Source organism: Stenotrophomonas lacuserhaii, from assembly GCF_014836545.1.
GTDB lineage: Bacteria > Pseudomonadota > Gammaproteobacteria > Xanthomonadales > Xanthomonadaceae > Stenotrophomonas > Stenotrophomonas lacuserhaii.
Genome location: NZ_JACSQS010000008.1, coordinates 41,616 through 95,645 on the forward strand (window position 1 = coordinate 41,616; position 54,030 = coordinate 95,645).

Genomic DNA, 54,030 nt, shown 5'->3' on the forward strand with positions numbered 1-54,030 from the left:
CCCCCCCCGACTCACCGACCGGGTCACTCGCCCCTGCGATGACCCCATGCTCACGCCTGCGCTGGCATCGTGCCGGGCATGGCAAACGACCTCCCCCTTCGTCCGCCACCGCCGTTGCTGGACGATGCCTGCGCATTGTTCCTCGACGTGGATGGCACCCTGATCGAGTTCGCCGACCGCCCCGATGCGGTCACCCTGCTGCCTGAAGTGCGTGAGGCCATCGGCCGCATCAGCGACCGTCTGGAAGGCGCCGTGGCGCTGGTCAGCGGTCGCCCGCTGGAACAGCTCGATGCCCTCTTCGCTCCCCTTCACCTGCCTGCCGCCGGCCTGCATGGCCACCAACTGCGTGACGCCGGCGGCGCGCTGCACGACAGCGCCGAGGACGAAAGCACCACCGAATGGCTGCATGCCCTGCACCAGCAGGCGATGCGCTTCGCCCACGGCCATCCTGGCGTGCTGGTCGAAGACAAAGGCCCCAGCATGGCCCTGCACTGGCGCGGTGCGCCGCACGCCGCCAGCGACGTCCGCGCCTTCGCCAACCGCCACATCCGCGGCAATGCCGGCTATCGACTGCAGCCGGGCGACCACGTCGTCGAGTTCGTCCCGGTCGGCAGCGACAAGGGACGCGCGGTCCGCCGGATGATGCAGTATCTGCCCTTCCGCGGTCGCCTGCCGGTGTTCATCGGCGATGATCTGACCGACGAACACGGCTTCGAAGCCTCCAACGGGCTGCATGGCTGGAGCGTGCTGGTCGGTGAACGCGAGCCCAGCGTGGCGGTCTTCCAGTTGTCGGACATACGCAGCGTGCACGCATGGTTGCGTGAGAATGCGTGGTAGGCCGGCCCCCACGGCCGCAGACGAGAAGCTTCGCCCATGTCCCAACCTGATCTGAACCTCGGTGTCGTCGGCAACGGCAGTTTCGGCGCGTTGATCGACCGCCAGGCGCGCGTTGTATGGAGCTGCCTGCCCACCTTCGACGGCGACCCCACCTTCTGCGCGCTGCTCAGTCCGAACCAGCAGGAAGGCGGCGATTTCGCCATCGAACTGGAGGACCTGGCCAGCACCGAGCAGGAATACCTCAGCAACACCGCGATCCTGCGCACCGTGCTGCGCGACAGCCACGGCGGCGCGCTGGAGATCATTGATTTCGCTCCACGCTGGCGCCAGAACGACCGCTTCTACCGCCCGGTCAGCCTGATCCGCCAAGTGCGCCCGATCGCCGGCAGCCCACGCATCCGCGTACTGGCGCGTCCGCTGGCCGACTGGGGCCAGCGCGTGCCCGACTCCACCTGGGGCAGCAACCACGTGCGCTGGGTACTGCCCGACCACGTACTGCGCCTGACCACCGACGTGCCGATCCGCTTCGTGCGCGACGGCCTGCCGTTCGTGCTCAACCACCCGGTGCACCTGGTGCTGGGCGTGGATGAATCACTCAACCGCTCGCTGAGCGGCTACGTGCAGGAGTCCTTCCAGCGCACGCGCGATTACTGGCGCGAGTGGGTGCGCTACCTGTCCATCCCGCTGGAATGGCAGGAGGCGGTGATCCGCAGTGCGATCACCCTGAAGCTGTGCCAGTACGAAGACAGCGGCGCGATCATCGCGGCGATGACCACCTCCATCCCTGAGGCGCCGGGCAGCATCCGCAACTGGGATTACCGCTACTGCTGGCTGCGTGACGCGGCCTTCGTGGTGCGCTCGCTCAACCGCCTCGGCGCCACCCGCACGATGGAGCAGTTCCTCGGCTACATCTTCAACCTGGCCACCGCCGACGGCACCCTTCAGCCGCTGTACGGCATCGGCTTCGAGGCCACCCTGGACGAGCACGAGGTGCCCTCGTTGTCCGGCTATCGTGGCATGGGGCCGGTGCGCCGCGGCAACCTGGCCTGGGTGCAGCGCCAGCACGATGTCTACGGCAGCGTGGTGCTGGCCTCCACCCAGCTGTTCTTCGACCGCCGCCTGCAGGACCCCGGCGACGCACACGCGTTCGCGCGGCTGGAGCCGCTGGGCGAGCAGGCCTACCTGCTGCACGACGTCCCCGATGCTGGTCTGTGGGAATTCCGCGGCCGCACCGAAGTACATACCTACACCGCCGCAATGTGCTGGGCCGCCTGTGACCGCCTGTGCAAGATCGCCGTACGCCTGAAGCTGGACGACCGCGCGTTCTACTGGCGCGAGCGCGCCGACACCATCCACCAGCGCATCATGAAGGAGTCGTGGAACGAGGAGCTTGGCCATTTCACCGATGCCTTCGGTGGGCACCGCCTGGATGCTTCGCTGCTGCTGCTGGCCGACATCGGGTTCATCGAACCCATGGATGCGCGCTTCATCACCACGGTGGAGGCCATCGGCCGCGACCTCAAGCACGGCGACGCGCTGTACCGCTACGTCGCACCCGACGACTTCGGCGAGCCGGAAACCAGCTTCACCATCTGCACCTTCTGGTACATCGACGCGCTGGCGGCGATCGGTCGCATGGAAGAAGCCCGCGCGATGTTCGAGGTGCTGCTGTCGCGGCGCAACCACCTGGGCCTGCTTTCGGAAGATCTTTCCTTCGAAAACGGCGAGGCCTGGGGCAACTTCCCGCAGACCTATTCGCACGTCGGCCTGATCACCGCCGCGATGCGTCTTTCGCGTTCCTGGCAGGAGGCTTCATGAGTCGTCTGGTCGTCGTTTCCAACCGCGTCGCCATTCCCGGCGATACCCGTCCGGGAGGCCTGGCAGTGGGCCTGCTGGCCGCGCTGAAGGAGCGCGGCGGCCTGTGGTTCGGCTGGAGCGGCAAGTCGGTGAAGGACAGCAGCGGTGCGCTGCATGAGCAGGTCGACGGCGATATCCGCTATGTCACCATGGACCTCAACAAGCGTGACGTGGACGGCTATTACAACGGCTTCGCCAACCGCACGTTGTGGCCACTGCTGCACTTCCGCCTGGACCTGGTGGACTACGATCGCGGCACCCGCGAAACCTACCACCGGGTCAACGAGCTGTTCGCCAGCAAGCTGGCGCCGCTGCTGCGCGAAGACGACATCGTCTGGATCCACGACTACCACCTGATCCCGCTGGCGGCGATGCTGCGCGAACGCGGCATCGGCTGCCGGATCGGCTTCTTCCTGCACGTCCCGCTGCCCTCGGCCGATCTGCTGCAGGCCATGCCCGACCACCTGCGACTGTTCTCCGCGCTGTACGCCTGCGATCTGGTCGGCTTCCAGACCCAGCGCGATGCGGACCGCTTCCAGACCTACCTGCGCTTGTTCGGCGGCGGCCGCGTGCTGGGTGATGGCAAGCTGGAGGCTCCGGACGGCCGTACTTTCCGCGCGGCTGCCTTCCCGATCGGCATCGACACCGAACGCATCGCCCAGCAGGCCAAAGCCGCAGCCAACAAGCCGGCGGTGAAGGATCTGCGCAACAGCCTGCGTGACCGCCAACTGGCGATCGGCGTGGACCGGCTGGATTACTCCAAGGGCCTGCCGGAGCGCTTCAAGGGCTTCGAGCGCTATCTGGAACGGCATGCCGACCAGCATGGCAGCCTGACCTATCTGCAGATCGCCCCGGTATCGCGCGGCGACGTCACCGAATACCGCGACCTGCGCAGCCAGCTGGAGCAGATCGCCGGGCACATCAACGGCGGCCATGCGGCACCGGACTGGACACCGCTGCGTTACGTCAACCAGAACTTCACCCACGCCACGCTGACCGGCTTCTACCGTGCCGCCGCCGTGGGCCTGGTGACACCGCTGCGTGACGGCATGAACCTGGTCGCCAAGGAATACGTAGCGTCGCAGGACCCGGACAACCCCGGCGTGCTGGTGCTGTCACTGCTGGCCGGTGCGGCCGATGAGATGAAGCAGGCGCTGCTGGTCAATCCGCACGACCTGGACGGCGTGGCCGATGCCATCGCCACCGCGGCCACCATGCCGCTCAAGCGCCGCCAGGAGCGCTGGAACGCGATGATGGACCACCTGCGCCGCTACGACATCAACCACTGGCGGCAGACCTTCCTGCAGTCCCTGGAGGCCTGACATCGCGGTCGCGCCGACGCATGGTCGGCGAGCGCAGCGGGCCGTTGGCGGATACGCTCGGCCGAAACACATGCCGGCGCTACCCGATCCAGGCCAAGGTCGCCATGCGTCCGGTACGGCGGTCGCGGCGGTGCGAGAACAGGTCCGGGTCGGCCATCGTCGAGTACGTGCCGCCATGGACGTCAGCGGCACCCACCCCCGCCACCTGCAGGCGCATCCGCGCCAGCGCGTACAGGTCCACTTTCCAGTGGCCCGGACGCGTCACCACGAAGGCAGCCGCTGCGGCAGGGTCATGACCCACGAAGGCATGGTGGACCTCTTCGCCGATCTCATAATCGGACGGTCCGGCTGCCGGCCCCAGCCAGGCCAGCAGCCCGGACGGCGGTGTGTGCATCGCCGCCACGGTCGCTTCCAGCATGCCATCGGCCAGCCCACGCCAGCCCGCATGCGCGGCCCCCACCTCGCTGCCATCGCGTGCGGCCAGCACCACCGGCAGGCAGTCCGCGGTCAGGATCGCCAGCACCACACCGGGCACCGAGGTCACCGCGGCATCGGCCACCGGCTCACTCGCACCGGCCACCGGCGCTGCGTCGAACCGCAACACGGTGGTGCCATGTACCTGGCGCAGCCAATGCGCCGGCGAAGGCAAGGCCAGGCCGACGTGCAGCAGCGCGCGGTTGCGCTCCACGTGGGCCGGCTGGTCGCCATCGGCGGCATGCCGGTTGCCCAGGTTGAACTGGTCGAACGGCGGCAACGACACCCCCGCCCCATGCCGGCGCGTGGTCAGCGCGCGCACCCCGGCCGGGGCAGGCCACTGCGGCATCAGCAGGGGCAGCGCGCCGTCCATCAGCGGCGGTCGCGGCCGCGCTCGCGCTCGGCGAACAGCTCGCTGTCTTCGCGCAGGGCTTTCAACAGCTGCAGCATGTCGGCCGGCGCCGGCGCGGTGTTGCGCACCATCTCGCCGGTGATGGGGTGCACGAACTCCAGCGTTTCGGCATGCAGGGCCTGGCGCTTGAAGCCACGCAGCGCGGCGACCAGCTCATCGCTGGCGCCCTTGGGCAGCTTCAGCGCGCCGCCGTACAGCTGGTCCCCGACGATCGCGTGGCGCAGGTGCGCCATGTGCACGCGGATCTGGTGCGTACGGCCAGTTTCCAGCCGGCACTCAAGCGCCGTATGGGCACGGAAGCGCTCGCGCAGGCGGTAATGGGTGATCGCTTCCTTGCCGTCTTCGCGCACCCCCATCTTCAGGCGGTCGCGCGGATGGCGGTCGATCGGCGCATCCGCGGTACCGCCGGCCACCAGCGCACCGACCACCACCGCCAGGTACTGGCGATGCACCTGGCGTGCGGACAGCTGTTCCACCAGCGCGGTCTGTGCCTGGATGGTGCGGGCGATCACCATGACACCGCTGGTGTCCTTGTCCAGCCGGTGCACGATGCCCGCGCGCGGCAGCGCCGACACCGACGGATCGCGGAACAGCAGCGCGTTGACCAGGGTGCCGCTGGAATTGCCGGCGCCCGGGTGCACCACCAGGCCCACCGGCTTGTTGATCACCAGCAGGTGTTCGTCTTCGAACAGGACGTCCAGCGGGATGTCCTCCGGCTCGGCATGGGTCTGGGTTTCCAGCACCGCATTGAGCGTGGCGACCTCACCGCCGCGCACCGGGTCACGGCCGCGCACGGTCACCCCGTCCAGCAGCACGTCGCCGGATTTGATCCACTCGGTCAGCTTGGAACGGGAGTATTCGGGGAACAGTTCGGCCAGCACCGCGTCGAAACGACGGCCGGCGGCGGTATCGGGGACAACGGCCTGGCGGGCCTGTTCAGCAGCAGATTCGGACATGGCGGCAACTTTTGGAGACGAAATTGGGGGTCCCGTGGACAGGTTTCAGTCGCGGGACAGGACACTAGGCTATCATCGACCCTTCGTATTCCAGCCGCGTCCCGCCTTGACACCATGATCCGACGCTCTTCCCCGCTCTTTGCGCCCGTCCGCCTGACCGCCCTGCTGCTGGTCCTGGTGATCGCCGCCACTGGTTGCAACCGTGGCACCAAGGGGGACAACCCCGATGAAGGCCAGCCGGTCGAGACGTTGTACCAGAAGGCCCACGGCCTGATGGAAGGCGGCAACTGGAGCGGCGCGGAAACCAGCTTCCGCCGCCTGGTGGCCCAGTATCCGTACGGCCCGTACACCGAACAGGCGATGATCGAAACCGCCTACGCCCAGTTCAAGGCCGGCAAGCACGACGATGCGGTGTCCAGCATCGACCGCTTCATCCGGACCTACCCTACCCATCGCAATGTGGCGTACATGTACTACCTGCGTGGCCTGTCCAACAGCAACCGCGATACGGTTTTCCTGCGCCGCGTATGGTCGCTGGACGCCAGCCGCCGCGACCTGTCCACGCCGCGCCAGGCCTATGCCGATTTCAACATCGTCATCGACCGCTACCCGAACAGCCGCTACGCCGAAGATGCGCGCCGCCGGATGACCGAACTGCGTGACGTGTTCGCCCAGCACGAGCTGGACAACGCGCTGTACTACCTGCGCCGGGAGGCGTGGCTGGCGGCCGCCGGCCGTGCCAACTACCTGCTGGAAACCTACCCGCAGAGTGCCTACCAGTACGATGCGGTGGCGGTGCTGGCCGAGGCCTATACCCGCGCCGGCAATGAAACGCTGGCCGGTGACGCCCGCCGTGTGCTGGAGCTCAACGCCCCGGACCACCCGTGGCTGCAGAACGACTGGCCGAACTACCCGTGGATGATCCGCAAGCTCAACCCGTTCGCGGGTGAGAAGTCGGCCACGACTGGCATGCGCAATGCGACGATGAACCGCAAGTAATCGCCTCACGCATCGCTGAAAAACTGAAAGCCCCGCAGTTCTGCTGCGGGGCTTTTTTCTGTGGCGGGCCGCTCCGTTTCCGCAGTCAGTCGGTTGCTTCCGCGTTGCTGCTGCGCTGGGGGATACGTGCATTGATGTGGTCCACCAACAGGCGTAGCACATGCCGCCGCTGGTGCGGGGTGAGCGGCACGGCAGGATCATCGGGGAAGTTCCGGCCCAGCCAGTTCGCCAGCTCGGCGCCAAGATCTTCCGGGTAATCCTCGGGCCGGGCGTTGATCGTCTCCTGTCCGATGGACCTCAGCAGCTCGCCCAGCTTGAGCCCCTCGTCTTTGGCAACCCAGTCGAAGCGATCCATCGTGGTGGCGCCCACCACTTCACCGCTGTCCTTTTCGCCCAGTACCTGCATCAGATCGGCCACGGTCAGCGGCGAGGTCAGTCCCTCCAGGCCCAGTCCAGTGCGGTCGACCAATTCGATCTCCAGCGCCAACATGGCATCCTGATACGTGCTCTTTCCGCTGAACTCGGCATGCACGTCCTTGCGCAGCTGGTCCAGCGAGCGATAGGTCGCCCTGGGCAACGCGCCGGGCTCGAAGGAAGCGGCAAGCCTCCTGCCCGCTTCTGGGATCACCTCCATCGCTGATCGCCTCAGTGCATCGACGCACCACACATCGTCACCGTCGGCGCAGGCATCGCCTGCCAGCTCGAGCAGGCACAACGCGGTCCTGCGCTGCTCCGGCAGGCCACGAGACGAGATGCGATACAGGCAATTCTCGAATGCGACCTCCACGTCCGCCAAGCCGATGGGCGCATCCTGCAGCTGGCGGCCGGCACCGTTCGGCACCATCCAGTGGGCGCCGTGGTTGCAGATATCGGCAATGGGCAGATGCATCAATCTGGAGTCGACTGAAGGCTGGCTGGCCCGCTGGGCGCTTCGGCCCTGCAGTCCGGCCATGGCGCCAAGGCCGGCGACGAACATCTCGGCAAGTCTCATCTGGTTGCTCCTGGGTTGCACATGCGTGCTGCTGGAAAGTGCAGGCTGCGCCGCTCAGGCGGCGCGCGCCTGGAACTCAGATCCCGGTGCGCTCGGCGATCAGATCGACGACCTTCGCTTCGAAGGCCCTCTCTGCCGATGCGGACGCCTGGCCTGCATGGATGCGATGCTGCCCGACAAGGAAGGCGCGCTCGTCCTTCACGCGGTCAGACTGGTAATACAACGCGGCATTGGCGCGCCGCAGCTCCATGGTGGTCGGGGGAGCCAATATCTCTTCGCTGCACGCTTCCTGCAGGACCAGGTCCAGGTCCGCCCGGATGAACACTCCTGGCTGACCCAGCGCATCATTGTCCACGCGCTCGTCAACGTTGCAGTCCCTGATGATGCGGCCTGCGGCGTGTTTGATCCGATGCTGGACCGCAGGCAGCCCATTGGCGAGGCGGGCCGCATCCTCGATGTTCTGCGTTACCGGCGTGGGCTTCACCATCGTCACCGAAGCATGCATGCCACGCTCGACCAGGGCGACATACTGGCCGGCTTCGGAATCGAGGTCAGGCGCCTCACGCCCTACCTCGCGGAACTGATCCGGATCGAACGGGATCTCCATCGCACGATTGAACGCGATCTGTCCCATGCAGTGCGCCTCGGTAGCGGCCGGAACGATACCCGCCAGATGGCGCGTGCGCATGCACAGCGCTGCCTCGGCACCGATGTGGCGGCCTATCTGTTCCCATTGGTCACCCGCGGTCGAAGCGGATGCATCGGCAACACCCACCGGGCCGACCGGGCGCAGGCCGGCCAGCATCGCCGCCAGCAAGGTGAGGGCCCTTCCCGGCTCACGACATGCCGCCTTCAGGCACCGCAGCGCAAAGGACCCCGCGGCGTTGGACACCTGCATCAAACGGCCCGGCAGTGACCCGGCGTGGGGGGCTGGACAGCGCCGTCGCGCGGGGGCTGCGCTCATGGCGTTGACTGTCGCCTGCACGGGCAGGGTGGGATTCAGATTCATGCAATGCACTCCTGCTGATCGGGGCTACCAAGATTGCCGCTATCACAGTTGGCTGCATGCAGATTTCGCTCAGAGCACTGCTCTCAGGGGTTCGCGCCCTTCAGCCCTGGTATCCGTTGGTGATCGGATAGCGTCGCTCCCGCCCGAATGCACGGCGCGAGACCTTCGGGCCTGGCGCGGCCTGGTGGCGCTTCCATTCGCTGATGCGTACCAGCCGCAGCACACGCTCCACCACCTCGGTGGCATAACCGGCGGCGATGATTTCCTCGCGCGATTGTTCCTGGTCCACGAAGCGGTACAGGATGCCGTCCAGCACGTCGTAGGCCGGCAGCGAATCCTGGTCGGTCTGGTTCTCACGCAGTTCGGCCGACGGCGGCCGGCTGATCACCGCCGGCGGAATGACCGGTGCGCCGCCCACGGTGTTGCGCCACTTGGCCAGCCCGAACACCTCGGTCTTGTACAGGTCCTTCAGCGGTGCGTATCCGCCGCACATGTCACCGTAGATGGTCGCGTAACCCACCGCGTACTCGCTCTTGTTGCCCGTGGTCAGCAGCAGGCCACCGAACTTGTTGGCCAGCGCCATCAGGATCACCCCGCGGCTGCGGCTCTGAAGGTTCTCTTCGGTGATGTCCGGCGTGGTGCCTTCGAACATCGGCCCGAGCGCCTCCATCAGGCCCTTGAACGCGGGCTCGATGGAGATTTCTTCGAGCTTCACGCCGAGCGCCTCGCATTGTTCGCTGGCCAGGTCGTTGGACAGTCCGGCGGTGTAACGCGAAGGCAGCCGCACGGCGGTCACGTTCTCCGCCCCCAGTGCATCCACGGCCATCGCCAGCACCAGCGCCGAATCGATGCCACCGGACAAGCCCAGCCAGACTTTCTGGAACCCGTTCTTGCTGCAGTAGTCCTGCAGGCCGCGGGTGACCGCGCGCCATGCCAGCGCGTCCATGCTCTCATCGCCGTCGTCCATCCACTGCAGCGGCATGAAGCGCCGGGCCTGGCTTTCGTACTCCACCACCAGCCACTGTTCGGCGAAGGCCGCTGCGGCCGGGTGCACGGTGCCGTCGGCGTCGGCCACCACCGACGCGCCATCGAACACCAGCGCGTCCTGGCCACCGACCACGTTGAGGTAGGCGATGGCGGCCCCGCTTTCGCGCGTCCGCGCGGCCAGCACCGCATCGCGCTGCGCATGCTTGCCACGCTCATACGGCGATGCATTGGGGACCACGACCAGCTGCGCGCCATTGCGCACGGTGTCGGCCAACGGTTCGGCGAACCACAGGTCCTCGCAGATCAGTACGCCTACCGGCACGCCGTTGACGTCGAACACGCAGCTCGGGCCGTCCGGGTCGATATCGAAGTAACGGCGCTCGTCGAACACCGCATAGTTGGGCAGCTCGCGCTTGCGGTAGGTTTTTTCCACGATGCCATCACGCAGCACGCTGGCCGCGTTGTAGACCACTGCGCCGGCCGGTTCGGGCCAGCCGACCACGGCGGTGATGCCGGTACAGGCCAGCGCGATGCGCTGCATTGCCTGTTCGCAATGCTGCAGGAAACCCGGCCGCAGCAGCAGGTCTTCCGGCGGATAGCCGCTGACGGCCAGTTCGGGGAACAGTACCAGGTCGGCGCCGTGGTCGTCGCGCGCCTGCTCGATCATCTCGATGATCCGGTCGGTATTGGCGGCGACTGCGCCGACCGGGAAATCAAACTGCGCCATCGCGATGCGGATCGAAGCCATTAGGGATTCCAGCCTGTGGTTGCCATGCCGCCATTGTAGCGCCGCGCCCAAACGCAGAAAGCCGCCCGGAGGCGGCTTTCTGCTCAACCCTGCAACAGCCGGCCAGCGGCCGGCTCTACAGACACGTAGCCGCTGCGCGGCTGCGGTCTTATTTCACCAGCTTGGCGATGGCAGCGCCGAGGTCGCCCGGCGAACGGACGGTGACAACACCGGCCGCTTCCATGGCGGCGAACTTGCCTTCCGCGGTGCCCTTGCCGCCCGATGCGATCGCACCGGCGTGGCCCATGCGCTTGCCGGCCGGAGCCGATGCGCCGGCGATGAAGCCGACCACCGGCTTCTTCACGAACTGCTTGATGTACTCGGCACCGGCTTCTTCGGCGTCACCGCCGATTTCGCCGACCATGATGATGCCTTCGGTCTGCGGATCTTCGTTGAACAGCTTCAGGCAGTCGACGAAGTTCAGGCCGTTGATCGGGTCACCACCGATGCCGATGCAGGTCGACTGGCCCAGGCCTACTTCCGTGGTCTGCTTGACCGCTTCATAGGTCAGCGTGCCCGAACGGGACACGATGCCGATCTTGCCCGGCTTGTGGATGTGGCCCGGCATGATGCCGATCTTGCATTCGCCCGGAGTGATGACGCCCGGGCAGTTCGGCCCGATCAGCACGGTGTCCGCATGGGCGCGGGTCAGCACGTTCTTGACGCGCAGCATGTCCAGCACCGGGATGCCTTCGGTGATGCACACGATGACCTTGATGCCGGCAGCAGCGGCTTCCAGGATCGCATCAGCGGCATACGGCGGCGGCACGTAGATCACCGAGGCATTGGCGCCGGTGCTCTGCACGGCGTCGGCCACGGTGTTGAAGACCGGCAGGTCGATGTGGGTGGTGCCGCCCTTGCCGGGGGTCACGCCGCCAACAACCTGGGTGCCGTACTCGATCATCTGAGTGGCGTGGAAGGTGCCCTGCTGGCCGGTGAAGCCCTGCACGATCACCTTGGTGTTCTTGTTGATCAAAACTGACATTGGATTTCCTTCGGTGTCGGATCAGGCGGCGTTCTTGACAGCTTCAACGACCTTCTTGGCGCCGTCGTTGATGTTGTCAGCCGGGATGATGGCCATGCCGCTGTCACGCAGCAGCTGCTTGCCTTCTTCCACGTTGGTGCCTTCCAGGCGCACCACGACCGGAACCTTGACGCCCACTTCCTTGACCGCGGCGATGATGCCTTCGGCGATCATGTCGCAGCGGACGATGCCGCCGAAGATGTTAACGAAGATGCCTTCGACCTTGTCCGAGGACAGGATCAGCTTGAACGCTTCGATGACGCGCTGCTTGTTGGCACCGCCGCCCACGTCCAGGAAGTTCGCCGGCTCGCCGCCGTTGAGCTTGATCACGTCCATGGTGGCCATGGCCAGGCCTGCGCCGTTGACCATGCAGCCGATGTTGCCGTCCATGGTGACGTAGTTGATGTCCAGCTCCGAAGCGGTCACTTCGGTTTCGTCTTCCTGGGTCTTGTCGCGCATCGCAACCAGCGCCTTCTGACGGAACGCGGCGTTGTCATCGCTGTCGAACTTGCCGTCCAGCGCGTACAGGTTGCCATCGTCCAGGATCGCCAGCGGGTTGATTTCAACCAGCGCCAGGTCCTTTTCGTTGAACAGCTTGTACAGGTTGACCATGATGCTGGCGAACTGGCCGGCCTGCTTGGCGGTCAGGCCGAGCTTGAAGCCGAAATCACGGCCGTGGTAACCCTGCACGCCTTCAACGAAGTCGACGTTGAGCGAATGGATCAGCTCCGGGGTTTCGGCAGCGACCTGCTCGATTTCCACGCCGCCTTCCGAAGAAGCGATGTAGGTGATGGTCTTGGTGCCGCGGTCGACGAGGACCGACAGGTACAGTTCCTTGACGATCTCACCGGCGGTGGTCACCAGCACCAGGTTGACCGGCAGCTCGACGCCAGCGGTCTGGTAGGTAGCCATCTTGGTGCCGAGCATCTTGGCCGCAGCGGCCTTCACATCGTCGGTGGTCTTGCAGAACTTGACGCCGCCTGCCTTGCCGCGACCGCCAGCATGGATCTGCGCCTTGACCATCCAGGGGCCCTGGCCCAGCGAGGTCGCTGCTGCGACTGCTTCGTCCGGGGTAGCCGCGACCTTGCCGGCCGGGACGGGAATGCCGTACTCGGCAAGCAGTTGTTTTGACTGGTATTCGTGGAAATTCATGCGTCACCGTGGGAATAGGAACGACCGCACGCATCTCCTCCAAGGCTCCCTCACGGGCACCGGCACGGACCGCGGCGGGCCCGCTATTGTGGCTGACCCCGGCGCGTGGCGCAAAGACAGCGGGATGACGCGCCGCATGGCGCCGGATTTTGCTGGTTTTTCAGTTATTTGTGACACCCCCCGGGATTGCCCTGCCGCCGCCCACGGCATGTGCGGGCGTTCGTTGCGCAGTGATCGGCCGGCCAGGCGCCCATCCATGCCTATACTGCACGCAAGCCAGAAGGGGAGTTTTGGCGTGGCACCGACCACATCCTTGATCGACCGCATCGAGTCCATTCCTCGACGCGAACTGTATTTCTTTGCCCTGTACCGGCTGCTGATCGCCACCGCGATCGCCGGGCTGATGTTCAGCCCGATGGCCGACCTGCTGGGGCAGGCCGACCACCCCGAACTGGCCGCTTACGTGTCCGGTGGCTACTGGCTGTTCTCGGTGCTGATGCTGCTGCTGGGGCGCAGCGAGCGCTGGCTGCGGCAGTTCGTGCTGGTAGGCGTCAGCCTGGACATCGTCGCCGCTTCGCTGCTGGCCCATGCCCTGCCCGGGGCCAGTGCCGGCATCTCGATGTCGCTGCTGTTCAACATCGCCGCCGCCGCGACCATGCTGCCGTTCCCGATGGCGCTGGGGCTGGCTGTGGGGGCCAGCGTGGCCACCGTCGCCGAGTATCTGTGGAAGCTGCTGGAAGGCGGCGCCCCCACCCGTACGCTGGCCGAACTGGCCATGTTCACCACCAGCTACCTGGCGCTGGCGTTCATCAGCTCGCAGGTCGCCAACCGCGCCCGCCACAGCCAGCAGCTGGCCAACCAGCGCGGCGACGAAGTAGCCAACCTCTACCAGATCAATGAGCTGATCATCCGCCGCATGCGCACCGGGGTGATGGTGGTGGACGGCCAGAACCGCATCACCCTGGTCAACGAAGCCGCATCGGCGCTGCTCGGTGACCACGAAGGCGGCAGCGGCGGTGAGCGGCCGGGCCTGACCCGCACAGCGCCTGAACTGGCGCGCCGGCTGCACCGCTGGCGCACCGGCGGGAACCAGGAAGAGACGCCGCTGATGCTGTCCCCGGACCAGCCCGAAGTCCAGCCGCGATTCGCCCGCCTGCTGGCCGGCAGTGACCTCACCCTGGTGTTCCTGGATGACTCCAGCGTGGTGTCCAAGCGGGCCGAATCGCTGACCCTGTCCGCGCTCGGTCGTTTCTCTGCCAGCTTGGCCCATGAGATCCGCAATCCGCTGGCGGCGATCAATTACGCGGTGCAGCTGCTGGAAGAAGAAGACGCCAACTTCAGCGAGGGCGACCGCCGCCTGCTGCAGATCATCCACCAGCAGTGCCAGCGCACCAATGGCATCGTGGAAAGCGTGCTGGGCCTTGCCCGCCGCGAGCGCGCCAACCCGGAGAACGTGGACCTGGCCGCGCTGATCCGCCGCTTCGTGCTGGAGTACAAGCAGGGCCTGTCGCTGGAAACGGACAGCGTGGAATCCATCATCTCAGAGACCTCGGTCGCCGCGATGGTCGATCCACGCCACCTGCACCAGGTGCTGACCGCGCTGGTCCACAACGCGCTGAAATATGGCCGCATCGGCGAACAACCGGCGCGCGTACGGCTACGCTTGGCACGGCTGGAAGGCAGCCCGGTGATCGATGTGATGGATCGCGGTCCCGGCATTCCCGACGCTGTCGCCGCACAGTTGTTCAATCCCTTCTTCACCACGTCCGAGCACGGCACCGGGCTGGGCCTGTACATCGCCCGCGAGCTGTGCCGCGCCAACCAGGCACGCCTGGAATACGTTCCCGTGCCCGCAGGCGGCGCCTGTTTCCGCATCATCCTGCCCGCCCCGCATACCCTGTCGTCAGGATGACGGCCTGCACCGTGCGTCAAACATTTGTCGGCATCGCCCCCCTCCGCTATCTTCTCAACCATGAACGAAACCCGTAGCGCACTGGTCGTCGATGACGAGCGCGACATCCGCGAACTGCTGGTGCTGACCCTGGGCCGGATGGGCCTGCGTATCAACACCGCCGCCAATCTCGCCGAAGCACGCGAGCTGCTGGCCAGCAATCCGTACGATCTCTGCATCACCGATATGCGGCTGCCCGATGGCAACGGCATCGAACTGGTCACCGAGATCGCCCAGCACTACCCGCGCACGCCGGTAGCGATGATCACCGCCTTCGGCAGCATGGACCTGGCCGTGGAGGCGCTGAAGGCCGGCGCGTTCGATTTCGTCAGCAAGCCGGTGGACATCTCCGTGCTGCGCGGACTGGTCAAGCACGCGCTGGAACTCAACAACACCGAACGGCCACCCGCGGCCGCCCCGGCCGAACAGCAAGGACGCCTGCTCGGCGGCTCACCGGCGATGGATACCCTGCGCAGCACGCTGGGCAAGGTGGCACGCAGCCAGGCCCCGGTGTACATCCTTGGCGAATCGGGGGTGGGCAAGGAACTGGTCGCGCGCACCATCCACGAGCAGGGCGCGCGCGCGGCGGGCCCGTTCATTCCGGTCAACTGCGGTGCCATTCCGTCGGAGCTGATGGAAAGCGAGTTCTTCGGCCACAAGAAGGGCAGCTTCACCGGCGCCCACGCCGACAAACCCGGCCTGTTCCAGGCAGCACACGGCGGCACCCTGTTCCTGGACGAGGTGGCCGAACTGCCGCTGCAGATGCAGGTCAAACTGCTGCGCGCCATCCAGGAAAAATCAGTCCGGCCGGTCGGTGCTTCCGCGGAAATCGCGGTGGACGTGCGGATCCTGTCGGCTACCCACAAGGACTTGTCCGAGCTGGTGGACGAAGGCCGCTTCCGACACGACCTGTACTACCGCATCAACGTGATCGAACTGCGCGTTCCGCCGCTGCGCGAGCGCCATGAAGACCTGCCCGAACTGGCAGCTGCGATCCTGGCACGGCTGGCACGCACCCACGGCTGCGCCGTGCCGCTGCTGGCGCCGTCGGCACTGGAAGCGCTCGCTGTGTACGGCTTCCCCGGCAACGTGCGCGAACTTGAAAACATCCTGGAGCGGGCACTGGCGTTGGCCGAGGGAGACAGCATCGGCGCGGCTGACCTGCGCCTGCCGCAGACCAATGGCCGCAATGGTGGCAGCAACGCCGCACCGCCGGTGGAAGCGGTCGTCGACCTGCCGGCAGGCAATGCCGCCCTGCCCTCCTACATCGAACAGATGGAGCGCACCGCCATCCAGCGCGCGCTGGAAGAGAACCGCTGGAACAAGACCCGCACCGCCGCGCAGCTCGGCATCACCTTCCGCGCGCTGCGCTACAAGCTGAAGAAACTCGGGATGGAATGAGGGTCGTCCGCATGACGCCATGACGGCCAGCGGCCGTCACTACCGTTCTCCGTACTGCGCCTCGCTCACCTGTTCCAACCAGGTCACCGGGCTGCCATCGACCGCCTCGGCGATGGCGATATGGCTCATCGCCACGTCCGCCTGCGCGCCATGCCAGTGCTTCACGCCGGGCGGAATCCACACGATATCGCCGGTACGCAGGGCCTGCCGTGGTTTGCCCCACTCCTGCACCCAGCCGGTGCCGGCGGTGACGATCAACGTCTGCCCCAGCGGATGGGTATGCCAGGCCGTGCGGGCACCGGGTTCGAAGGTCACCGTCGCCCCACCGACGCGCGCCGGTGCGCTGCCCTGGAACGGCGCGTCGATGCGCACCGTACCGGTGAAATAGCTGGCGGGGCCGGCGGCGGACGGCGTGCTGCCAGGCGCTGTGACGGTGATGGCGGAAGACTCGCCGGCAGGGGTGGCCATGGCCATCATCGCGGTCAGTAACAGGGACATCAGGCGTCTCCTCGCTTCGGGTAGGTGACCAGCCTACGCCGCGTCCGCAGGAATAGTGCACCGTGCCGCGTGGATGCATCCAGAAACACCGCTCATCAATCGATTGCTGCCGGCGGTGGGCCGGGCCATGATGCAGGCCATGCCCCGTGAAAACCTCAACGACCTGCAAGCCTTCGTCCACGTCGCCCGCGAAGGCAGCTTCACCCGCGCCGCTGCGCAACTGGGAGTATCCCAGTCAGCGCTCAGCCACACCCTGCGTGCCTTGGAACAGCGGCTGGGGGTGCGCCTGCTGACCCGCACCACGCGCAGCGTTTCCACCACCGAGGCCGGCCAGCGACTGCTGGATACCCTGTCACCGCGCCTGGCCGAGATTGAAGACGAGCTGGCCGCACTGGCCGAATACCGCGATCGTCCAGCCGGCACCATCCGCATCAGTGCCGCCGGCCACGCCGCCGAGCACGTGGTCTGGCCACGCCTGGCACGCGTGCTGCAGCAGTATCCGGACCTGAAAGTGGAGCTGACCGTGGATTACGGGCTGGCCGACATCGTCGCCCAGCGCCACGACATCGGCATCCGCCTGGGCGACCAGGTCGCCCGGGACATGATCGCCGTGCAGATCAGCCCACCGCTGCGCATGTGCGTGGCGGGATCGCCGGCCTACTTCCGCCACCACGTCATCCCGACGCATCCGCAGGACCTGGCCACGCACAACTGCATCAACCTGCGCCTGCCAACCCACGGTGGGCTGATGCCTTGGGAGTTCGCGCGTGGTGGCGAGGAAATCAACGTCCGCGTCAGCGGTCAGTGGACCTTCAACAACAGTGCATTGATGTTGCGGGCGGCACTGGCCGACGGCGGCCTGGCGTGGCTGCCGTGCGACCTTGCCCAGCAGGCGGTCGACAGCGGCCGGCTGCTGTCGGTGCTGGAAGACTGGTGCCCGGATTTTGATGGGTACTACGCCTACTACCCATCGCGTCGCCAGGCCTCGGTCGCCCTGCGCATCGTCCTCGATGCGCTGCGCGGAGCCGGGCATCCTGATTGACGGCCAGCGGCCGTCACTACCGGCATCAGTTACCGCCCGACCAGCTTGGCGCCCTGCGCATTGTAACGCTCGCCCACGATCGCGATCTCGGCAAGCGCCGCATCGATCCGACCCAGTGCCGTGGCATCCAGCACCAACGACGCCGCACCCAGGTTCTCCTGCAGCCTCGACAGCTTGGTCGTTCCCGGAATCGGTACGATCCACGGTGCCTGCGCCAGCAACCAGGCCAACGCCACCTGCGCCGGCGTCGCACCCTTGTCAGCGGCAATCACACCGATGCGCTCCACCAGCGCCTGGTTGGCCGCACGCGCTTCGACGGCAAAACGCGGTACCAAATTACGGAAGTCCGTGCTGTCGAAGGTAGTACCGGCGCTGATCGCACCGGTCAGAAAGCCTTTGCCCAGCGGACTGAACGGCACGAAGCCGATGCCCAGTTCTTCCAGCACCGGCAGCAGCTCGTCTTCCGGCTGCCGCCACCACAAGGAGTACTCACTCTGGACTGCCGCCACCGGCTGCACCGCATGCGCGCGGCGCACGGTTGCCGCACTGGCTTCGGACAGGCCGAAATGCCGCACCTTGCCCTCGGCGATCAACTCGCCCACGGTCCCGGCTACGTCTTCGATCGGTACGTTCGGATCCACCCGATGCTGGTAAAACAGATCGATGTGATCGGTACCCAGGCGCTTCAGGCTGGCCTCGGCCACCGCGCGTATACGCTCGGGCCGGCTGTCCAGCCCCGCATTGGCGCGGCCGTCCTTGAAACCAAACTTGGTGGCGATGACCAGTTTCTTCCGATACGGCGCCAGCGCCTCGCCCAGCAGCACTTCGTTGTCGAATGGGCCATAGGCCTCAGCAGTATCGAAGAAGGTCACGCCCTGCTCCACCGCCGCATGCAGCAGGGCCGTGGCCGCAGCACGATCAGTCGCCGGCCCATAGCCAAAGCTGAGCCCCATGCAGCCCAGGCCAAGCGCGGAAACGCGCAGGCCGCTGCGGCCAAGTTCACGGGTTTGCATGAGGGATGCTCCTTCCGGCACTGCCGGAACCAAGGGGGGGAAAGCCCACGTTACGCCGTGCCCTGTCCTGCATTGGAGTACCCGGCGCGCTGGCCGTGATGAATCCTGCTCACGACTGATGGGGTGGCGGTAGCGCCGGCCCATGCCCGGCGGGCGCGCTACAGCCTGCGATGGATCTCACACCCACCCAGTCGCATCATCGTGGCCCCGGCCTGTCTGACCGCAGGATCCTCGGGTCGCCAGCGTTCGACCAGTCGCTGCTGGCCATCGACACGGGATTCCAGCGACCAGCTTTCACCGTCCAACCCGCCCATCCCTGGATCCGCTTCAGGTGTGGATTGCAGGGCGCTGAAAACCGCCTCGATCCGCGACCACTCGGCCCGCTTCAAGGCGCGCGCTGCCGGGCACTTTGAACGCTCCGGCGGCCCCTTCGCATCAGGCGCGCTCATCAGCTGCAGGGAAGTGGACGAAACCCAGGCGGTGCCCTGTGCATCCTTCCATGCGCGCACGCTTACGGTGGGCCAGAAGGAAGGATCCCAGGTGAAACGATAGGCCTGCGCAGGCACGTCGCCACAACGCAGTGAAGGTTCACCAAGGCCCTTCATCGTGTGCTCGTACGAAAAGAGCCGGACATCTCGCTGCATGGCGGCATCGGAGCCATCGTCAGCCGGGAACGCAATGTACCAGCCGCGTTTTTCCGGGCTCGTGCAGCCTGCGGGTGTGGGCGCCGTCGCGTTGGCGGCGGTGGCGCTACAGAACAGGAACGCGGCCAGCAGAATACATTTCATCCAATGACTTCTGTCGTTGATTTTTGGCCGGCGCGGGGGGAAGCCGCGCTGCGCGCGTGCGGACCAAGGTCCGCACCTACCCGTCCGCATCCACCCGTCCGGGCTCAGCGGACTTCCGAGATTTCCACGCCGTCCAGGCCCTGCGCCAGCGTGCGGGCATCGCCGCCCTGGCTCAGCTTGATCTTCAGGCGCACCTCGTTCTGCGAATCCGCATAGCGCAGCGCGTCCTCGTAGCTGATCTCGCCCGCCTGGTACAGCTCGAACAGGCTCTGGTCGAAGGTCTTCATGCCCAGCTGGGTGGACTCCTTCATCACTTCCTTCAGCTTGTGGATCTCACCTTCGCGGATGTAATCCTGCACCAGAGGAGTGCCCAGCATGATCTCCATCGCCACCTTGCGCGAACGGCCATCGGGCGAAGGAATCAGCTGCTGCGCGACCACGCCCTTGATGTTCAGTGACAGATCCATCAGCAACTGGTTGCGCCGGTCTTCGGGGAAGAAGTTGATGATGCGGTCCATCGCCTGGTTGGCGTTGTTCGCATGCAGCGTGCACAGCACCAGGTGGCCGGTTTCGGCGAAGGCGATGGCATGGTCCATGCCTTCGCGGGTACGCACCTCGCCGATCATGATCACGTCCGGCGCCTGGCGCAGGGTGTTCTTCAGCGCCGCTTCCCAGCTGTCGGTATCGATGCCGACTTCGCGCTGGGTGATGATGCAGCCCTCATGGCGGTGCACGAACTCGATCGGATCCTCGATGGTGATGATGTGCCCGGTCGAATTGTGGTTGCGGTAGCCGATCATCGCCGCAAGCGAAGTCGACTTGCCGGTACCGGTCGCGCCGACGAACAGGATGATGCCGCGCTTGGTCATCGCCAGCGTCTTGATGATCGGCGGCAGCGCCAGCTCATCCACGGTGGGAATGCGCGTTTCGATCCGGCGCAGCACCATGCCGACCTGGTTGCGCTGGTAGAAACAGCTCACACGGAAGCGACCGACACCGGACAGGCCGATGGCGAAGTTGCACTCGTGGGTCTTTTCGAATTCCTCGCGCTGCGCCGGCGTCATCACGTTCAGCACCAGGTCGCGGCTCTGCTGCGGCGTCAGCGGGGTCTGGGTGATCGGCGAGATCTTGCCGTTGACCTTGATCGCCGGCGGCATGCCTGCGGTGATGAACAGGTCCGAGGCGCGCTGGTGCGCCATCAGCTTGAGGAAGGAAGTGAAATCGATGGTGTTGGTGGCGGCACTGTTCACGGCAGACTCCAGGAAACGGGACGGGGGCTCGGCACGGCGGCCCGCGGTGCGCGCCGAGCCGACGCGCGCCGCCCGCCGTCGCCTGCCTTACTCGAACAGGCGCTTGTCCTTGGCGTACTCTTTGGCCTGGTTGCGCGTGATCAGGCTGCGCTTGACCAGGTCCTGCAGGTGCTGGTCCAGGGTCATCATGCCGTGCTGCTGGCCGGTCTGGATGGCCGAATACATCTGCGCCACCTTGTCCTCGCGGATCAGGTTGCGGATGGCCGGGGTGCCGACCATGATTTCCCAGGCCGCGGTACGACCGCCACCCACTTTCTTCAACAGGGCCTGCGAGATAACCGCGCGCAGCGACTCGGACAGCATCGAGCGCACCATCGGCTTTTCCCCAGCCGGGAACACGTCGATGATGCGGTCGATGGTCTTGGCCGCCGAACTGGTGTGCAGCGTGCCGAACACCAGGTGGCCGGTTTCCGCCGCGGTCAGCGCCAGGCGGATGGTCTCAAGATCGCGAAGTTCGCCGACCAGGATGATGTCCGGATCTTCACGCAGGGCCGAACGCAGCGCTTCGTTGAAGCCGTGCGTGTCACGGTGCACTTCACGCTGGTTGATCAGGCACTTCTGCGAGGTGTGCACGAACTCGATCGGGTCCTCGACGGTGAGGATGTGCCCGTACTCGTTCTTGTTGATGTAATCGATCATCGCCGCCAGCGTGGTCGACTTGCCGGAACCGGTCGGGCCGGTCACCAGGATCAGGCCCTGCGGCTGCTGGATCACCTCGCGGAACAGCGGCGGGCAGGCCAGGTCCTCCAGCGTCAGCACTTCGGAGGGAATGGTACGGAACACCGCACCGGCGCCGCGGTTCTGGTTGAAGGCATTGACACGGAAGCGCGCGAGCGACGGGATCTCGAACGAGAAATCGACCTCGAGAAACTCTTCGTAATCGCGACGCTGCTTGTCCGACATGATGTCGTAGACAAGCGCATGCACCTGCTTGTGGTCCAGTGCCGGGATGTTGATGCGGCGGACGTCACCATCCACGCGGATCATCGGCGGCAGGCCTGCGGACAGGTGCAGGTCGGATGCTTTGTTTTTTACGGAAAACGCCAACAGCTCGGCGATATCCATGAGCGGCTACTCCCCAATAACGGCTACGACTGGAAGGATCTTTCCCCGGGCGTCAGTATAGCGTCCTGTCAGACCGGAACGCGTCACGTGCAAAGTCCCCTGCCCGGAATACTGAGCAACCTGCAGAACGCGGCGCAGGCCGCCGGGCGGCCAGTGCCCACCCTGCTGGCCGTGTCCAAGACCCAGCCGGCGTCGGCGGTTGCTGCCTTGGCCGCTGAAGGCCAGCGCGCCTTCGGCGAGAATTACGTGCAGGAGGCGCTGGCGAAGATCGAGGCGCTGCAAGGCCTTGGGCTGGAATGGCACCTGATCGGCCACCTGCAGTCGAACAAGTCCGAGGTTGTCGCGCGTCATTTCCAGTGGGTGCAGAGCGTGGACCGGAGCAAGCTGGTCACCGCCCTGGCGCGCCATCGGCCGGTTGATCTGCCGCCCTTGAACGTGCTGATCCAGGTCAACATCGACGATGAAAGCAGCAAGCACGGCTGCCAGCCTGCGCAGGTCGACGCGCTGGCGGCGGCCATCGCCGCCGAGCCCACCCTGCAGCTGCGCGGGCTGATGGCCATCCCGGCGCCGTGGCCCGATCCTGCGCAACGCCACGTGGCCTTCAGCCGCATGCAGGCGCTGCAGCAGGCTCTGCAGAGCCGATACCCACAGGCCGACACGCTGTCGATGGGCATGAGCAGCGACTACGCCGAGGCCATCGCCGATGGCGCCACCATGGTCCGCATCGGCACCGCGCTGTTCGGCGCGCGCGTCCGTCCGGCCTGAACTGAAAGGAGCATCCGCATGACCGATTCCTCCATCGCTTTCATCGGCGGCGGCAACATGGCCCGCAGCCTGATCGCCGGCCTGGTCCGACAGGGCACCGCGGCCGCCGACATCCATGTCGCCGAGCCGGTGGACGCCCTGCGCGCTGCGCTGGCTGCTGACTTCGGGGTCACCACGTACGCCACCGCGGGCGAGGCCGCTGCCCAGGCCCGCGCCTGGGTACTGGCGGTGAAGCCGCAGGTGCTGCCTGAAGTGTGTGCCTCGCTTCAGCCCGTGGCGGCCGCGCAGCGACCGCTGCTGGTCTCCATCGCCGCCGGCATCACCAGCAGCCAGCTGGATCGCTGGCTGGGCGGCGGCATCGCCGTGGTGCGCGCGATGCCCAACACCCCTGCCCTGCTGGGTGCAGGGGTTACGGGGCTGTTCGCCACCGCCCAGGTCAGCGACGATCAACGCGCGCAGGCCGACCGGGTGCTGTCCAGCGCCGGCCGTACCGTATGGGTGGACGATGAAGCACTGATGGATTCGGTCACTGCGGTGTCCGGCAGCGGCCCGGCGTATGTGTTCCTGTTGGCCGAGGCGATGGAAGCGGCCGGCATCGCGCAGGGATTGCCGGCCGAGGCGGCGCGCACGCTGGTGCAACAGACCCTGCTGGGCGCATCGCGGATGCTCGATGAAGCCGGTGAAGCGCCGGCCGAACTGCGCCGCCGGGTGACCTCGCCGGGCGGCACCACGCAGGCGGCGATCGAGGCCTTCCAGGCCGGCGGCTTCGAGGCGCTGGTCGCGAAGGCGCTGGCCGCCGCCCAGGCACGTGGCCGCGAACTGTCCGCCGCCAACGATTGAACCCCCGACGGCACTGACGGCCGCTGGCCGTCATGCCGCGCCGCGCTGCGCGCTCGCCGAGCGTGGCTCGGTGCTACCGCTCCAGGTTTCCGGTGACACTGGAAACCGCTCCACCAGGAAATCCACGAAACACTGCAGGCGCGGACGCGGCCGGCGGTCCGGCAGGTAGATCAGGTGCATCGGGCGTGGCACCGGTAGATACGCTTCCAATACGCTGACCAGCCGCCCTGCGGCGATGTCCTCACCCAGCAGCGCCGTCGGCTGCAGCACCAGCCCAGCACCGGCCAGTGCCGCCTGGCGCAACGCTTGCCCGTCATTGCTGCTCAGCCGCGCCCGCGGCTCCCAGTCCACCGGCTCACCGCTGGCCAGCCGCCAGCCATGGCCACCGCGCCAGGCCAGATGGCCCAGGCAATCATGCACGGCCAAGTCGGACGGCAACTGCGGCGTACCCCTGCGTTGCAGGTAGGCCGGCGATGCACACAGGCTCATCGCATAGGGCGGCAGCGGCCGCGCCACCAGCTCACGCGACGGCAGCGGCCCCACCCGGATGGCGGCGTCGAAGCCATCCTCGATCAGGTCCACGGTGCGGTTGCTCAGGTCCAGCTCGATATTCAACAGCGGCTGCGCCTGCAGCAACGACGCCAGCGCCGGTGCCAGCACGCAGCTTCCCCACGTGCTCGGCGCGCTCACCCGTAGCAGCCCGCGCGGCTGCAGTTGCAGGCCGGCCACGCTCGCTTCGGCCTGCTGCACCTGCTCCAGCACCTGCCGGCAGCCGGCCAGGTAGGCCGCGCCGGCCTCGGTCAGCCGTTGCCGGCGCGTATTCCGCTGCAGCAACGCCGCGCCCAGGTGCCTCTCCAACTGCTGGATGTATTTGCCGACCATTACCGCCGATACCTGCAGCTGTTCGGCGGCGCGCGCGAAGCTGCCGTGGTCGGCCACCGCCGCGAAGGCCTGCATGCAGCGCAAGGTGTCCATTGCAAACCCTGGATTCGGAATGAGCAAATCATACCCCGCTTACCGAAAGCTCAACGAGGTAGCAGACTGAGCGTGTCCCCAACGGAGAAGCAGCATGAAGATCCTGATCGTCGGCGCGTCCGGCACCCTCGGCCAAGCCGTCGCCGCCCACCTGGGGCGGCAGCATGAAATCCTGGCGGCCGGTCGCCACAGTGGCCAGCACCAGGTCGACCTCACCGACGACCGCAGCGTGCAGGCACTGTTCGAAGCCACCGGCCCGCTGGACGCGGTGATCGCCACCACCGGCCAGGTCCACTTCGGGCCGTTGCAGGACATGTCCGCCGCGCAGTTCGACAGCGGCCTGCAGGACAAACTGCTCGGCCAGGTGCGGCTGGCACTGGCCGCCCAGCATCACCTGCGCGTGGGCGGCTCCATCACCCTCACCAGCGGCATCATCAGCGCCCAGCCTATCCGCGACGGCAGCAACGCCACCGCAGTCAACGCCGGGTTGGAAGGCTTCGTGCGCGCTGCAGCGTTCGAACTGGCCGCGCGCGGGCTGCGCATCAACATCGTCAGCCCGACCGTGCTGGAAGAATCGGCCGCCGCCTATGCGCCGTATTTCCCCGGCTTTGAACCGGCACCTGCGCGCCGCGTCGCACTGGCGTACCAGCGCGCGGTGGAAGGCATCCAGAGCGGGCAGACGCTCACCGTGTGGTGAGGCAAGCGGCGCCGACCGGCGGTGGCACGACGCAGCGCTATTCCCAGCGCTGCGGACCGTCACCCTGCTCACCCAGCCTGTCATCCGGGTTGGCCAGGCGGCAGCGCTTCAATGACAGGCAACCGCAGCCGATGCAGCCGGTCAGCTGGTCGCGCAGGAACTGCAGCAGGTGGATGCGCTCATCCAGTTCGGTACCCCAGCGCGCGGACATGCGCGACCATTCGGCCTTGGTCGGCGTGCGGCCTTCGGGAAGCTCGGCCAACGCCGCACCCACCGCTTCCAGTGGCATGCCCACGCGTTGGGCCACGCGGATCACCGCCAGCCGCCGCAGCACATCGCGCGGGAAGCGGCGCTGGTTGCCTGCGTTGCGCAGGCTGCGGATCAGCCCCTTGCGCTCATAGAAATGCAATGCGGACACGGCGACGCCGCTGCGTTTGGCCACCTCGCCTACACTAAGCTCCTGCGTCGCCATCACTTGACCTCAACCTTGGTTGAGGCGTGATGCTGCCGCCTCCGCTTCGCCAATACAAGTGCCTGCATGAACGCCCCCGCCGCCTCGATCGCTCCACCGGATGATGCCTCCATCCTTTCGCCGCGCTACCGCGCCACCACCATCGGCATGGTCGCGCTGGTCGCGCTGGTCGCGTTCGAGGCCCTCGCCGTGGCCGCCGCCATGCCCACCGTGGCGCTGGCGCTGGATGGCCTGCGCCTGTACGCAGTGGCCTTCGGCGGTGCGCTGGCGACCAGCGTGATCGGCATGAGCGTGGCCGGCCGCCTGTGCGACCAGCAAGGTCCGCCGCGTCCGCTGTGGTTCGGACTGGGCTTCTTCCTGGCCGGCCTGATCGTGGCCGGACTGGCCCCGCGCATGGGCGTGCTGGTGGCTGGGCGCCTGCTGCAGGGCGTGGGCATCGGTGCAGTATCGGTGTCGTTGTACGTGCTGGTGGCGCGCACCTTCCCGGAAGCGCTGCGGCCGAAGGTTTTCGCTGCGTTCTCCGCGGGCTGGGTGGTGCCTTCGCTGATCGGTCCGTCGATCAGCGGGCTGATCGTGCAATACGTCGGCTGGCGCTGGGTCTTCCTGGCGGTACCGGTGTTGGCCCTACCCGCCGCCCTGCTGCTGGTGCCGGCACTGCGCGCCAGTGCGCAGCATCCGCGCACCGAGGTCGCATCACGGCCGGTGGTGCGTTGGGCGATCGGCACCGCACTTGCCGCGCTGCTGCTGTACCTGGGCGGCCAGCAGCAGGGCATCCTCGCCATCGCGCTGATGGCTGCGGCGCTGGTCCTGCTGGTGGCCTGCGCACGCCACCTGCTGCCCACCGGTACGCTGCGTCTCGGCCGCGGCCTGCCCAGCGTGATCGCGATGCGCGGCATCGCCGCGTCGGCCTTCTTTGCGGCCGAAGCATTCCTGCCGCTTCTGCTGCAGCGCGAACGCCATCTGTCTCCGCTGTGGGCCGGCGCCGCGTTGAGCATGGGCGCGTTGGGCTGGTTCGCCGGCTCATGGATGCAGGGACACCAGCGCCGCGGCTGGACCCGGGCCCACCTGCTGCAGGCCGGTGCGTGGATGATGTGCGGCGGTCTGCTGCTGACCTCGCTGACCCTGCAGCAGGGCGTGCCGCTGTTGCTTGCCCTGGCAGGCTGGTCACTGACCGGGCTGGGCATGGGCCTGATCTACCCCAGCCTGTCGGTGCTCACCTTGTCGATGTCGGCACCGCACGAACAGGGCGCGAACAGTTCAGCCCTGCAGCTCAGCGAAGGGGTCGGCGTGGCGACCACGCTGGCGTTGTCGGGATCGTTGTTTGCCGCCTTCGTCGACGGCCGCGAGACGCTGGGCTACCTGCTCTGCTTCGCCGTGACGCTGCTGCTGGCGCTGCTGGCCACGGTGGTCGCGCGGCGCGTCTGATCGCCGCCACCGTTGGTGGGTGAGGGGTGGGTGTGGGTGACGACCGTTGGTCGTCACGTCGTTGATCGAGGGCGGCCCTGTGACGACCAACGGTCGTCACCTACCGATCTGCGGATTCCAGATCAGGGCCGTGCGCCCACCTCGTCCACGTCCTCGCGCAGGATGCGGCGGATTTCCAGCACCGCCTGCGGGGTTTCCTGCACGCTGTGGCCGGAGATGATCACTTTCTCCGACACCGCACCGTCCAGGTGCGCGCTCCAGTACGGGACCAGTCCGTCATCGGACTGCAGCAGCGGCACATCCGCCTTGCGATGGGCGATGATCGAGTGATATTTCAAGCCCGGCTGGATCGGTAGCGAGCCTGCCGCCATCACGAACGGATCGCTGGATTTCAGGTTGTCGATGCTGTTCGGCACGCGCAGTTTCTCGCTGCCGCTGCGCTGCGCATCGGCCTGCTGCAGCGTGTTGAAGGCATCCTCGAACGAGCCCAGGATCGTCAGCGGCAGGCGTACCAGACGGCCGATCAGGCGACCCACGCGGTTACCGGCGATGTCCGTACCCTTGTGCGGAGCGGCAATGAAGATCGCCCGTTCCACGTTCGGCTGCGGCTGGAACTGCAGCAACGGCCCCAACTTGGTCCTTACCCGCTGCAGGCGCTCGCCCTTCAGGTCATAGCGCGCCATCAGGTCATTCCACAGCACATCGCCTGAGGAACTGAGCATCAAGCGGCCGAGCACGCCGCCCATGCTGTGGCCGATGAATACCTGATCCTTCGACGCGCGCGACTGCCCACCCGGATCGAAGTGCTTCAGCGTGCTGTTGAACGCACGCGAGATCTCATAGCGGTTCAGGGCGATTGGCGCGTTGGTGGGGTAATACACCTGCCACACCTGGAACTCACGGCGCAGTTCCTCTTCACCCATGATCTCGTTGGCCACGTTCACCCAGGCTTCGGGACTGCTGCCCAGGCCGTGCAGCATGAAGATGATGCGGCGATCCGGGTCCCACGGCTGCATCAGGTAGATGTGCGGTTCCTTGATACCTTCGGCCATGCCGAACAGGGTGCGCAGCGCCTGCGTGGCAAAGCCGCTCTGCGCCAGCCACAGTCCATACGCGGCGGTGAAATTGCCGGCCAGCGGTACCTGCTGACCGTGCAGGTCCACGCGCTCGGTGGCCTCGGGCGAATACACGTCCAGCAGCACCTGACGGGTCTGCAGTACCTCGTCCAACGAATTGCCCTTGAAGCGCAGCAGCGCGGTGGCATTGATCGAGGACATCTCGCTGTACTGGGGCACCTCATGCCTGCGCTTCGGTGCTGCGCCATCCACCGGCGCATCAGCATCCGGCAACGGCGTGCTCAACTTCGGTGGATCCATCACCACCACCAGCTCCGCGCCGAAGCCATCGCGACGGTAGGTGCTGCGCAGGCCGACGAAACTGATCGTAGCCGCCGACACCAACCGGGTCGGGATGCTGGGCATCGACAGGCGGTCGTAGTCGGAGGTGATGGTCCAGCGCTCGCCGGCCACCGGGGCGTTGTAATCTTCCCCTTCCAGCGCGGAGGCGCGCGCCCGCCGGAACACCACCGAAGCGGTCTGTTCGGCAGCGTAGTTGTAGTAGTCGCGCACCTGGGTCTGGCGATCTTCAAAGGCACGGTCCGACGGCGCGCGCCCGCTGAAGAACAGGTATGCATACGCGAAGCGGGCCGCTTCCAGCCAAGCATCCACCGCCGCATCGCTCATCGGCTCCTTGTCGGCGTGCTTTGGCTTGGGGCTGAGGGCAAGCGCGGTCTGCACCCACAGCTCGGACAACGCGGACATGCGCTGTTCGGCGCTGACGCCATCGGTATCCAGCAGGGTCCGACGGCACGCGACCAGATCCTTTTCGCACTGGCTCGCATCCAGCCCGACCACGCTCAGGGTCTCCTGCGAAGCCGCACTCAGCTTGCCGGTGGTCAGCACGTCGGACCGCTTGGTGGTCAGGTAATCGGTGTTGGCGACCTGCTTGACCGTCACCATCGCGCAGCCACTGCCGATCAGCAGCACGGTGGCCGCCAGCAGCAGGCGCACGCTGCGCTGCCAGTTGAAGGGGTATGCCGCGGCCATCATGGTTGGTCTTCCTGTGCGGTACCGGGAACGCCGCGGCGTATCCAGGCGGAGAAGTCATTCCGGGCCTGCGGCTGCAGCGCGCGCTCGGTGATCCGCGCACGTGCCTTCAGCGTGGCAAACGGATAACCCGGCGCCAGCGCGCCCTGGTCGAAGGCGTATTCGTCCAGGTAGCCCGATGCCAGCAGGCGGTAGTCCAGCGGCAGCCCGGGCGCGATGTGGCGCGCCAGGTCGAACACGATGGTGGTGCAGTTGCTGGTCAGCGTGTTGTAGAACGCAGGGGCGGCATCCAGGCTGCGCGCCTGCTCGATATAGCCGGCGAACAGGGTGCGCAGCTGTGCCTGCGTCAGCCCGTGCAGGCGGTACAGATAGACGTCCTCGCCGCGTGCATTGGTACGCGTGCGGATGATGTCCGTCTCTTCCGAGGCCACCAGGGTCATCTCGAACTTGCGGAAGAAGCCGCCCAGGGCGGAGAACGACTCGCCCCGTTCCTTGCGGATTTCCAGCGAGAACACCAGTTGGCGACCGTCGGCGAAACCGAACGACACCAGCGTGTGGGCGATGGCCGGGCCCATCCAGTACGACATCACCAGGTCGGCCGAGCGCAGCTGCTGCAGGTCGTACTCACGGCGCACCCAGCGCGCGTCGTAGTCCTGTTCGGTGCGCCAGGTGAAATCGCGCACGTTGTCCAGCACCACATGGCGCCCGTCGAAGGACACCACGTGCAGGCGCTCGGCCACGTCGTCAGCCCACGTACGGTCCTGGCTGGGGCTCAGCGCTGTCCACCAGAGGGCGGCACAGGCCATGCCCAGCACGTAGGCCGATCCGATGTGCCGGCCGGCGCGTCCGCGGGCCACGCGCAGCGCCATCCAGCCCGCAACCAGCATCCAGGCCAGCGCCAGCAGCGCGCCCAGCCACACCGGCCCAGGGGTCTGGTAGAACAGCAGTCCGCCGGTCCACAGGGCGCCGAGCAGCATGATGATCGCGATCGTCCAACGTCCTGCTGCCTTCACTGTGGTGCTGTCACTTCATCCGTGGGGCGCCTAGTTAGCCACAGCCGGCGCGTTGGCGGAATGGCCGCCTGTTCAGGTTTGGCGAGAGAGAGAGAGCGCGTGACGACCAACGGTCGTCACCCACCACGACCAACGGTCGTCAGCCAGTACCGCCTGCTACACAATGTAGGCATCACCCTGGAGGACCCCATGGGAATCACATCGGTTGCCGGAGTTCCTGTAAACGAGCACCACGCTGCTACCTGCCATTGCGGCGCGGTGGAGCTGCGGCTGCACCTGCCGAACGGCATTGTCGAGCCGCGCCGCTGCGATTGTTCGATGTGCCGAAGGCGCGGTGCCATTGCCGCCAGCGTTGCAGAGGAAGGCTTGCAGGTGGTGCGCGGAGGCGAACAGCTGCGGCTGTACCAGTTCAATACCCACGTGGCCGAACACTGGTTCTGCAGCGTCTGCGGCATCTACACCCATCACCGGCGGCGCTCGAATCCACGCGAGTTCGGCTACAACGTGGCCTGCCTGGAGGGAATCAATCCCTTTGCGCTGGGCGAGGTACCCACCAACGATGGGGTGCACCACCCGGCGGACCGCGACTAGGCCGTCAGTGGCGGCTGCGGCGGGCCGGCGCGGCGACTTTCTGCCAGGGTGAGATTGCCATGCGCCCGGCACGCGCGGGGCGCTTGAGGGTCAGTCGGCGCGCGTGCGCTTCCGGTAATGCTTCCGGTGCGGGGGCAACCGGCACCGAGGCGGGAACGGCAAGTAGACGGTCGATGAGCCACATGACAGGTCTCCGTGGGGGGCGGGTGTGTCCACCCTATTCCCGCCCCGGCGACCGCCATGTGATCCGGCAATGACACCGCGATGACCGCGCTGAACGGCAACGCGCAGCCGATTCAGGCTGGCGACGAGTTCTCCCTGCCGCTTGCCGAAGAGAAACAGCAGACGCTGCAGCTGGAGATCGGCGACGGTGCAAGCACCCCGCGCAGCGACCGCGATCTGCTGTTTGAAGCACTGGCCGACCTGCTGTCCAGCGCGATCCTCTTCACGGACGCCGTACCCGCCATCAGCGCGCGAGGTCCCTGAAAGCTGCTGTCAGCCTGCTTCCGTGACACCACATGTCTTCACGCAACGTAGCACCGTTGAGACCGGATTTCGTTCGTACTCATCCCAGAAGCCTTGAGGAAATGCAGCTCTATCCGATGGATCCGGCGTGGGGCAGTGCCATGACAGCGCACCGAAACCCGCCGCAGTAGCCGCGGCCTGATGGCAACGAGTGCCCCACTGGTAGTCCACTACCCTGATCGGAGGCTCGCCCGCGAATTCGACTGTCAGGCGGTCTGCGTCCGGGTGTGGCTCCTGCGCTATCGCCTTGGCGCCGTAGGCTGACCAGTCGCCGTCCTGCAGCCGATACGCAGGGTTGTTGACCACTGCGACAAGGGTTCCTCCGGGACGAAGCACGGAAGCGGCAGCGCAGTACATCTGCGCCAACTCAAGCGCAGTGGTGGCATGGCAGAAGACCCATGATGCGATGGCGATGTCGAACTCTTCGCGCAACCGCAGGTCACGCAAGTCACGTAGGTCACCCTGCACGAAGGTCATGACATCACCGCCTTCCCGCGACAGCTGGCGGGCCTGCGCCAGCATGTCGGGGGTGCAATCAACGCCCAAGGCGCGCCGCGCGCCGCCCGCCAGCATCTGCCTGCCGTACCAGCCGGTCCCGCAGCCCAGGTCGATGCCATCCAACCCGGTCAGCGGGCCTGCGGCGTGAAGCACGCAGCGCGCTTCCACGGGACGGCAGGCGGAAACCTCTACGCAGTCCTGGTACTGCAAGACGCTCCCGTCGTACATCCTGCCTGTGCTCATGTCACTGCCTCGGGTGGGGGAGGTTCCAGTCTTCGCTGGATGACACACGGGCAACAGAGGGAGTGCCGACAATCCCTGCGCTTGCGAATCATTTGTATTCACATATCCGCATCCGGATAATCCGCTGCGTCAGTCCTCGCCGGTTCTGATCCCCAATTCTCTTCCAGCCGTCGCCCGAGGATTCCTGCTGCATGCAACGCTCTGCCATCAAAGCCTGGTTCGTGGTCCACAAATGGTCCAGTCTGGTCTGCACCCTGTTCCTGCTGCTGCTGTGCCTGACCGGCCTGCCGCTGGTATTCGGCCACGAAATCGCCCACCTCACCGGCGCCGACCCGGAAGTACCGGCCGCACCCGCCGACGCCCCCTTGCGCGACCTGGATGCGCAGGTACAGACCGCGCTGCAGCACTTCCCCGGCAACGTGCCGCTGTTCGTCGGCTGGGACCCGGACGCCCCGCTGATGTACGTCAACACCGGCGCGCGCACCGATACGCCGCCGGCGCAGATGCAGACCGTGCTGCTCAATACCGTCAGTGGCGAACAGGTGCCCGCACCGCAGTTCAACGAAGGCGTGATGTACTTCCTGTACCGCCTGCATACGGACCTGTTCCTTGGCCTGCCCGGCCTGCTGTTCATGGGTGCGATGGGGCTGTTGTTCGTGGTGGCGATCATCTCCGGGCTGGTGCTGTATGGACCCTTCATGCGCAAGCAACGCTTCGGCACCCTGCGCACCGGTCGCAGCCGCCGGCTGGCCTGGCTGGACCTGCACAACGTGATCGGCATCGTCACGCTGGGCTGGGCGCTGGTGGTCGGCCTGACCGGGGCCATCAACACCCTGGCCAAGCCGCTGGAACAGGCCTGGCAAACCCAGCAGCTGGGTGAGTTCGCCGCGCGGTATGCCGGCCAGCCCAAGCCCACCCAGCTGGCTTCGCTGCAGGCAGCGGTGGATACCGCGCGCGCCGCCGAACCGGAGATGCGCCCGGCCTTCGTCAGCTTCCCCGGCACCGGCTACAGCGGTGACCACCACTTCGGCGTGTTCATGCAGGGCAATTCACCACTGACCGAACGCCTGTATCGCCCGGTATTGATCGATGCGAGCACCGGCGCGCTGACCGCGCAGCCGCAGCTGCCGACCTACATGACCGTGCTGCTGTTGAGCCAGCCCCTGCATTTTGGTGACTACGGCAAGCTGCCGTTGAAGATCCTGTGGGCGCTGCTGGACCTGTTGACCATCGCGGTGCTGGTCAGCGGCCTGTACCTGTGGTTCAAGCGCGGCAACACCGCCACGCGCGTGGCCGAGATCGAACGCGCGCAGACGCAGGAGGTGGCATGAAGAGCCCCTTCATCGCACCGGCCTGGATCACCCTGGCGAGCCTGGTCGGGCTGGTCAGTGCCTTGATCGGCGATGGCCTGTTCGACCTCATTTCGTGGGTGATTTTCAGCGGCCTCATCGTCTTGTTCGTGCGAGCATGGATGAAGCGCGACCGCCGCTGATGCGCTGATCCCGGGTGCACGCCGCGCGGCCCACCCTGGTAGCGCCGAGCCATGCTCGGCGGCTTTCCGTTCCGGCATCGGGATGCCTGACACACGCCACGCTGCGTGCCCGCCGAGCATGGCTCGGCGCTACGGCTTGGTGCAGGAGAACCACGCGGCCAAGCCGTTGCGCAGCAGGTCATCCCAGTATCCCGCCGGCTGGGCCAGCCGGTCCTGCTCCAACAGGCAGGGGGCCTGCCACACCAGGTCGGTGAAACCCGCCTGCGCGAATGCGTGCTCGTAATGCTCGCGTGCCCAGCGGAACACGGTGATGCGCGCCGGTGGATCGCCCGGGAACTCCATCTCCATCTTCGCGCCCTGCTGCCACGGCACATCATCCAGCACCCGCACGCCGTACTTCGAACAATCACCATTGGCCAGGCAATAATCAGGATTCATCGTCTCCACGGCGATCCTGCCACCGGCGCGTACGTGCTCGAACGCCGCCGCGGCCATCCGTGCGAGCTCGTCCAGCGACTGCGCGTAGTTGAACAGGAAGGCGGCCACCGCCAGGTCGTACTCGCGCACCGGTGCCAACTGCAGGAAGTCACTGGCCTGGAAGGTCATCGCGTCGCCGGCACTCGCCGATACCCGCCTCCCCAATGCCACCATCTCCGGCGACTGGTCCACACCGTGCGCGCTGGCGGCGCCGGCCAGCAGCATTGCCCTGCCATAAAAGCCGAAACCGCAGGCCAGATCCAGCACGCTGCGGCCCGTCACATCGCCGGCCATGTGCTGCATGGTCCGCAGTTCGGCCCTGCGCGTGGGCGATGCGTTGGCATACGCCGCGTACTGGCCTGCGATGTCATCGTAGTGCGCTTTCATCGTGGAAATCCTCTTCAACAGAGGTTTCCACGCTACGCAACGTCGCCTACGCATTGAAGAGGCGAAAGCGAAACCGCCCACGCCCGTTTCAGCGTTCGCACACCAGGTTCACCGACATGCAGTTGTGCACGTAGCCCTCCCAGTAACCTTCAGCGCGCGCATCGATATCGGCCCGCTCCAGCACCGGCTCATGCCAGCTGACCGCGCTGAAGCCGGCCGCGCGGATGGCCTGCTCGTAATGTGCACGCTCCCAGCGGTAGTTGGTGATCAACGCCGGCGGCGTACCCGGAAACTCCAGCCGCAGCCGCGCACCCTGCTTCCAGGGTGTCTCTTCCAGAACCTTCACCCCGTACGCCGCGTAGTCCCCCAGGCCCAGCCGGTAGTCCGGATTCAAGGTCTGCACCACAAGTTTGCCGCCATGCTTCACATGCGGGATGACCGCGGAGAACATCCTTTGCAGTTCGTCCAGCGAAGCGGCGTAGTTGAACAGATACGCAGCCAGCACGATGTCATGCTCGCTGCCTGATGGCATATCCATCACATCGTGGGTCTGGAAGGTCATGCCATCGCCGCGATAGGTGGACAGGGCGCGGGCGAAATCGATCATGCCCTGCGACTGGTCCACGCCATGCGCACTTCCCGCGCCGTGACGCAGGAATTCGCGTCCGTAGTAGCCCGATCCGCAGGCCAGGTCCAGCACGCTTTTTCCTTTCACCTCGCCGGACAAGCGCAGCATCGTGCGTACTTCGATGGGCCGGGTCGGCGAGGCATTGGCGTAGGCCATGTACTGGTCGACGATACTGTCATAGCTTGCACTCATCACATCTTCCTTGGATCACCAGAACCGTGAGTGCAAACGCTATAGGCTGGTGATTCGCCATTGAAGAGGCAAACGCGACGCGCAGTATCGCAACACCCTCCGCCCTTCACCCGCTACGCGCCATTCCCATGAACGCATGCAGGGCCGGATTATCCACATCGGTGCGCAGGCAGAAACTCAAGCTGAAATGCGCATCGTCCGACTGCACGGGGCGGTAACAGACCTCCGTATCGCGGAATCCCACCATGCTGGATGGCACGATGGCGATACCGGTCTCCACCGCCACCAATGACAGCACCGCATGCATGCCGTGTGCTTCCTGCACCACCTTGGGCATGAATCCCGCAGCTACGCACTGGCGCATCACATGCGAATGAAATCCCTCACCTTCCACGGCGGGCCAGCTGACGAACTCCTCACCGGCAAGATCCTCCATCCGCAAGGCAACGACGGACGCCAACGGGTGTGCGTGCGGCAAGGCAATAGCCAGCGCGTCCACATCGAAGTCCTGCAGCTGCATCCCCGGCGAAGCGGGAATGGGAGGAATGAGCACGCCCAGGTCGATCTCGCCTTTGGCCAGCATGTGCTGCTGCTGGCGCGAGGTCGCCTCGCGCAACTCCAGGCGCACCTGCGGGTGGCTGCGCCTGAACGTACGGATCAGCGGCGGCAGGCGGCCGTACAGCGCGCTGCCGACATACGCCACGCGCACCTGTCCGCTGCGTCCTGCCGCGGCCTCGCGCGTGGCCTCCACCGCGTGGGCGGCCTGCTGCAGGGTGTGCCGCGCTTGCACCAGCAAAACCTCCCCGGCAGCAGTAAGCCCCACGGTGCGATGGCCGCGTATCACCAGCAGCGCCCCGATCTGCTCTTCCAGCCGGCGGATCGCCGCAGTCAGCGGGGGCTGTGACATATGCAGGCGCGCGGCGGCGCGGTGGAAATGTTGTTCTTCCGCACCAGCGACGAACTGGCGCAGCAAACGAAGATCGATCATGGCAACCGCGCGTGGAATGGCCGGCTCAGGTTAGCAGTCCCGGTGCCTGCTCCGCGGTTCGATCGCCGGCAGCGCAATCTCCGGCCACGCCGCATCGAAAGCCTGCACGCTGGCGGCGGCCACACCCTGCAGATCGCGCGGGTAGCTCACGCCGGCAGGCTCCTGCGTGCGCGTCGCATGGAACTGGCCATTGCTGGCGCGCAATACCCAGCCGCCCTGCACGCAGCGCGGCGAGGCCAGCCAGGCCACACCGGGTGCCACGGTATCTGGATGCAGTTCATCGGGTTCGCCGTACACGCCCCACATGCGCGTCTTGGCCACCGGCGATACCGCATTGACGATGATGTTGTCCGCCTCGCCCTCTGCAGCCAGCACGTTCATCAGACCCACTGCGGCGCTCTTGGCCATCGCGTAGCTGGCCAGCCCGTGCTGCACGTACTGCGGGTACAACGCCCGGTCGGAGGTGGTCAGCACGATGCGCCCGCCTCCTGCCGCACGCATCGCCGGCCACGCTGCCTGGGCCAGCCATAAAGGCGCTTTGGTGGCGATATCCAGCATGTGCTCCAGCTGTACCTCGCTGATGTCTTCGATGCGCTGGTAATGCACCCAACCGGCATTGTGGATGATGAAGTCCAGCCGCCCGTGCTGGGCCAGAACCTCGTCGACCAATGCGTGACACTGCGCGCGCGTATCGATGGCGAGCCCGCAGCTGGTGACATCCAGACCGTCCACGCGCAGGCGTGCAGCGGCACTGGCCACCCGTCCCGGGTCACGCCCTTCGCCATCGCGGTCGGCGCCGACGTCCTGCATCACGACCCTGGCGCCGAGGCATGCCAGCAGGCGCGTATAAGCCAGGCCCAAGCCACCCGCCGCGCCGGTGACGAGGCCAACCTGTCCCTTGAAATCAAGGGGGGTATCCGTCATCCACACAGCGTGGACTGGCAGGGCAACGGCGGCCAATACCGTTCACAGGCGGGGTTGATCCGTTATGGGTATCGAAGGGCGTAGCGTCAATGCTGGCAAGGCCGTGAGCCGAATAGGCCGTCTATTCGGCTCACCGGATGAGCCGAATAAACGTCGCATTCGACACAGTGAGCCCCCAGCTCCCTTCGTACTATCATCGAATACTGCCAAACCATTCTGGCCAGAATGGCACGCTACAGGCCCACCTAACCCTTCATATCGACAATGACGAACGGCTCCGCCCCCCTTCTGATCATCCTGCCAGGGCTCGATGGGAGCGGCCGCCTGTCCGTCCCTTTCATGCACGCGCTCGAGGCGCAGGGGATTGAGTCCCAGGTCATCGCATATCCGAAAGACCGGGCGATGGGATATGACGCACTGCGTGATTGGCTTCGCCCCCAGCTGCTCCGGCAACCGCCCTTCGTGTTGCTCGGTGAATCATTTGCGGGTCCCTTGGCGGTAATGCTCGGGACGAGCGGGCTGACCTCGCTTCGCGGCATCATCCTCTCCACCACGTTTGCACGTGCCCCGGTGCCTGCCCCGTCTGTGTTGGCCCGCGTGCTGCAGTTGCCGCTCCCGCTGCCGCCTGTCGCGCCGCTGGCCAGGCTTCTGCTTGGACGCTGGCGGACGCCATCATTGGAAAGCGCGCTGCGTGCTGCGCTGGCCGGCACGTCGCCGTCGGTGCTGCGTGCACGCGCAGTGGAGACGCTGCGGATCGACGTTCGGGCGTTGCTCCCCCTGGTCTCAACGCCTGTCCTTTGCCTGCATGCAAACGAGGATCGACTGTTGCAGGCCAGCGCTTTGCGATCGATCGAGCGTGGACTCCAGCAGCAAGCTCACTCGCACCTCTTGGACGGGCCACACCTGCTGCTCCAGGCCCAGCCCGTTGAAGCTGCAGCCCGCGTGGCAAGTTGGTTGCGCACACTGGATCGTGGCACCCTCCCGCATGCACCCCCAGAGGCGTAGAGCATGATCGATCTCCAGGCCACCGACGTCCGGACGTTCCTTCCTTCCCGGGACTTTGCACTCTCGCAAGCCTTCTACGAAGCGCTGGGCTGCGAGCGCGAGTGGGCGGACGACAACCTGGCCCTGTTCAAGCTCGGCCCCTCGCGCTTCTACCTGCAACGCGGCTATGCGAAGGAATGGGCGGAGAACACCATGCTGCATGTTTCCGTGCAGGACGCTGCCGCCTGCTTCAACGCCATCCGCGCACTGCTGGACACCGGCAAGTACCCCGGCGCGCGGGTGGCACCCCCACGGAGCGAGCCCTATGGAGCGCAGGTAACCTACGTCTGGGATCCCGCAGGTGTGCTGTTGCACCTCGCGCAGTGGGATGCCAAAGACTGACCGTGGCAGGGTCTCCTGCCGCAGTCTTGCCAGTATAGTCAGCCGCATGGAAGACAGAGCCGCGCAACTGGATGAGCTGATCATGGAACTGAGTGCGCTCTGCGACCTGCTGGCACACGACAGCAGGTGCGAATGGCGGCGCCACTTCGTTTCCTGCCTGCGGCAGGCCGAGGCACTTGCCGCAACTCCGCACGACCAACCCTCCCTCAACATGCTCTCAGGCTCGGTCATGTCCGTGTTCGGCGGCATGGGCAGCTTCAACGACTACGTACCCTTCAAGCACGGCCGCCTGATTGCCGGCATGGAAGCACTGGACGAAGCTTCCGGGCGGGTCTATCAGGCTGCCCTGGCGCTGCGGGTGATCGCAGCGCGCGACTGACGCCGACCGGTTGCCGCGCCTGCCGCGCGATCAACCATCCCCCTCACCCACACCACTTCGAGACATCCATGGCTGACCCCTACAACACGGCTCGACGTCCTGCCGGCGATGCGCGCCTGGACGATTCGATGATCACCACCGCATTTGAATTGCCGGGCTTCCGCGTGGTGCAGAACATCGGCGTGGTGCGCGGCATCACCGTGCGCTCGCGTTCGATCGTCGGCAACTTCCTCGGCGGCATCCAGACCCTGTTCGGCGGCAACATCACCATCTACACCCAGCTGTGCGAGCAGGCACGCGAAGAGACCTACCGGGACATGGTGAAGCACGCACGCATGCTGGGCGCCAACGCGATCATCGGCATGCGCTACGACGCCACCGACATCATGACCGGGCTGACCGAGGTGCTGTGCTATGGCACGGCGGTCATTGTTGAACCTGCGGGAAGCTGACGCGTTGGCAGGGGGCTGATCGCCTGCGGGGCTGTGCTCAGGCCGATGCAGGCTCCGCGCAGCGGGCAGCGCTGTGTAGCCTGTATCCACTCAAACGCCGGACGTAACCTCTGGACGCGCCCAGCTGCTGCATTGAAGATGGGCCATCCCAAACGGAGCCCGGCATGGATCCGGCAGCACCCTTCCAGTTCGAGGTTCGATACCGTCCCGGCGAGTATCTTGCTCTCCTGCGCGAGCATATCCATACCACGATCATGCCGACGAACCGCCGCTGGTGGAACCTGCTGTTCGTGAACCTGATGCTGGGCACCTTCGCCCTCGGGCTGTTCGCCTGGAAGTCCTTCCGGGTCGGCCGCTGCCGGTTTGAAATGGACGCGCAAGGCTTCATCCGCCACAGCCGGGGCGGGCCGCAATCGGTTTCGTGGACAGCGGTGAAGAAGCTGCACTGGTACCGGCATGCGATGCTGATGGAACTCAGCGAATCGGAGGTGCCGATTCCGTACCGCGTGCTGGAACCTGGGCAACGTGAGCGGATCGCTGCCTGGGTAGCAGGTTGCAGGCCGGAATCCCAGGCCACCTGAGTCCTCTTGGCAGGCGTCAGTTCTGCCGCACCGGCGGCTGGTCCAGGAAAGCTATCAGCGCAGGCCATCTCGCCGAACAATACCAACATCGGCATGTGCAGCGCTGTCTTTGCGAAGCCTGCGAAATCCTTCGCATCCTGCTCGAAGTTCCTGAAGTACTCGAAGCCGGAGCGCATGCCACCGGGCCGTGCATAGTCGGCAGCGTAGAACTGGCGGTCGGCCCCCGGGATCGACTTGCTGCGGTCTGCGGCGAAGTCGTTCCAGAAGTGCTCAAAGTGGATGCGCTCACGGCCGTGGACCAGCTTCAGCGGGGTCTCGCGTAGCTCTGGATCGCGGCGGGTCTGGCGGCCTGCGCGGTGGCCTGGATGGCCAGCAGCACCATCAGCGCGAAGGACGTGCGGCACAAGGAACGCGGGGGCAGGTTCATTGCAGTCTCCAGTCCGGGGTAGCAAGGCGCGCTTCGATCCACTGCTTGAACTCGTGCATCACCTGCTCGCGTCCGACATCGTTGAGCAGGTCATGCGCGTGCTCCGGGTACAGCCGCAGTGTCTTGTCGGCAGATCCTGCGGCGCCATGGAACAGTTGGCTGCCGCCGGGCACGGTGACCTTGTCGGCGGTGCCATGGGCGATCAACACCGGCAGGCGCAGCGTCGGAAAGCCACGCCGCAGCCGGTCGCTGCCTGCCAGCATCTGCGCCACCGTCAGCGCGGTCTGCCTCTCCCCCGCGATAAGCGGGTCCGCATCAAGCGCGGCGACCGCATCGGGCATCCGCGAAAACTCCTTGTTCGGCAGCTTCAGCACCCGCAGCTTCGGGAATGGTCCGCTGAGCCAGCGCACCAGCGCCAGCACCGGGGCCGGTGCGGGAACCTGCAGGGCGAAGCTTTCGCAGATCAGCCCGGCCAGCTCATCCTGGTGTTCCAGGGCGTAGGCGCTTGCGATCACCCCGCCGGCACTATGGCCAAGCAGGAACACCGGTACGGCCGGCTCGCGCGACCGCGCCACGTCCATCACCGACTGCACGTCCGCCAGGTAATCGTCGAAGTGCTGCACATGGAAGCGCAGCCCGGTGGATTTGCCGCGCCCACGCAGATCGACGGCGTACACCGCCAGCCCGATCGCGGTGAACTGCGCGGCGGCCCACTGGTAGTGGCCGCTGTGTGAGTTGAATCCCGGCACGATCACCAGCACCGCGCGTAACAGTCCACTCGGTCGCCAACTGCGGATGAACAGCTCGCCCTCGCCACCTGCGATGAGCTCTTCGGTACGCGACGGGCCGGGCATGCGCGCATCAACCGGTGGCGCGTGTGCTGCAGCAGCAGGGAAGGTAGTGTCCATGGCAGATCCTCGGTGAAGGGGGAGGAAGCGAAGTCACGGACACCCACGAACGCCCCTTCGGGCGCCCGCCACGCTGCGTCACTGATGACCCCACAAAGGGGTCTACGCATATCCCGGCCGACACCGGCCAACGCAGATCGATGCTTCATGCCAGCCCGCAGCGACCTACGTCTGGATGTCCCTGCCCTGTCCCAGGTCACGGTCAAGCAGACAATCGATGAACGCACGCAGCGCCGGCAGCAGGTAGCGACGGCTGGAGTAGTACAGGAACAGGCCCGGCACGGTGGGGGACCAGTCGGCGAGCACGCGCTTCAATCGCCCATCCCGCAGTGCTTCGGCAATGCCGTCGTCGTTGTAGGCGTACAGGATCCCCAGCCCCTGCAGTGCGGCGGGCACCACGATGTCCTGGTGGTTGGACAGCACCTGCCCTCGGGGACGAACTCCACGCTCTTCCCTTTCCTGCGGAACTCCCAACTGGCGATCTTGCTACTGCCCGGGTAGCGCCACCCGATGCAGGCGTGCTGCTGCAGATCGGCCGGCACCTTGGGCTCGCCATGCCGCGCCAGGTAGCCGGGGGACGCCACCGCCAGCAGCTCCACATCCGGTGTCAGGCGCACCGCGATCATGTCTTTCTGCAGCCGCCCGCCCACCCGGATGCCGGCATCGAAGCCCTCGCTGGTGATATCACTCAAGCCATCGTCGATCACGATGTCGAGCACTACATCCGGATGGGCCTGCGCAAAGCGGCCCAGCCGCGGGGCGATGAGCTTGTGCGCTGCCATGCTGAGCGTATTGATCCGCAGCGTTCCTGCAGTTCGCGCGGTGCTGCCCACCGCCTGCGCGACGGCATCATCCATCTCGCGCAGCATCGGGGCGATACGCTCATGCAGCCGCCGTCCGGGCTCGGTGGGCGAAACACTGCGCGTGGTGCGGTTCAACAAGCGCACGCCCAGGCGCGCCTCCAACTGCCGCACGGTCTGGCTGAGCGCAGAGCGGGACAGCCCGAGATGGTCGGCGGCACGGGCGAAACTGGCCCGGTCGACTACCGCCGCGAAGGCTTTGAGTTCTGCGAATTCGGAGCCACGCATTGTGCCCTGATTCCTACATAGCCTGATCAGATAGTAGGCGATTCTGTTGACGGCAGGAACGGGCCATCCTGAGCCCCTGTCCTCAACCGGAGCCTGCCCATGAAAGACCTGAACCTGCCCGAGCCGATCATTGCCTACTTCAACGCCGACGCGAACGATGGGCGTGCCGTCGCCCGCTGCTTCAACCCGGATGGATCGGTGCGGGACGAGGGCAAGACCCACACCGGTCTTGCCGCCATCGAGGCCTGGAAAGCGCACACCGCCGACCGCTACCGCTACACCGCCACACCCATCAAGGTGGAAAAGAACGAGCGCACCTACTTCGTCACCAGCCACGTGGTGGGCGACTTCCCCGGCAGCCCGATCGACCTGCGTTACGCCTTCACCCTGGAACGCGGCAAGATCGCCACGCTGGAGATCCCGGGATGAACTTCGACCTCCAACTGGCCGTCGGCGGCACTATTCCCACGGCGTGAGCCGCACATCACGCCGCCCGATAGCCGTCCCAGGAACCGCTATGCTTGGCGCGGCATCAAACCCGCCTTCCATACCCTGCAGGACGCAGCACCATGATGGTCAAGAACGCATCCCTGCTGTGCTCAGCCGTGCTGGCGATGTCTGCTGCTTTGCTTGCTGCTGGGTGTGGCGGCACCACGCGGAAGACGGTCCTCTCCACTGACAGCCTGAAGGTGGTGGCGGTCACGGAGTCGACGTTGGATATCAACGTCAGCGAGTACCAGCACTACACGACGTATACGCTGTACGTCGATGGCACGGAGCTTTCAGACAAGGCATTCGCAGACCTGCTGCAGGATGCGGATGCCAGGGACGAGCAGATCGTCCACACCGATGCCATCGTGGTTGCCGAGGACACCGTCCTGCTGGCATCGCGCACCCGCGATGGGTCGGCCTGCTGGACAACGCACCTGTCCGCACACGGCGGCAAGGCGACGCTGGAAAAGATCATCACCAGCACGGTTGATTGCTCCCCAAGGCCCGCGCCGCCGGGCTGGAGTGCGCTGTACGATGAAGCCAGCAACCTGGTCCTGGTACGCACCCATCCCTTCGCGGTGCAATCGATCACCGGCTACTGGCAGGTCCTCTGGATCGAGGGCGACGTTGCGGCCCTGTACGCCGAGGAGCGGGCGAAGGAGCGACTCATCGTCAGGCTCGTACGGATATCCGCAGACGAAACGATTGCCGAGCAGCACCTGCCGATGAACACCTATGCGGAGCCCGATCTGCTTCATGCCTCGCCGCACGCACGCAGGCAATGGCTGTTCAGCAACTTTTCCGTCAGCCTGGGCGTTCCCGCCTCCATCCAGCTTCGTCCTGACAACACGCTCAAGACGATCACCCCGGAGGTCTGGGCGCAGTACCAGGAAATGGATCGGCAGAACAAGGAGGCCGATGCCCGCGCGAGTGCAGAAGGCCAGGCCCGCACCGACGCACTGTACCGGGAAGTGAGGGCAGCGGAGTCGGCCAAGGGCCACCCCGCGAGCCGGATCCAGTAGACGGCGGCATTGCTACACTCCCCCGCTTTCGATGGATATGGAGAGCAGGGCAAATGGACTTCCTCCAACGGCTGTACATCATCACGTGGGCGGCGATGGCGATGGTTGCCACCGCCACGTCGGCCGCCACCGTGGACTCCCACCCCGCTGTGCCGTCTGTTTACTACGTGCGCCATGCAGTGAGCAGCGGGCCGGATGCAGGCGATGAGACAACGCTGTCCGGCTATTACGAAGCGGCATTGCAGCCGGCGTCGCGCGCAGGCAGCCAGCTTCGAGTCCTGCCCATCTGGTCGCAACGCAGGGACGCGGCGGGTCACGCAAGCTATCTGATGGACCTGGACCCGCTCGACGCTGCCGACGCGGCGCAACTGGCCGTGCTTGCCGAAGGCTTCAGCGCCGGGGCAACGCGATCTGGCGAGTTCGGCGCGCTGCGTGCAACGGACCAGAGCGCATGGTCTGCACTGTCCCGGAAATCACCCGATGCGGCTGAGGCACTGCTCACCGGGCAACAGGCAGCGGGACTGCGGCCGGTGCGATTGCCCGCCACCGTGGCGGTGGGCGACGTTGTGGCAGAAACGCTGCGGATCGAACCCCATGGCAGCGTCCAGACGACCCTTAGTGTTATCGAAGTCACCCCGGAGGCGGTGCTGATGGAGCTGTCCGTTGCAGGCCCCGGCGCGCAGGGCGACGGCCGGCTGGTGGTGGCGCGTGGCGACGGCATGCCGATCGAGCTGCGGATGGAAGTGCGGTACGCGGCCAGCAAAGGCCTGCCCGCATCCCTCCACCGCGTGCACCTGGCAGATACCGGGCACGACCCGATGCTGCAGATGAGCGAGGATGTCGAGAGCTACGTCAGCTATGCCGAGCAGGTGAACCAGACGCTGCAGCGCCCGCCTTTCAGCGGCGTTGCGCCGGATTCTTCGGCCTACACGCACCGCGCGGCGGCACTGGGCCAACTGGAGGACTACATGGTGGGCGCGGCCTCTCTGCCCACGTTGATGCCGTACATGGGCTCGTTCTGGATTCCCGCAGAGGGCGGGACAGGGCGCTGGTTGGCGATAGGCGCGCGTTCCAGCCTGGAACGCGATCCATCGGCCGGGCAAGGACAGCACGAGCGCATCCTGATGTCCCGCCTGCACGACGTGGCGATGCTGGATGCGGATGGGGCGGAGATCGCCGGACTGCCGACCAAACGGGTAACGCCTACGCTGTTCTTGCCGGAAAAGTATTCAGTCACGCAGAACGAGGTGAGCTTCCCCTTCCATGTGCCACTGGGCGCGCCGCGTGATGTGTTGGGCCGCATCGAAGCGGTGCGCATGTCCGTCGACGCCGAAGTCTATGCGTTCGAGACGACCGAGATCCTGCAGCCTGGCGAACGTTCCGCGCTCAATCCTGACATCACCTTGTTGCGCCCCGCTGCCCATCGCGCGACGCTGCTGCAGGGCAGGCAGTCCTGGAAGGCGAAGACCGGCCTGTACAGCGTGGTCGTGCCGCTGGATGAGGAAGGAAACGTGTTGCCGTCCGAGCAGATGATCATTGCCCCGCTGAAGCCCGCGCAGCCGACGCGGCTGGCGCAGGTGCCACTTGCCTGGGAGAACGGCAGCCTGCCGATGCGAACCGAGATCGCCACCGCCCGGCCCATCGCCAAGCTGCAGGTGCGCCACTATCGCTGGAGCTCGGTGCCCACGACGTGGACCTTCCCGATGCGCGAGTGATGATGGCCCGTACCGGGATAAGACACCTGTTCCAGGCGTGCTTTTCCCGGCTTCGTCGCCGTAACCTCTGCTTTGTCGCATGACGGCTACCGGTCCGGGCGGGATCCGCTAACGTGTCCTGATGGCCCGCCAAGGCGCGCCGTCGCCGCACAGCGGCTTCCTCTGGACCCAATGCCGACAGGGACGTAGATACACATGAAACGCTGGCTTTTCCTGGCTGTGATCAGCCTGCCCTTCACCGCCGCTGCGGTTGTCATCCGCGGCGATGTGGACGATGCCGAGTACCGTATCGATGGTTCGGCATTTCCCGCATTGGCCGACATGCCCGGCGAAGGCCACGGTGCGCTCATCGCCCCGCGCTGGGTGGTTACCGCAGCGCACGCAGCGCCGATGGAGGGAATGCACGCACAGGTGACGATCGACGGCCAGGCCTACGCGGTGGAGCGCGTGTTCGTGCATCCTGACTACAGGCGCATGCCGGATTTACTCGGTCAGGAAGCGCTGGCGACGGGAAGCCCGTCCCGGATCCATGCCTTCCTCGCAGCCTCGGACGATATCGCTCTGGTCAAGCTCGCCTCGCCCGCAGCACACGTACGGCCCATGCAGATATACCGCGGCAACGAGGAGGTCGCCCGCATCGCCACCTTCATCGGCAAGGGCGCCACCGGCAACGGCGACCGCGGCCAGAACCTGCACGATGCGCACAGGAACACGCTGCGACGGGCGGAAAATGCTATCACCGGAGCCAATGCGCGTTATCTCTGGTATCGCTTCGATGCCCCGCCGCACGCGCTGCCACATGAAGGCGTGCTGGGCAGTGGAGACAGTGGCGGGCCGCTGATGATCCAGGACAAGGAGGGCTGGCAGCTTATCGGGCTGGGCTCGTGGATCACCGCGGTGCCGGAGCACGCGTTGGAGGCGGGATTCTATGGCCAGGTGGTCCACAACGTACGCATTTCGCGCTATGCGGACTGGATCGACAGCGTGCTGCAGCGAGAAGGGGACTGATTCCCCGCTGATGCAGCAGCCGGCGTAAAGGTTGCAATGACCAACGGGGCTTTCCCCTGCCCCGCACGTGCGCCACCATCGGCTGCAGGCAAGGCACCCGTCCTTGCGGGGACGGCAGCATGATCAGGCGCATCGGCAGTATGTTCATTCTTGGGCTGTGCAGCGCCGCCGCGCTGGCCGCCACCCCCGGCTATCAGCCCAGCTTCCACCCGGACCAGCTGAAGGGCCCGCCCGCCGGCCGCCCCAACGAGGTGCTGGTGCTGGGTTCGCCGCACCTTTCCGCCCTGCCCGACACCTTCGCGCCGGCCCAATTGGAGCCGTTGCTGGAGCGCCTTCAAGCCTGGAAACCGGACGCGATCGCGGTTGAAGCGATATCCGGCATGCAATGCGATTACATGCGTCGGTTCCCTACCCGTTACGTGGACAGCATCGACAGCTACTGCCCGGACCTTGCCCCGGCGCAGGCCGCCACCGGACTGGATGTGCCGGCGGCCAACGCGGAAGCAGAACGCCTGCTGGCTACCTGGCCCACCGAGCCGACTGCAGCGCAGCGACGCCACTTGGCCGCCGTGTTCCTTGCGGCCGGTGAGCGCAATTCGGCCCTGGTGCAATGGCTGCGGCTGCCGACGGCGCAACGCAGGGCGGCCGACGGGTTGAACGATGAGTTGGTGGCCTATCTGGACAAGCGCCTGCAACGTCGTGACGAGTCCCTGCTGGTGGCGGCTACGCTCGCCGCACGGCTCGGCCTGGAACGGGTATGGGCGGTGGATGACCATACTGCCGATTCGGCCACGCCCAAGGAACTGAAAAAGGCCTCTGGCGAGGCGATCATGAAGGCGTGGGACAACCCGTATACCAAGGCGCGCACCGAGGCGGACGTGGCGCTGCACGCCAACCTGGGCAAGCCCGATGGCCTGCTGGCGATCTACCGCACGTACAACGCCCCGGAAGCGGCGATGCAGGCGTTCCATGCCGACTTCGGCGCCGCCCTGGTGGAGCCTTCGCCGCAGGCATTCGGACGCAACTACGTGGGCTACTGGGAAACCCGCAACCTGCGCATGGTCGCCAACATCCGCGACGTGCTCGGGCAGACGCCCGGCACGCGCATGCTGGCCATCGTCGGCGCGTCGCACAAACCGTATTACGAGGCCTATCTGCAGTTGATGCACGACGTGCAGCTGGTGGATGCCGGGGACGTGCTGCGCTGAGCTTGCCGACGATGCTCCAAGACTGATGGAAGATCCGCAGGGCGTTATCTGACCCAGTTCAAACCGTCGGCCGCCTCACCCTGCCTCGCGCATCCATTCCTCTGCGTCCTTGCCGGCCGGCGTCCGCAGCGGCGTGCCCGGGTCGGTCACCGCACGCCACACTGCCTCGGCCACGTCCTGCGCCTCGGTGACCGGCCCACTGGTATCGCGGAAACCTGCCAGGATGCCCTGCACCATCGGTCCGTAGTCCGGGTGTTCCAATCCGCCAAGATGCACGCCCGCATTCGCACCGAAGCGCGTGGTCGGCGAGCGCCCCGGCAGCACCAGCCGCACCCGCACGCCGAAGGGTTCCACTTCGATCGCCAGTGATTGGGTGAAGGCATTCACCGCGGCCTTGCTGGCCGAGTACACGCCCACCAACGGCAGCGCCTTCAGGGTCACCGAGGAGGTCACGTTGACGATCACCCCGGCACCGCGCTCGCGCAGCTGCGGCAGCACCGCCTGGGTCATCGCCAGCGTGCCCAGGGTGTTGGTTTCAAACAGCGCGCGTGCGGTGTCCATCGGCGTCAGCTCCACCGGCACAGGCGCACCGAAGCCGGCGTTGTTCACCAGCGCGTCGAGTGGCCCGGCCTGCTCAATGGCGCGTGCGATGCTGTCAGCATCGGTGATATCCAGTGCCAGCACACGGAGGCGATCGGAAGCAGGCAGCAGCTCGGCGTCGGGGGTGCGCATGGTGGCCACCACATCCCACCCGCGTGCCAGGAACAGACGGGCGGTTTCCAACCCGAAGCCGGAGGAACAGCCGGTAATCATCACAGTCGACATCAGCAAACCTCTACGTGGGAACAGGTGTCCATGGTCGGTCCCGTCCGCAGGACGCGCTACACTCCAGCGTCCATATAACCTCTCTGATCGTCCTGCCATGTCCGATCCCCTGTCCGAGGTTGTCGCCCTGTTGCAGCCGACTGCGCGCTACTCCAAGCGGGTGGAGGGGGCGGGTGAATGGTGCATTCGACGCGACATTCCGGGTGAACCGTTCTACGCCGCCGTGCTGGAAGGTGGCTGCCAGCTGATGATCAACGAAGGCGCGCCCATCAGGCTGCAGGCCGGCGACTTCGTGCTGATACCGGCCGTGCACGCGCTGGTGACCGCCAGCCTGGATGCGGCGCCGGACCTGCCCGCTACGCTGCCCACGCAGCTCGGCGAGGACCATTTCCGCATCGGCCGCCAGCACGGACCGGTGGACCTGCGCATGCAGGTCGGCCACTGCCAGTTCGGGTCGCCGGATGCCGCGCTGCTGGTGGCGCTGCTGCCCGCCCTGGTGCACGTGCGTGGGGAAGCACGGCTGACCGCGTTGGTGCGGATGGTCGGGGACGAAGCGCGCTCGCGGCGGCCGGCGCGCGAAGTGGTGCTGGAGCGCCTGCTGGACGTGCTGCTGATCGAGGCATTGCGCAGCCGGGGGACGCCTGCCGAAGGCACCGGGCTTGTGAGAGGGTTGGCCGATGAGCGCCTGGCCGTGGCACTGCGTGCGATGCATGCGCGGCCACAACACGGATGGACCGTGGCCGAACTTGCCGACCAGGCCGCGCTATCGCGCTCGGCGTTCTCGGCGCGGTTCACCAAGGTGGTCGGCGTGGCCCCGATGGAGTACCTGCTGACTTGGCGCATGGCACTGGCCAAGCGCCTGCTGCGCACCCGCGAACTCAGTCTGGAACAGGTGGCCGAACGCGTGGGCTATTCGGGCGCGGTGACCTTCAGCGTGGCTTTCGCGCGGCAGATGGGAATGTCGCCGACGCGGTATGCGCGTGTTGGGGAGCCGGTGTAAGGTTTGGCACCAGCCACCACATCGGCCACGAGAGCCATGACGCAATGACTGTTCCTTCGCATCCTGTGGTTGCGCCTGGCCTGGTTGGCACGTATCCGGCAGAGGCAGAAGCCGGCGGCGGCTACGTATGGGATGCGGTGCTTGAATACCGTGTGTGGAGCCATCCCGAACGCGGCGCACCTGATCTGGCAGACGGCAGTGACTATTACCACGCCTTCGAGACGCATGAGGAGGCGCTGGAGTTTTCCGCGTCATCGAAGGGCGCTGAGGAGCCACTGGCGTTGATCGTCCAGGAGGAATACATCGACGAGCCGGAACCCGGTCGCTACGTGCATGTACTCGAACGTCGTGTTGCGGAGTGGCACGTCCCCTTCCTGTCGCGGCCACGACGCACCGCCGACACCATCCCTCGGTTCTTGGCTCCCGATGCCCCACCCAACCGGCTGGACATACTCCGCGGCCTCGCCTAGCGGAGCCCATTGATGGCCCACTGTCCACTCTGAAAAGGACATCCCGTGATCCGCCACATGAGCCACGAAGAGTATGTCATCGACTTCCGTCGCCAAGCCGTGGCGCTGTGTTCGGGCATCCTGGACGGAACGATCAACGTAATTGCAGGCTGCCATGCGCTAAGGAGCCTACGCTGGGAAGTCGAGGTGGAACAGCACGATGAGGACTTCTTCCTCTTCGCCATGATTTCGTCGGAGACCGAAACCCTGCCCACCGGGGCCGAGCGTGACCAATGGGCCCCAGCAGCGCTGGCCGAACTGGAGCCGGAACTTCAGGAAGCCATCGAATGGGCCCTGCCGCAAGCCGTTGTGGCGTGCAGATCGGTTGTGCAGCGCTTCGGCCCGGACGGGTCCGGAAGCGGCAGCGCTTGATCGGTTAGTAACCGGCCCTCGGATACCATTCGGGTACGCCTGAACTTCATACGCAAGGACGCCGTTATGCCCAGCTGCCGCTCATTCCGCCCTGCCCTGCTCGCCGGCCTGCTTCTGGCACCACTCGTGGCGCTCGCCCAGCCGGCGCAGACCCCTGCCGCCGTACGGCAATACCAGGCCATGCAGACGCTCAAGGCGATGGCCGCTTCTACCAAGAAACCTGCAGTAAGCGAAATCGCGTCCCAAGTACGCAGCGCCAACAATCCAGATGTGCTGGTTGGCATGGACGCCATGACGCCCACGCAAGCACTGCAGATCTGTGGCTTCGCCGAACACGCCGTGCTGGTCTCCTCGGACATGACAGGTGACGGCGCCAACCGGACCCTGCTGCAGCAGATGGCGCCCGCGTGGAATGACGCGAAAGTGTTCGCATTGCAGTGCAACGCCAAGCACGTATCGCTGCGCGGAACCGCCATGGCAAGACAGCCAGACGCACAGCGGACCGATGACTATCTGCTGCCCCTGCGCATGCATGCCGAGCTGCTGGTTGGCTACTATGCACGTGTGAGCGTCACCGTAGCCTCGCCCGACACACCGCTGCTGCAGCGCCAAGCCATCCTGCGCGAGGCATTGCCGGCGGCCGACATGGCCGTTCGCTCGCTATCGCTGCATGCACGCGCGCAACATCAGAAAAACGTGCAGCAGCAGGTCAATCAAGTGGCGAATGCAGATAAATCGCTCGTTGCACCCCTGCTTGCTGTATTCAACACGACCGAATGCAACGACGCATGCAGGCTGCTCAATACCCAACCCGCCATGCTGTAATGGCTTGATCGGCTGCCTACGGGATCGACGACACGTGCACGCCTGAGCATGCGTTCGGCGTGACGCCCCTGCCTGCCTGCGATGACGTGGACGTCCACTGAGCGCTGTGCTTTTGAAGATCGGCCCATGTACGTGGATGCCTGCGGCTGTTGGTATGTAGATGCTGGCGACGTAGAAGCGTCAGTCGGGATTGGCATCCTGTTCGGCAAATACAATTTTGGCTCTGTTTTGCCCTCTGGGCACGGCGGAGAATGCACTGCATCGCGCGCCGGTTTCATGGTGGGCGATGTGTGGGGATCCCTGATCCGCCGGCCATTTTTGTGTTTGCCCCGGTATGCCAACCCGCATCGCCCGCCACCTCGCGCGTCCGCGCAGGTGGCCACACGCCTTGGGAAGGATGACCGATGGAATCGCAGAATCCGCTTAGTGCCAAACGCTTGCACGCCTTGATCGGCGACGAGATCCACGAGTTTCCGCCTTACTTCATGGAGCGGCTGGAAAGGAAGCTGGAGGAGTTCGAACACTCCCGCGAAAATCCGGCGGGCGTGGTGCATCTGCAGCTGGTGCCCGACTTACCCAAAGACGCACGTGTGTTCGACCTGGACAGCTACGCCGACCGCCACAGCAAGGTAGCCGTGCCGCGCGCCACGCTGCAGGGCATCAGCGCGATCCTTGAAATCCTGCATTCGGTGCAGGTGGGCAGGCAGGACGGCGGCACGCATGCCGTGCTGAGCGATCACTTGGTGGAGGGCCTGATCACCGCCGGCCGCGCCTTGGTGAACTCATCCATCGAATCCATGCGGAGTGCAACATGAGTGATATCGAATTCAAGATCCCGCCGATCAACAGCGCCGCCGCCCGCGACGCTGAGCGCGCGGAGTACCTGGACGTCCGGATGCGGATGGAGGGATGTGACGAACCGAGCATCGGGCGCGCCCTGCTGCTGGTTGCAGAACTGCACGGCATGTCACGCATCGCGCAGGCGTGCGGCGTGAGCGTGGTAACCCTGCGCCGCCAGTTGAACGGCACCCGCCCGCTGTACCTGGAAACCGTGCTCGGTGTAATGCGCGCAATGAACCTGCAGCTGCGGGTGGAAGATCGCGTTACCGCTGATTGATTCCATTGGCAGTGAGGTGCATCGGGTGGGTGATGACCGCCCTCGGTGGGTGACGACTGTCCTTGGTGGGTGACGACCGTTGGTCGTCACGCCCCTGCCCGGCCGACCTGCCGGCAACACGCCTCGGGTCAAGCTCACCCAGGGGATGTGCTTGCCCTGATCGTCCCGGGGTCTGACTCACCCTTCTTGTAGTCGTAGGCAGTGAGTTGCCAGAAGGCTGCGGCGTCCTCGCCCGTGACCCATGTGTAGCTCCAGGACTCCCTGCCTCCTGTAGCATCCGTCTGCGCGATGCCGATGGCGGGCGCCGCACGGACGGCGCTTCGCAGTTTCAGGCGTGGCTGAAACGTCCGTTCACTACGTCCAGCAGATGGTCCACCGCGCCGGGCCGGCGGTTGCCCTGCACGAAACCGGACCAGTCCGCGCGGGCGATGGAGCCCAGCACGATGCTGTCCACTTCGAACTTCTTCAGCGGCCAATGGCGGAACAGGCGCTTGCCGGTCACGCCCTTGGCGATCTCGGCAATGCCGGTGTGCAGGCCAGCTTGGCGCACGCGCCCGTAAGCCTGTGCCACGCCCTCGCCGGGGCCTTCCAGATACTGAAGGAACCGGCCGCCGTCAAACAGCAGCACGCCACTGACATCGGCAGCACGGTTGAACGCTTCGGCATCGGCAACGAGCGCCTGAAGGTCCTGCGGGTCGATGCGCTTGCTGACCCGGCTTGTGTACACCACAGCTTCCAAGGACATGAAACCTCCTTGCGCTTCTGCGCGAACTAAGCAAGGAGAAACCTTAACAGCTGAATGCGTTCATAGTTTGGACGGAAGCTGAATAGGGGGCCGGGTTCCTCGGATAGGTGCAGAATCGGGGTTTCCGACCGGGCTGGGCGCATGAAGACGCCACAAGTACCTGCCACCCATATGGAGCTGGCTGTGGATGGCAAGTCGCCTGAGCTTTTCGCTGCTTTGCGCGACTTGTTCCTTGCCTATCGAAGCGAGCTTTCGGTTGTGCACGATGAGAATGGGCGTTTCTACGCAAACTGTAGAAAGCTTGATGCGAAGGGCAAGGTTCAGTTCTTCGGGGCGATTAAGGTATCGGGCCGCAAGCATTCGTTTCACTTCATGCCGGTGTATGACTTTCCCGAACTGCTTTGCGACCTCAGTCCAGCCTTGAAAAAGCAAATGCAGGGGAAGTCGTGCTTCAATTTCACTTCTTCGGATCCGGCTGTGCTGGAAGAACTGCAACACCTTGTTCAACAGGGCGCTTCCCGCTACAAAGCAGTCGGTAAGCTTTGAGATCGCCGTGCACATGATTGCTTCGGTCACGTCCGCGCAGCAAGGTTCACTGCTACTTGATCTTCAGCTCCGGCAGAAGAGGATCAACATCAACCAGCTCCAGAGACTTGACCATGTGCAGCGTCCCGTTCTTGTACTTGAGGAAATGGGGACTCTTCACGTGCTGTTCGTATGCCTGCCGGCTCGCATATATTTCAAGAATCGTCAGTCTGGTCGGGTCCTTCTTGTCGAAGACGGCGTACAACGAAAGCACGCCTGGCTCGAGCTCCATTGAGGCGCGAACCTCTTCAGCCAGGGCGTCTCGGTAGGCGGG

Annotated in this window: 58 protein-coding genes and 1 pseudogene (1 of these 59 cut by a window edge); 32 read left to right on the top strand and 27 right to left on the bottom strand. The window is 65.8% G+C overall.

The window, feature by feature from the left end; translation table 11 throughout:
• Positions 1–78: 78 nt before the first annotated feature.
• The 3 genes from otsB to otsA are packed head-to-tail and all read left to right on the top strand — an operon-like array spanning position 79 to position 4,016.
• Positions 79–837: a trehalose-phosphatase gene (gene otsB, locus H9654_RS09345; protein WP_182656884.1), complete on the top strand. Its 759-nt coding sequence runs from the start codon at positions 79–81 to the stop codon at positions 835–837.
• A 36-nt stretch (positions 838–873) separates the two neighbouring features.
• Positions 874–2,655 (top strand): glycoside hydrolase family 15 protein, encoded by a 1,782-nt coding sequence (locus H9654_RS09350; RefSeq protein ID WP_191770617.1) that lies wholly within the window; start codon positions 874–876, stop codon positions 2,653–2,655.
• Complete coding sequence (gene otsA, locus H9654_RS09355; RefSeq protein WP_191770618.1) at positions 2,652–4,016, top strand: alpha,alpha-trehalose-phosphate synthase (UDP-forming); 1,365 nt, start codon at positions 2,652–2,654, stop codon at positions 4,014–4,016. The genes H9654_RS09350 and otsA overlap by 4 nt, the downstream gene beginning before the upstream one ends.
• Positions 4,017–4,095: 79 nt before the next feature.
• On the opposite strand, the gene pgeF is transcribed toward otsA, so the two are convergent.
• Both pgeF and rluD read right to left on the bottom strand, forming a co-directional pair.
• A complete protein-coding gene (gene pgeF, locus H9654_RS09360) occupies positions 4,096–4,863 on the bottom strand; it encodes a peptidoglycan editing factor PgeF (protein WP_191770619.1) in 768 nt (255 codons plus the stop codon).
• A complete protein-coding gene (rluD, locus tag H9654_RS09365; RefSeq protein WP_191770620.1) occupies positions 4,863–5,858 on the bottom strand; it encodes a 23S rRNA pseudouridine(1911/1915/1917) synthase RluD in 996 nt (331 codons plus the stop codon). Before rluD ends, pgeF begins: the two co-directional genes overlap by 1 nt.
• A 114-nt stretch (positions 5,859–5,972) precedes the next feature.
• On the opposite strand from rluD, the gene H9654_RS09370 reads away from it, so the two are divergent.
• Positions 5,973–6,857 (top strand): outer membrane protein assembly factor BamD, encoded by an 885-nt coding sequence (locus H9654_RS09370; RefSeq protein WP_191770621.1) that lies wholly within the window; start codon positions 5,973–5,975, stop codon positions 6,855–6,857.
• Positions 6,858–6,942: 85 nt separating this feature from the next.
• Here the strand turns inward: H9654_RS09370 and H9654_RS09375 are convergent, their stop codons facing one another.
• From H9654_RS09375 to sucC, 5 genes are all read right to left on the bottom strand, one after another.
• Entirely contained in the window at positions 6,943–7,833 is an 891-nt protein-coding gene (locus H9654_RS09375; protein WP_191770622.1) for a hypothetical protein, read from the bottom strand.
• A gap of 91 nt (positions 7,834–7,924) precedes the next feature.
• Entirely contained in the window at positions 7,925–8,857 is a 933-nt protein-coding gene (locus H9654_RS09380) for a hypothetical protein (protein ID WP_191770623.1), read from the bottom strand.
• A 100-nt stretch (positions 8,858–8,957) separates the two neighbouring features.
• A complete protein-coding gene (locus H9654_RS09385) occupies positions 8,958–10,592 on the bottom strand; it encodes an NAD+ synthase (RefSeq protein WP_191770624.1) in 1,635 nt (544 codons plus the stop codon).
• Positions 10,593–10,740: 148 nt separating this feature from the next.
• Positions 10,741–11,616, bottom strand: coding sequence for a succinate--CoA ligase subunit alpha (gene sucD, locus H9654_RS09390; RefSeq protein WP_042613433.1), 876 nt, complete (start codon positions 11,614–11,616; stop codon positions 10,741–10,743).
• Positions 11,617–11,637: 21 nt separating this feature from the next.
• On the bottom strand, positions 11,638–12,807 hold the full coding sequence (sucC, locus tag H9654_RS09395) for an ADP-forming succinate--CoA ligase subunit beta (protein WP_057506903.1): 1,170 nt from the start codon (positions 12,805–12,807) through the stop codon (positions 11,638–11,640).
• A gap of 295 nt (positions 12,808–13,102) precedes the next feature.
• Here sucC and H9654_RS09400 point away from each other — a divergent pair, with 295 nt between their 5' ends.
• The gene (locus tag H9654_RS09400) at positions 13,103–14,719 is read left to right on the top strand and encodes a sensor histidine kinase (RefSeq protein WP_101098802.1); all 1,617 of its coding nucleotides are present in this window, start codon (positions 13,103–13,105) and stop codon (positions 14,717–14,719) included.
• A 60-nt stretch (positions 14,720–14,779) separates the two neighbouring features.
• Positions 14,780–16,159, top strand: coding sequence for a sigma-54-dependent transcriptional regulator (locus H9654_RS09405; RefSeq protein WP_191770625.1), 1,380 nt, complete (start codon positions 14,780–14,782; stop codon positions 16,157–16,159).
• A gap of 39 nt (positions 16,160–16,198) precedes the next feature.
• Here the strand turns inward: H9654_RS09405 and H9654_RS09410 are convergent, their stop codons facing one another.
• On the bottom strand, positions 16,199–16,657 hold the full coding sequence (locus H9654_RS09410) for a (R)-mandelonitrile lyase (protein ID WP_191770626.1): 459 nt from the start codon (positions 16,655–16,657) through the stop codon (positions 16,199–16,201).
• Positions 16,658–16,796: 139 nt separating this feature from the next.
• On the opposite strand from H9654_RS09410, the gene H9654_RS09415 reads away from it, so the two are divergent.
• Positions 16,797–17,699 (top strand): LysR family transcriptional regulator, encoded by a 903-nt coding sequence (locus H9654_RS09415; protein ID WP_191770627.1) that lies wholly within the window; start codon positions 16,797–16,799, stop codon positions 17,697–17,699.
• Between the two features lie 29 nt (positions 17,700–17,728).
• Here the strand turns inward: H9654_RS09415 and H9654_RS09420 are convergent, their stop codons facing one another.
• The 4 genes from H9654_RS09420 to H9654_RS09435 form a co-directional block, all read right to left on the bottom strand.
• Positions 17,729–18,712 carry an aldo/keto reductase gene (locus H9654_RS09420; protein WP_191770628.1) on the bottom strand — a complete coding sequence of 328 codons (984 nt, stop codon included), beginning with the start codon at positions 18,710–18,712 and terminating at the stop codon, positions 17,729–17,731.
• 158 nt (positions 18,713–18,870) lie between these two features.
• Complete coding sequence (locus tag H9654_RS09425; protein WP_191770629.1) at positions 18,871–19,500, bottom strand: hypothetical protein; 630 nt, start codon at positions 19,498–19,500, stop codon at positions 18,871–18,873.
• Between the two features lie 104 nt (positions 19,501–19,604).
• Positions 19,605–20,750 (bottom strand): PilT/PilU family type 4a pilus ATPase, encoded by a 1,146-nt coding sequence (locus tag H9654_RS09430; protein WP_080335115.1) that lies wholly within the window; start codon positions 20,748–20,750, stop codon positions 19,605–19,607.
• 87 nt (positions 20,751–20,837) lie between these two features.
• Entirely contained in the window at positions 20,838–21,875 is a 1,038-nt protein-coding gene (locus H9654_RS09435; protein ID WP_042613426.1) for a type IV pilus twitching motility protein PilT, read from the bottom strand.
• 87 nt (positions 21,876–21,962) lie between these two features.
• On the opposite strand from H9654_RS09435, the gene H9654_RS09440 reads away from it, so the two are divergent.
• Both H9654_RS09440 and proC read left to right on the top strand, forming a co-directional pair.
• Entirely contained in the window at positions 21,963–22,640 is a 678-nt protein-coding gene (locus tag H9654_RS09440) for a YggS family pyridoxal phosphate-dependent enzyme (protein ID WP_191770630.1), read from the top strand.
• Positions 22,641–22,658: 18 nt separating this feature from the next.
• Positions 22,659–23,480, top strand: coding sequence for a pyrroline-5-carboxylate reductase (gene proC, locus H9654_RS09445; protein WP_191770631.1), 822 nt, complete (start codon positions 22,659–22,661; stop codon positions 23,478–23,480).
• Between the two features lie 30 nt (positions 23,481–23,510).
• Here the strand turns inward: proC and H9654_RS09450 are convergent, their stop codons facing one another.
• Complete coding sequence (locus H9654_RS09450) at positions 23,511–24,455, bottom strand: LysR family transcriptional regulator (RefSeq protein WP_191770632.1); 945 nt, start codon at positions 24,453–24,455, stop codon at positions 23,511–23,513.
• 94 nt (positions 24,456–24,549) lie between these two features.
• Here H9654_RS09450 and H9654_RS09455 point away from each other — a divergent pair, with 94 nt between their 5' ends.
• Entirely contained in the window at positions 24,550–25,152 is a 603-nt protein-coding gene (locus H9654_RS09455) for a short chain dehydrogenase (protein WP_191770633.1), read from the top strand.
• Positions 25,153–25,189: 37 nt separating this feature from the next.
• Here the strand turns inward: H9654_RS09455 and soxR are convergent, their stop codons facing one another.
• Entirely contained in the window at positions 25,190–25,624 is a 435-nt protein-coding gene (gene soxR, locus H9654_RS09460; protein WP_191770634.1) for a redox-sensitive transcriptional activator SoxR, read from the bottom strand.
• Between the two features lie 66 nt (positions 25,625–25,690).
• Between soxR and H9654_RS09465 the strand changes: the two genes are divergently transcribed.
• Positions 25,691–27,049 carry an MFS transporter gene (locus H9654_RS09465; protein WP_191770635.1) on the top strand — a complete coding sequence of 453 codons (1,359 nt, stop codon included), beginning with the start codon at positions 25,691–25,693 and terminating at the stop codon, positions 27,047–27,049.
• Between the two features lie 122 nt (positions 27,050–27,171).
• On the opposite strand, the gene H9654_RS09470 is transcribed toward H9654_RS09465, so the two are convergent.
• Positions 27,172–29,154, bottom strand: a complete 1,983-nt coding sequence (locus H9654_RS09470; protein WP_191770705.1) for an esterase/lipase family protein — start codon at positions 29,152–29,154, stop codon at positions 27,172–27,174.
• The gene (locus H9654_RS09475) at positions 29,154–30,131 is read right to left on the bottom strand and encodes an Lnb N-terminal periplasmic domain-containing protein (RefSeq protein WP_191770636.1); all 978 of its coding nucleotides are present in this window, start codon (positions 30,129–30,131) and stop codon (positions 29,154–29,156) included. Before H9654_RS09475 ends, H9654_RS09470 begins: the two co-directional genes overlap by 1 nt.
• Before the next feature lie 225 nt (positions 30,132–30,356).
• Here H9654_RS09475 and H9654_RS09480 point away from each other — a divergent pair, with 225 nt between their 5' ends.
• Together H9654_RS09480 and H9654_RS09485 are read left to right on the top strand one after the other, a co-directional pair.
• Positions 30,357–30,758 (top strand): GFA family protein, encoded by a 402-nt coding sequence (locus tag H9654_RS09480; protein ID WP_191770637.1) that lies wholly within the window; start codon positions 30,357–30,359, stop codon positions 30,756–30,758.
• A gap of 264 nt (positions 30,759–31,022) precedes the next feature.
• On the top strand, positions 31,023–31,244 hold the full coding sequence (locus H9654_RS09485; RefSeq protein WP_191770638.1) for a hypothetical protein: 222 nt from the start codon (positions 31,023–31,025) through the stop codon (positions 31,242–31,244).
• A 9-nt stretch (positions 31,245–31,253) separates the two neighbouring features.
• Here the strand turns inward: H9654_RS09485 and H9654_RS09490 are convergent, their stop codons facing one another.
• Complete coding sequence (locus tag H9654_RS09490) at positions 31,254–32,024, bottom strand: class I SAM-dependent methyltransferase (protein WP_191770639.1); 771 nt, start codon at positions 32,022–32,024, stop codon at positions 31,254–31,256.
• Between the two features lie 191 nt (positions 32,025–32,215).
• On the opposite strand from H9654_RS09490, the gene H9654_RS09495 reads away from it, so the two are divergent.
• Together H9654_RS09495 and H9654_RS09500 are read left to right on the top strand one after the other, a co-directional pair.
• Positions 32,216–33,355, top strand: coding sequence for a PepSY-associated TM helix domain-containing protein (locus tag H9654_RS09495; protein WP_191770640.1), 1,140 nt, complete (start codon positions 32,216–32,218; stop codon positions 33,353–33,355).
• Complete coding sequence (locus tag H9654_RS09500) at positions 33,352–33,516, top strand: hypothetical protein (protein ID WP_191770641.1); 165 nt, start codon at positions 33,352–33,354, stop codon at positions 33,514–33,516. Before H9654_RS09495 ends, H9654_RS09500 begins: the two co-directional genes overlap by 4 nt.
• A 129-nt stretch (positions 33,517–33,645) precedes the next feature.
• Here H9654_RS09500 and H9654_RS09505 read toward each other — a convergent pair whose 3' ends face one another.
• The 4 genes from H9654_RS09505 to H9654_RS09520 form a co-directional block, all read right to left on the bottom strand.
• Positions 33,646–34,380: a class I SAM-dependent methyltransferase gene (locus H9654_RS09505; RefSeq protein ID WP_191770642.1), complete on the bottom strand. Its 735-nt coding sequence runs from the start codon at positions 34,378–34,380 to the stop codon at positions 33,646–33,648.
• 88 nt (positions 34,381–34,468) lie between these two features.
• Positions 34,469–35,200: a class I SAM-dependent methyltransferase gene (locus H9654_RS09510; protein WP_191770643.1), complete on the bottom strand. Its 732-nt coding sequence runs from the start codon at positions 35,198–35,200 to the stop codon at positions 34,469–34,471.
• Between the two features lie 106 nt (positions 35,201–35,306).
• On the bottom strand, positions 35,307–36,188 hold the full coding sequence (locus H9654_RS09515) for a LysR substrate-binding domain-containing protein (protein ID WP_191770644.1): 882 nt from the start codon (positions 36,186–36,188) through the stop codon (positions 35,307–35,309).
• A 30-nt stretch (positions 36,189–36,218) separates the two neighbouring features.
• Positions 36,219–37,112 carry an SDR family NAD(P)-dependent oxidoreductase gene (locus tag H9654_RS09520; RefSeq protein WP_191770645.1) on the bottom strand — a complete coding sequence of 298 codons (894 nt, stop codon included), beginning with the start codon at positions 37,110–37,112 and terminating at the stop codon, positions 36,219–36,221.
• 264 nt (positions 37,113–37,376) lie between these two features.
• Here H9654_RS09520 and H9654_RS09525 point away from each other — a divergent pair, with 264 nt between their 5' ends.
• The 5 genes from H9654_RS09525 to H9654_RS09545 all read left to right on the top strand — a co-directional run bounded on the left by H9654_RS09525 (position 37,377) and on the right by H9654_RS09545 (position 39,910).
• Positions 37,377–38,117 carry an alpha/beta fold hydrolase gene (locus tag H9654_RS09525; protein WP_191770646.1) on the top strand — a complete coding sequence of 247 codons (741 nt, stop codon included), beginning with the start codon at positions 37,377–37,379 and terminating at the stop codon, positions 38,115–38,117.
• Positions 38,118–38,120: 3 nt separating this feature from the next.
• Positions 38,121–38,498, top strand: a complete 378-nt coding sequence (locus H9654_RS09530; protein WP_191770647.1) for a VOC family protein — start codon at positions 38,121–38,123, stop codon at positions 38,496–38,498.
• Positions 38,499–38,544: 46 nt separating this feature from the next.
• On the top strand, positions 38,545–38,877 hold the full coding sequence (locus H9654_RS09535) for a DUF6966 domain-containing protein (protein ID WP_191770648.1): 333 nt from the start codon (positions 38,545–38,547) through the stop codon (positions 38,875–38,877).
• Between the two features lie 68 nt (positions 38,878–38,945).
• The gene (locus tag H9654_RS09540; protein WP_191770649.1) at positions 38,946–39,329 is read left to right on the top strand and encodes a YbjQ family protein; all 384 of its coding nucleotides are present in this window, start codon (positions 38,946–38,948) and stop codon (positions 39,327–39,329) included.
• Positions 39,330–39,493: 164 nt separating this feature from the next.
• Positions 39,494–39,910, top strand: a complete 417-nt coding sequence (locus H9654_RS09545; protein WP_191770650.1) for a YcxB family protein — start codon at positions 39,494–39,496, stop codon at positions 39,908–39,910.
• A gap of 304 nt (positions 39,911–40,214) precedes the next feature.
• Here H9654_RS09545 and H9654_RS17890 read toward each other — a convergent pair whose 3' ends face one another.
• The 3 genes and pseudogenes from H9654_RS17890 to H9654_RS09555 form a co-directional block, all read right to left on the bottom strand.
• Positions 40,215–40,337 carry a hypothetical protein gene (locus tag H9654_RS17890; RefSeq protein ID WP_263615080.1) on the bottom strand — a complete coding sequence of 41 codons (123 nt, stop codon included), beginning with the start codon at positions 40,335–40,337 and terminating at the stop codon, positions 40,215–40,217.
• The gene (locus H9654_RS09550; RefSeq protein ID WP_191770651.1) at positions 40,334–41,245 is read right to left on the bottom strand and encodes an alpha/beta hydrolase; all 912 of its coding nucleotides are present in this window, start codon (positions 41,243–41,245) and stop codon (positions 40,334–40,336) included. Before H9654_RS09550 ends, H9654_RS17890 begins: the two co-directional genes overlap by 4 nt.
• 165 nt (positions 41,246–41,410) lie before the next feature.
• Positions 41,411–42,333, bottom strand: a pseudogene (locus tag H9654_RS09555) (LysR family transcriptional regulator).
• A gap of 99 nt (positions 42,334–42,432) precedes the next feature.
• Here H9654_RS09555 and H9654_RS09560 point away from each other — a divergent pair.
• The 5 genes from H9654_RS09560 to H9654_RS09580 all read left to right on the top strand — a co-directional run bounded on the left by H9654_RS09560 (position 42,433) and on the right by H9654_RS09580 (position 47,778).
• Positions 42,433–42,762: a nuclear transport factor 2 family protein gene (locus tag H9654_RS09560; protein ID WP_191770652.1), complete on the top strand. Its 330-nt coding sequence runs from the start codon at positions 42,433–42,435 to the stop codon at positions 42,760–42,762.
• Between the two features lie 140 nt (positions 42,763–42,902).
• A complete protein-coding gene (locus H9654_RS09565; protein ID WP_191770653.1) occupies positions 42,903–43,847 on the top strand; it encodes a hypothetical protein in 945 nt (314 codons plus the stop codon).
• 53 nt (positions 43,848–43,900) lie between these two features.
• Positions 43,901–45,562, top strand: coding sequence for a hypothetical protein (locus H9654_RS09570; protein ID WP_191770654.1), 1,662 nt, complete (start codon positions 43,901–43,903; stop codon positions 45,560–45,562).
• A gap of 195 nt (positions 45,563–45,757) precedes the next feature.
• Positions 45,758–46,570, top strand: coding sequence for a S1 family peptidase (locus H9654_RS09575; RefSeq protein WP_191770655.1), 813 nt, complete (start codon positions 45,758–45,760; stop codon positions 46,568–46,570).
• A gap of 119 nt (positions 46,571–46,689) precedes the next feature.
• Positions 46,690–47,778, top strand: coding sequence for a DUF5694 domain-containing protein (locus H9654_RS09580; protein WP_191770656.1), 1,089 nt, complete (start codon positions 46,690–46,692; stop codon positions 47,776–47,778).
• Between the two features lie 75 nt (positions 47,779–47,853).
• Here H9654_RS09580 and H9654_RS09585 read toward each other — a convergent pair whose 3' ends face one another.
• Positions 47,854–48,603: an SDR family oxidoreductase gene (locus H9654_RS09585; protein ID WP_191770657.1), complete on the bottom strand. Its 750-nt coding sequence runs from the start codon at positions 48,601–48,603 to the stop codon at positions 47,854–47,856.
• A gap of 97 nt (positions 48,604–48,700) precedes the next feature.
• Between H9654_RS09585 and H9654_RS09590 the strand changes: the two genes are divergently transcribed.
• The 6 genes from H9654_RS09590 to H9654_RS09615 all read left to right on the top strand — a co-directional run bounded on the left by H9654_RS09590 (position 48,701) and on the right by H9654_RS09615 (position 52,426).
• Entirely contained in the window at positions 48,701–49,603 is a 903-nt protein-coding gene (locus tag H9654_RS09590; protein ID WP_191770658.1) for an AraC family transcriptional regulator, read from the top strand.
• A gap of 44 nt (positions 49,604–49,647) precedes the next feature.
• Entirely contained in the window at positions 49,648–50,073 is a 426-nt protein-coding gene (locus H9654_RS09595) for a GCN5 family acetyltransferase (protein ID WP_191770659.1), read from the top strand.
• 57 nt (positions 50,074–50,130) lie between these two features.
• Entirely contained in the window at positions 50,131–50,484 is a 354-nt protein-coding gene (locus H9654_RS09600) for a DUF2489 domain-containing protein (protein WP_191770660.1), read from the top strand.
• 66 nt (positions 50,485–50,550) lie between these two features.
• Entirely contained in the window at positions 50,551–51,309 is a 759-nt protein-coding gene (locus H9654_RS09605) for a hypothetical protein (RefSeq protein ID WP_191770661.1), read from the top strand.
• A 404-nt stretch (positions 51,310–51,713) separates the two neighbouring features.
• Positions 51,714–52,124, top strand: coding sequence for a hypothetical protein (locus H9654_RS09610; RefSeq protein ID WP_191770662.1), 411 nt, complete (start codon positions 51,714–51,716; stop codon positions 52,122–52,124).
• Positions 52,121–52,426, top strand: a complete 306-nt coding sequence (locus H9654_RS09615) for a helix-turn-helix domain-containing protein (RefSeq protein ID WP_101098773.1) — start codon at positions 52,121–52,123, stop codon at positions 52,424–52,426. The genes H9654_RS09610 and H9654_RS09615 overlap by 4 nt, the downstream gene beginning before the upstream one ends.
• A 328-nt stretch (positions 52,427–52,754) precedes the next feature.
• Here H9654_RS09615 and H9654_RS09620 read toward each other — a convergent pair whose 3' ends face one another.
• A complete protein-coding gene (locus H9654_RS09620; RefSeq protein ID WP_191770663.1) occupies positions 52,755–53,171 on the bottom strand; it encodes a BLUF domain-containing protein in 417 nt (138 codons plus the stop codon).
• A 141-nt stretch (positions 53,172–53,312) separates the two neighbouring features.
• On the opposite strand from H9654_RS09620, the gene H9654_RS09625 reads away from it, so the two are divergent.
• A complete protein-coding gene (locus H9654_RS09625) occupies positions 53,313–53,717 on the top strand; it encodes a hypothetical protein (RefSeq protein ID WP_191770664.1) in 405 nt (134 codons plus the stop codon).
• A gap of 52 nt (positions 53,718–53,769) precedes the next feature.
• Here the strand turns inward: H9654_RS09625 and H9654_RS09630 are convergent, their stop codons facing one another.
• A protein-coding gene (locus H9654_RS09630) for a putative quinol monooxygenase (RefSeq protein ID WP_191770665.1) crosses the window boundary here: on the bottom strand, positions 53,770–54,030 show its 3' portion. 117 nt of this gene lie beyond the right edge of the window; only the last 261 of its 378 coding nucleotides appear in the window; its start codon lies beyond the right edge, outside the window; it ends in the stop codon at positions 53,770–53,772.

Bases quoted from the DNA above. Each gene is read 5' to 3' on its own strand.
- otsB (WP_182656884.1), top strand. From the start codon at position 79: ATGGCAAACGACCTCCCCCTTCGTCCGCCACCGCCGTTGCTGGACGAT.
- H9654_RS09350 (WP_191770617.1), top strand. From the start codon at position 874: ATGTCCCAACCTGATCTGAACCTCGGTGTCGTCGGCAACGGCAGTTTC.
- otsA (WP_191770618.1), top strand. From the start codon at position 2,652: ATGAGTCGTCTGGTCGTCGTTTCCAACCGCGTCGCCATTCCCGGCGAT.
- pgeF (WP_191770619.1), bottom strand. From the start codon at position 4,863: ATGGACGGCGCGCTGCCCCTGCTGATGCCGCAGTGGCCTGCCCCGGCC.
- rluD (WP_191770620.1), bottom strand. From the start codon at position 5,858: ATGTCCGAATCTGCTGCTGAACAGGCCCGCCAGGCCGTTGTCCCCGAT.
- H9654_RS09370 (WP_191770621.1), top strand. From the start codon at position 5,973: ATGATCCGACGCTCTTCCCCGCTCTTTGCGCCCGTCCGCCTGACCGCC.
- H9654_RS09375 (WP_191770622.1), bottom strand. From the start codon at position 7,833: ATGTTCGTCGCCGGCCTTGGCGCCATGGCCGGACTGCAGGGCCGAAGC.
- H9654_RS09380 (WP_191770623.1), bottom strand. From the start codon at position 8,857: ATGAATCTGAATCCCACCCTGCCCGTGCAGGCGACAGTCAACGCCATG.
- H9654_RS09385 (WP_191770624.1), bottom strand. From the start codon at position 10,592: ATGGCTTCGATCCGCATCGCGATGGCGCAGTTTGATTTCCCGGTCGGC.
- sucD (WP_042613433.1), bottom strand. From the start codon at position 11,616: ATGTCAGTTTTGATCAACAAGAACACCAAGGTGATCGTGCAGGGCTTC.
- sucC (WP_057506903.1), bottom strand. From the start codon at position 12,807: ATGAATTTCCACGAATACCAGTCAAAACAACTGCTTGCCGAGTACGGC.
- H9654_RS09405 (WP_191770625.1), top strand. From the start codon at position 14,780: ATGAACGAAACCCGTAGCGCACTGGTCGTCGATGACGAGCGCGACATC.
- H9654_RS09410 (WP_191770626.1), bottom strand. From the start codon at position 16,657: ATGTCCCTGTTACTGACCGCGATGATGGCCATGGCCACCCCTGCCGGC.
- H9654_RS09415 (WP_191770627.1), top strand. From the start codon at position 16,797: ATGCCCCGTGAAAACCTCAACGACCTGCAAGCCTTCGTCCACGTCGCC.
- H9654_RS09420 (WP_191770628.1), bottom strand. From the start codon at position 18,712: ATGCAAACCCGTGAACTTGGCCGCAGCGGCCTGCGCGTTTCCGCGCTT.
- H9654_RS09425 (WP_191770629.1), bottom strand. From the start codon at position 19,500: ATGAAATGTATTCTGCTGGCCGCGTTCCTGTTCTGTAGCGCCACCGCC.
- H9654_RS09435 (WP_042613426.1), bottom strand. From the start codon at position 21,875: ATGGATATCGCCGAGCTGTTGGCGTTTTCCGTAAAAAACAAAGCATCC.
- proC (WP_191770631.1), top strand. From the start codon at position 22,659: ATGACCGATTCCTCCATCGCTTTCATCGGCGGCGGCAACATGGCCCGC.
- H9654_RS09450 (WP_191770632.1), bottom strand. From the start codon at position 24,455: ATGGACACCTTGCGCTGCATGCAGGCCTTCGCGGCGGTGGCCGACCAC.
- H9654_RS09455 (WP_191770633.1), top strand. From the start codon at position 24,550: ATGAAGATCCTGATCGTCGGCGCGTCCGGCACCCTCGGCCAAGCCGTC.
- soxR (WP_191770634.1), bottom strand. From the start codon at position 25,624: ATGGCGACGCAGGAGCTTAGTGTAGGCGAGGTGGCCAAACGCAGCGGC.
- H9654_RS09465 (WP_191770635.1), top strand. From the start codon at position 25,691: ATGAACGCCCCCGCCGCCTCGATCGCTCCACCGGATGATGCCTCCATC.
- H9654_RS09470 (WP_191770705.1), bottom strand. From the start codon at position 29,154: ATGGCCGCGGCATACCCCTTCAACTGGCAGCGCAGCGTGCGCCTGCTG.
- H9654_RS09475 (WP_191770636.1), bottom strand. From the start codon at position 30,131: ATGCTGCTCGGCGCCCTGTGGACCGGCGGACTGCTGTTCTACCAGACC.
- H9654_RS09480 (WP_191770637.1), top strand. From the start codon at position 30,357: ATGGGAATCACATCGGTTGCCGGAGTTCCTGTAAACGAGCACCACGCT.
- H9654_RS09485 (WP_191770638.1), top strand. From the start codon at position 31,023: ATGACCGCGCTGAACGGCAACGCGCAGCCGATTCAGGCTGGCGACGAG.
- H9654_RS09490 (WP_191770639.1), bottom strand. From the start codon at position 32,024: ATGAGCACAGGCAGGATGTACGACGGGAGCGTCTTGCAGTACCAGGAC.
- H9654_RS09495 (WP_191770640.1), top strand. From the start codon at position 32,216: ATGCAACGCTCTGCCATCAAAGCCTGGTTCGTGGTCCACAAATGGTCC.
- H9654_RS09500 (WP_191770641.1), top strand. From the start codon at position 33,352: ATGAAGAGCCCCTTCATCGCACCGGCCTGGATCACCCTGGCGAGCCTG.
- H9654_RS09505 (WP_191770642.1), bottom strand. From the start codon at position 34,380: ATGAAAGCGCACTACGATGACATCGCAGGCCAGTACGCGGCGTATGCC.
- H9654_RS09510 (WP_191770643.1), bottom strand. From the start codon at position 35,200: ATGAGTGCAAGCTATGACAGTATCGTCGACCAGTACATGGCCTACGCC.
- H9654_RS09515 (WP_191770644.1), bottom strand. From the start codon at position 36,188: ATGATCGATCTTCGTTTGCTGCGCCAGTTCGTCGCTGGTGCGGAAGAA.
- H9654_RS09520 (WP_191770645.1), bottom strand. From the start codon at position 37,112: ATGACGGATACCCCCCTTGATTTCAAGGGACAGGTTGGCCTCGTCACC.
- H9654_RS09525 (WP_191770646.1), top strand. From the start codon at position 37,377: ATGACGAACGGCTCCGCCCCCCTTCTGATCATCCTGCCAGGGCTCGAT.
- H9654_RS09530 (WP_191770647.1), top strand. From the start codon at position 38,121: ATGATCGATCTCCAGGCCACCGACGTCCGGACGTTCCTTCCTTCCCGG.
- H9654_RS09535 (WP_191770648.1), top strand. From the start codon at position 38,545: ATGGAAGACAGAGCCGCGCAACTGGATGAGCTGATCATGGAACTGAGT.
- H9654_RS09540 (WP_191770649.1), top strand. From the start codon at position 38,946: ATGGCTGACCCCTACAACACGGCTCGACGTCCTGCCGGCGATGCGCGC.
- H9654_RS09545 (WP_191770650.1), top strand. From the start codon at position 39,494: ATGGATCCGGCAGCACCCTTCCAGTTCGAGGTTCGATACCGTCCCGGC.
- H9654_RS17890 (WP_263615080.1), bottom strand. From the start codon at position 40,337: ATGAACCTGCCCCCGCGTTCCTTGTGCCGCACGTCCTTCGCGCTGATG.
- H9654_RS09550 (WP_191770651.1), bottom strand. From the start codon at position 41,245: ATGGACACTACCTTCCCTGCTGCTGCAGCACACGCGCCACCGGTTGAT.
- H9654_RS09560 (WP_191770652.1), top strand. From the start codon at position 42,433: ATGAAAGACCTGAACCTGCCCGAGCCGATCATTGCCTACTTCAACGCC.
- H9654_RS09565 (WP_191770653.1), top strand. From the start codon at position 42,903: ATGATGGTCAAGAACGCATCCCTGCTGTGCTCAGCCGTGCTGGCGATG.
- H9654_RS09570 (WP_191770654.1), top strand. From the start codon at position 43,901: ATGGACTTCCTCCAACGGCTGTACATCATCACGTGGGCGGCGATGGCG.
- H9654_RS09575 (WP_191770655.1), top strand. From the start codon at position 45,758: ATGAAACGCTGGCTTTTCCTGGCTGTGATCAGCCTGCCCTTCACCGCC.
- H9654_RS09580 (WP_191770656.1), top strand. From the start codon at position 46,690: ATGATCAGGCGCATCGGCAGTATGTTCATTCTTGGGCTGTGCAGCGCC.
- H9654_RS09585 (WP_191770657.1), bottom strand. From the start codon at position 48,603: ATGTCGACTGTGATGATTACCGGCTGTTCCTCCGGCTTCGGGTTGGAA.
- H9654_RS09590 (WP_191770658.1), top strand. From the start codon at position 48,701: ATGTCCGATCCCCTGTCCGAGGTTGTCGCCCTGTTGCAGCCGACTGCG.
- H9654_RS09595 (WP_191770659.1), top strand. From the start codon at position 49,648: ATGACTGTTCCTTCGCATCCTGTGGTTGCGCCTGGCCTGGTTGGCACG.
- H9654_RS09600 (WP_191770660.1), top strand. From the start codon at position 50,131: ATGAGCCACGAAGAGTATGTCATCGACTTCCGTCGCCAAGCCGTGGCG.
- H9654_RS09605 (WP_191770661.1), top strand. From the start codon at position 50,551: ATGCCCAGCTGCCGCTCATTCCGCCCTGCCCTGCTCGCCGGCCTGCTT.
- H9654_RS09610 (WP_191770662.1), top strand. From the start codon at position 51,714: ATGGAATCGCAGAATCCGCTTAGTGCCAAACGCTTGCACGCCTTGATC.
- H9654_RS09615 (WP_101098773.1), top strand. From the start codon at position 52,121: ATGAGTGATATCGAATTCAAGATCCCGCCGATCAACAGCGCCGCCGCC.
- H9654_RS09620 (WP_191770663.1), bottom strand. From the start codon at position 53,171: ATGTCCTTGGAAGCTGTGGTGTACACAAGCCGGGTCAGCAAGCGCATC.
- H9654_RS09625 (WP_191770664.1), top strand. From the start codon at position 53,313: ATGAAGACGCCACAAGTACCTGCCACCCATATGGAGCTGGCTGTGGAT.